The organism is Allostigmatella hybrida (assembly GCF_020103775.1).
GTDB lineage: Bacteria > Myxococcota > Myxococcia > Myxococcales > Myxococcaceae > Hyalangium > Hyalangium aurantiaca.
This window is the reverse complement of sequence record NZ_JAHXBH010000005.1, coordinates 171,988-229,098: the sequence shown is the minus strand read 5'-3', so window position 1 is coordinate 229,098 and position 57,111 is coordinate 171,988. Positions and strand designations below refer to the sequence as shown.

Annotated in this window: 48 protein-coding genes (1 of these 48 only partly in view); 31 read left to right on the top strand and 17 right to left on the bottom strand. The window is 68.7% G+C overall.

Translation table 11 applies throughout. From position 1 onward, the window contains the following. Positions 1 to 147 precede the first annotated feature (147 nt). Positions 148 to 1,671, top strand: a complete 1,524-nt coding sequence (locus tag KY661_RS11770; RefSeq protein ID WP_225410300.1) for an RIO1 family regulatory kinase/ATPase domain-containing protein — start codon at positions 148 to 150, stop codon at positions 1,669 to 1,671. Here KY661_RS11770 and KY661_RS11765 read toward each other — a convergent pair. The 4 genes from KY661_RS11765 to KY661_RS11750 all read right to left on the bottom strand — a co-directional run bounded on the left by KY661_RS11765 (position 1,617) and on the right by KY661_RS11750 (position 8,658). Next, positions 1,617 to 4,544, bottom strand: a complete 2,928-nt coding sequence (locus tag KY661_RS11765; RefSeq protein ID WP_225410299.1) for an ATP-binding protein — start codon at positions 4,542 to 4,544, stop codon at positions 1,617 to 1,619. The two genes, KY661_RS11770 and KY661_RS11765, sit on opposite strands and share 55 nt — an antisense overlap. An 82-nt stretch (positions 4,545 to 4,626) precedes the next feature. Beyond that, on the bottom strand, positions 4,627 to 6,726 hold the full coding sequence (locus tag KY661_RS11760) for a BatA domain-containing protein (protein ID WP_225410298.1): 2,100 nt from the start codon (positions 6,724 to 6,726) through the stop codon (positions 4,627 to 4,629). After that, on the bottom strand, positions 6,723 to 7,604 hold the full coding sequence (locus KY661_RS11755; RefSeq protein WP_225410297.1) for a DUF58 domain-containing protein: 882 nt from the start codon (positions 7,602 to 7,604) through the stop codon (positions 6,723 to 6,725). Before KY661_RS11755 ends, KY661_RS11760 begins: the two co-directional genes overlap by 4 nt. Before the next feature lie 19 nt (positions 7,605 to 7,623). Beyond that, positions 7,624 to 8,658 carry an AAA family ATPase gene (locus tag KY661_RS11750; protein ID WP_225410296.1) on the bottom strand — a complete coding sequence of 345 codons (1,035 nt, stop codon included), beginning with the start codon at positions 8,656 to 8,658 and terminating at the stop codon, positions 7,624 to 7,626. 274 nt (positions 8,659 to 8,932) lie between these two features. Between KY661_RS11750 and KY661_RS11745 the strand changes: the two genes are divergently transcribed. The 18 genes from KY661_RS11745 to KY661_RS11660 all read left to right on the top strand — a co-directional run bounded on the left by KY661_RS11745 (position 8,933) and on the right by KY661_RS11660 (position 30,453). Further along, on the top strand, positions 8,933 to 10,318 hold the full coding sequence (locus tag KY661_RS11745) for a chromosomal replication initiator protein DnaA (protein ID WP_225410295.1): 1,386 nt from the start codon (positions 8,933 to 8,935) through the stop codon (positions 10,316 to 10,318). Between the two features lie 72 nt (positions 10,319 to 10,390). After that, positions 10,391 to 11,320, top strand: coding sequence for a DUF1684 domain-containing protein (locus KY661_RS11740; RefSeq protein WP_225410438.1), 930 nt, complete (start codon positions 10,391 to 10,393; stop codon positions 11,318 to 11,320). A 119-nt stretch (positions 11,321 to 11,439) separates the two neighbouring features. Further along, positions 11,440 to 14,634: a TIGR02266 family protein gene (locus KY661_RS11735; RefSeq protein WP_225410294.1), complete on the top strand. Its 3,195-nt coding sequence runs from the start codon at positions 11,440 to 11,442 to the stop codon at positions 14,632 to 14,634. Positions 14,635 to 14,679: 45 nt separating this feature from the next. Beyond that, a complete protein-coding gene (locus KY661_RS11730) occupies positions 14,680 to 14,895 on the top strand; it encodes a hypothetical protein (protein ID WP_225410293.1) in 216 nt (71 codons plus the stop codon). Between the two features lie 121 nt (positions 14,896 to 15,016). Further along, positions 15,017 to 15,208: a hypothetical protein gene (locus KY661_RS11725; RefSeq protein WP_225410292.1), complete on the top strand. Its 192-nt coding sequence runs from the start codon at positions 15,017 to 15,019 to the stop codon at positions 15,206 to 15,208. Between the two features lie 1,187 nt (positions 15,209 to 16,395). Further along, complete coding sequence (locus KY661_RS11720; RefSeq protein WP_225410291.1) at positions 16,396 to 17,745, top strand: AHH domain-containing protein; 1,350 nt, start codon at positions 16,396 to 16,398, stop codon at positions 17,743 to 17,745. Between the two features lie 21 nt (positions 17,746 to 17,766). Further along, the gene (locus KY661_RS11715) at positions 17,767 to 18,330 is read left to right on the top strand and encodes an imm11 family protein (protein ID WP_225410290.1); all 564 of its coding nucleotides are present in this window, start codon (positions 17,767 to 17,769) and stop codon (positions 18,328 to 18,330) included. 187 nt (positions 18,331 to 18,517) lie between these two features. Beyond that, positions 18,518 to 19,066 carry a hypothetical protein gene (locus KY661_RS11710; RefSeq protein ID WP_225410289.1) on the top strand — a complete coding sequence of 183 codons (549 nt, stop codon included), beginning with the start codon at positions 18,518 to 18,520 and terminating at the stop codon, positions 19,064 to 19,066. Positions 19,067 to 19,069: 3 nt separating this feature from the next. Then, positions 19,070 to 19,531 carry an SMI1/KNR4 family protein gene (locus tag KY661_RS11705; RefSeq protein ID WP_075006361.1) on the top strand — a complete coding sequence of 154 codons (462 nt, stop codon included), beginning with the start codon at positions 19,070 to 19,072 and terminating at the stop codon, positions 19,529 to 19,531. Positions 19,532 to 19,709: 178 nt separating this feature from the next. Beyond that, on the top strand, positions 19,710 to 21,068 hold the full coding sequence (locus tag KY661_RS11700; RefSeq protein ID WP_225410288.1) for an AHH domain-containing protein: 1,359 nt from the start codon (positions 19,710 to 19,712) through the stop codon (positions 21,066 to 21,068). A gap of 11 nt (positions 21,069 to 21,079) precedes the next feature. After that, the gene (locus KY661_RS11695; protein WP_225410287.1) at positions 21,080 to 21,643 is read left to right on the top strand and encodes an imm11 family protein; all 564 of its coding nucleotides are present in this window, start codon (positions 21,080 to 21,082) and stop codon (positions 21,641 to 21,643) included. Further along, positions 21,643 to 22,266, top strand: a complete 624-nt coding sequence (locus KY661_RS11690) for an IS66 family transposase (protein ID WP_225410286.1) — start codon at positions 21,643 to 21,645, stop codon at positions 22,264 to 22,266. The genes KY661_RS11695 and KY661_RS11690 overlap by 1 nt, the downstream gene beginning before the upstream one ends. A 278-nt stretch (positions 22,267 to 22,544) precedes the next feature. After that, a complete protein-coding gene (locus KY661_RS11685; RefSeq protein WP_225410285.1) occupies positions 22,545 to 23,450 on the top strand; it encodes a DUF2381 family protein in 906 nt (301 codons plus the stop codon). Between the two features lie 22 nt (positions 23,451 to 23,472). Beyond that, positions 23,473 to 25,371 (top strand): serine/threonine protein kinase, encoded by a 1,899-nt coding sequence (locus tag KY661_RS11680; protein WP_225410284.1) that lies wholly within the window; start codon positions 23,473 to 23,475, stop codon positions 25,369 to 25,371. Positions 25,372 to 25,609: 238 nt separating this feature from the next. After that, complete coding sequence (locus tag KY661_RS11675; RefSeq protein ID WP_225410283.1) at positions 25,610 to 26,782, top strand: serine/threonine protein kinase; 1,173 nt, start codon at positions 25,610 to 25,612, stop codon at positions 26,780 to 26,782. Positions 26,783 to 27,006: 224 nt separating this feature from the next. Continuing rightward, positions 27,007 to 27,216: a helix-turn-helix transcriptional regulator gene (locus KY661_RS11670; protein WP_263436920.1), complete on the top strand. Its 210-nt coding sequence runs from the start codon at positions 27,007 to 27,009 to the stop codon at positions 27,214 to 27,216. Between the two features lie 777 nt (positions 27,217 to 27,993). Further along, a complete protein-coding gene (locus KY661_RS11665; protein ID WP_225410281.1) occupies positions 27,994 to 29,037 on the top strand; it encodes a P63C domain-containing protein in 1,044 nt (347 codons plus the stop codon). 198 nt (positions 29,038 to 29,235) lie between these two features. Then, positions 29,236 to 30,453, top strand: coding sequence for a cytochrome P450 (locus tag KY661_RS11660; protein WP_225410280.1), 1,218 nt, complete (start codon positions 29,236 to 29,238; stop codon positions 30,451 to 30,453). A 352-nt stretch (positions 30,454 to 30,805) separates the two neighbouring features. On the opposite strand, the gene KY661_RS11655 is transcribed toward KY661_RS11660, so the two are convergent. Beyond that, positions 30,806 to 31,225 (bottom strand): transposase zinc-binding domain-containing protein, encoded by a 420-nt coding sequence (locus KY661_RS11655; protein ID WP_263436943.1) that lies wholly within the window; start codon positions 31,223 to 31,225, stop codon positions 30,806 to 30,808. A 1,376-nt stretch (positions 31,226 to 32,601) separates the two neighbouring features. Between KY661_RS11655 and KY661_RS11650 the strand changes: the two genes are divergently transcribed. Then, complete coding sequence (locus KY661_RS11650; protein ID WP_225410278.1) at positions 32,602 to 33,375, top strand: hypothetical protein; 774 nt, start codon at positions 32,602 to 32,604, stop codon at positions 33,373 to 33,375. 89 nt (positions 33,376 to 33,464) lie between these two features. Here the strand turns inward: KY661_RS11650 and KY661_RS11645 are convergent, their stop codons facing one another. Beyond that, entirely contained in the window at positions 33,465 to 34,004 is a 540-nt protein-coding gene (locus KY661_RS11645) for an RBBP9/YdeN family alpha/beta hydrolase (protein ID WP_225410277.1), read from the bottom strand. Positions 34,005 to 34,061: 57 nt separating this feature from the next. On the opposite strand from KY661_RS11645, the gene KY661_RS11640 reads away from it, so the two are divergent. After that, positions 34,062 to 35,738, top strand: coding sequence for an alpha-amylase family glycosyl hydrolase (locus tag KY661_RS11640; RefSeq protein WP_225410276.1), 1,677 nt, complete (start codon positions 34,062 to 34,064; stop codon positions 35,736 to 35,738). A gap of 37 nt (positions 35,739 to 35,775) precedes the next feature. On the opposite strand, the gene KY661_RS11635 is transcribed toward KY661_RS11640, so the two are convergent. Then, positions 35,776 to 37,869, bottom strand: a complete 2,094-nt coding sequence (locus KY661_RS11635) for a M13 family metallopeptidase (protein WP_225410275.1) — start codon at positions 37,867 to 37,869, stop codon at positions 35,776 to 35,778. Positions 37,870 to 37,974: 105 nt separating this feature from the next. After that, complete coding sequence (locus tag KY661_RS11630; RefSeq protein ID WP_225410274.1) at positions 37,975 to 38,847, bottom strand: DUF4846 domain-containing protein; 873 nt, start codon at positions 38,845 to 38,847, stop codon at positions 37,975 to 37,977. 24 nt (positions 38,848 to 38,871) lie between these two features. Here KY661_RS11630 and KY661_RS11625 point away from each other — a divergent pair, with 24 nt between their 5' ends. Continuing rightward, positions 38,872 to 39,189 (top strand): antibiotic biosynthesis monooxygenase, encoded by a 318-nt coding sequence (locus KY661_RS11625; protein ID WP_075009635.1) that lies wholly within the window; start codon positions 38,872 to 38,874, stop codon positions 39,187 to 39,189. Beyond that, complete coding sequence (locus KY661_RS11620) at positions 39,176 to 40,357, top strand: iron-containing alcohol dehydrogenase (RefSeq protein WP_225410273.1); 1,182 nt, start codon at positions 39,176 to 39,178, stop codon at positions 40,355 to 40,357. Before KY661_RS11625 ends, KY661_RS11620 begins: the two co-directional genes overlap by 14 nt. A 10-nt stretch (positions 40,358 to 40,367) precedes the next feature. On the opposite strand, the gene KY661_RS11615 is transcribed toward KY661_RS11620, so the two are convergent. The 4 genes from KY661_RS11615 to KY661_RS11600 form a co-directional block, all read right to left on the bottom strand. After that, on the bottom strand, positions 40,368 to 41,843 hold the full coding sequence (locus KY661_RS11615; RefSeq protein ID WP_225410272.1) for a M20/M25/M40 family metallo-hydrolase: 1,476 nt from the start codon (positions 41,841 to 41,843) through the stop codon (positions 40,368 to 40,370). Between the two features lie 12 nt (positions 41,844 to 41,855). Next, on the bottom strand, positions 41,856 to 42,212 hold the full coding sequence (locus KY661_RS11610; RefSeq protein ID WP_225410271.1) for an STAUR_1299 family protein: 357 nt from the start codon (positions 42,210 to 42,212) through the stop codon (positions 41,856 to 41,858). Next, complete coding sequence (locus tag KY661_RS11605) at positions 42,209 to 43,798, bottom strand: aromatic amino acid hydroxylase (RefSeq protein ID WP_225410270.1); 1,590 nt, start codon at positions 43,796 to 43,798, stop codon at positions 42,209 to 42,211. The genes KY661_RS11610 and KY661_RS11605 overlap by 4 nt, the downstream gene beginning before the upstream one ends. A gap of 74 nt (positions 43,799 to 43,872) precedes the next feature. Continuing rightward, positions 43,873 to 44,814, bottom strand: coding sequence for a LysR family transcriptional regulator (locus KY661_RS11600; RefSeq protein WP_225410269.1), 942 nt, complete (start codon positions 44,812 to 44,814; stop codon positions 43,873 to 43,875). Positions 44,815 to 44,919: 105 nt separating this feature from the next. Between KY661_RS11600 and KY661_RS11595 the strand changes: the two genes are divergently transcribed. Further along, the gene (locus tag KY661_RS11595) at positions 44,920 to 45,633 is read left to right on the top strand and encodes a substrate-binding periplasmic protein (protein ID WP_225410268.1); all 714 of its coding nucleotides are present in this window, start codon (positions 44,920 to 44,922) and stop codon (positions 45,631 to 45,633) included. Next, positions 45,630 to 46,586, top strand: coding sequence for a cation diffusion facilitator family transporter (locus KY661_RS11590; protein ID WP_225410267.1), 957 nt, complete (start codon positions 45,630 to 45,632; stop codon positions 46,584 to 46,586). Before KY661_RS11595 ends, KY661_RS11590 begins: the two co-directional genes overlap by 4 nt. 10 nt (positions 46,587 to 46,596) lie before the next feature. Here KY661_RS11590 and KY661_RS11585 read toward each other — a convergent pair whose 3' ends face one another. From KY661_RS11585 to KY661_RS11570, 4 genes are all read right to left on the bottom strand, one after another. After that, a complete protein-coding gene (locus KY661_RS11585; protein ID WP_225410437.1) occupies positions 46,597 to 47,217 on the bottom strand; it encodes a class II aldolase/adducin family protein in 621 nt (206 codons plus the stop codon). Positions 47,218 to 47,249: 32 nt separating this feature from the next. Further along, entirely contained in the window at positions 47,250 to 48,365 is a 1,116-nt protein-coding gene (gene mtnA / locus KY661_RS11580) for an S-methyl-5-thioribose-1-phosphate isomerase (RefSeq protein ID WP_225410266.1), read from the bottom strand. Positions 48,366 to 48,389: 24 nt separating this feature from the next. Next, a complete protein-coding gene (locus KY661_RS11575) occupies positions 48,390 to 49,268 on the bottom strand; it encodes an S-methyl-5'-thioadenosine phosphorylase (protein WP_225410265.1) in 879 nt (292 codons plus the stop codon). An 84-nt stretch (positions 49,269 to 49,352) separates the two neighbouring features. After that, on the bottom strand, positions 49,353 to 50,702 hold the full coding sequence (locus tag KY661_RS11570; protein ID WP_225410264.1) for an AmpG family muropeptide MFS transporter: 1,350 nt from the start codon (positions 50,700 to 50,702) through the stop codon (positions 49,353 to 49,355). A gap of 214 nt (positions 50,703 to 50,916) precedes the next feature. On the opposite strand from KY661_RS11570, the gene KY661_RS11565 reads away from it, so the two are divergent. The 6 genes from KY661_RS11565 to KY661_RS11540 are packed head-to-tail and all read left to right on the top strand — an operon-like array spanning position 50,917 to position 56,861. Continuing rightward, entirely contained in the window at positions 50,917 to 52,029 is a 1,113-nt protein-coding gene (locus KY661_RS11565) for an ABC transporter ATP-binding protein (protein ID WP_225410263.1), read from the top strand. Beyond that, complete coding sequence (locus KY661_RS11560) at positions 52,016 to 53,104, top strand: ABC transporter ATP-binding protein (protein ID WP_225410262.1); 1,089 nt, start codon at positions 52,016 to 52,018, stop codon at positions 53,102 to 53,104. The genes KY661_RS11565 and KY661_RS11560 overlap by 14 nt, the downstream gene beginning before the upstream one ends. A 12-nt stretch (positions 53,105 to 53,116) precedes the next feature. Then, positions 53,117 to 53,989 carry a carbohydrate ABC transporter permease gene (locus KY661_RS11555; RefSeq protein ID WP_225410261.1) on the top strand — a complete coding sequence of 291 codons (873 nt, stop codon included), beginning with the start codon at positions 53,117 to 53,119 and terminating at the stop codon, positions 53,987 to 53,989. Next, positions 53,986 to 54,783 carry a carbohydrate ABC transporter permease gene (locus KY661_RS11550; protein ID WP_075009623.1) on the top strand — a complete coding sequence of 266 codons (798 nt, stop codon included), beginning with the start codon at positions 53,986 to 53,988 and terminating at the stop codon, positions 54,781 to 54,783. Before KY661_RS11555 ends, KY661_RS11550 begins: the two co-directional genes overlap by 4 nt. Before the next feature lie 21 nt (positions 54,784 to 54,804). Continuing rightward, entirely contained in the window at positions 54,805 to 55,068 is a 264-nt protein-coding gene (locus tag KY661_RS11545; RefSeq protein ID WP_245767677.1) for a DUF2160 domain-containing protein, read from the top strand. 2 nt (positions 55,069 to 55,070) lie between these two features. Then, positions 55,071 to 56,861, top strand: a complete 1,791-nt coding sequence (locus tag KY661_RS11540; protein WP_225410260.1) for an ABC transporter substrate-binding protein — start codon at positions 55,071 to 55,073, stop codon at positions 56,859 to 56,861. A gap of 49 nt (positions 56,862 to 56,910) precedes the next feature. On the opposite strand, the gene KY661_RS11535 is transcribed toward KY661_RS11540, so the two are convergent. Next, positions 56,911 to 57,111, bottom strand: partial view of a hypothetical protein gene (locus KY661_RS11535; protein WP_225410259.1) — the final stretch only. Its footprint extends 219 nt past the window's final position; 201 of the gene's 420 nt are visible here — the last part of the coding sequence; its start codon lies beyond the right edge, outside the window — the gene reads right to left on this strand; it ends in the stop codon at positions 56,911 to 56,913.

The following is a 57,111-nucleotide window of genomic DNA, read 5'->3' as shown; positions in this document are numbered from 1 at the left end:
TCTCTCCTCAGCCCACGGCCCGGCGGTTCCCGGGCAGCCTATCACGTCTCTTTCGCCTGCCAGGCGGGCATGCAAGGGATTCCCTTCTCCAGGGCCCTTCCTGATAGCCTCGTTTCCGGGCCAGCATGGTAAATAACCGGGCCAGTTATGCACGAAGCGCTCCAACTCCTTCTGTCCGATGGCGTGATTGATGATGTGGCCGCCCGCCTCAAGAGTGGCAAGGAGGCCGACGTCTATATCGTCACCCAAGGGGGACAGTACGTCGCGGCGAAGATTTACAAGGAGCGCTCGCAGCGGAACTTCAAGAACAACTCGGGCTACAAGGAAGGGCGCATGGTCCGCAACAGCCGGACCCAGCGCGCCATGGACAAGGGCAGCCGCTTTGGCCAGGCCGCCTCCGAGGAGGAGTGGAAGGCGACGGAGTCCGAGGCGCTCTCCAAGCTGTTCGCGGCCGGCGTGCGAGTCCCCTCCCCGGTGATGTTCTACGAGGGCGTGCTGCTGATGGAGCTGGTGGTGGACGCCGAGGGCCAGCCCGCGCCGCGCCTCGTGGATGCCACGTTCAGCAACGCCGAGGCCGCGGAGGACTACTACCGGGACCTGCGGCAGCAGGCGGTGCGCATGCTCTGCTGCGACATCATCCATGGCGACCTGAGCGCGTACAACATCCTGCTGGGGGCCCACGGGCCCACCATCATCGACTTCCCTCAAATCGTCTCCGCGGCGGCCAACAGCCGGGCGGAGTTCTTCTTCAATCGCGACCTGGAGAACCTGCGCCTGTTCTTCTCCGGCTTCGCCCCCAGCCTGAAGGGCCGGACCGGGGACGCGGCGGAGATCTGGAAGGCCTACGTGCGGCGCGAGCTGACGCCGGACTTCGAGCCCAGTGGCCGCGCGGCGCCCGGACTCCGGGGCTCGCGAGACGGGGGCCGCCCCGGTGGGCACCGTCCTCCCCGGGAGGGAGGGCGTCCGCCGTTCCGGGATCGCCGCCCCGCGCCCGTGCAGGAGGTGGCGGCCGCCGCGCCCGTGCCCGCGCCCGCGCCCGCGGAGGTGGAGGACGAGTTCGCGCTCCTGCGGCAGGGCGGCGGCGAGCGGCCCAAGGTGGCCCAGCAGAGCGCCCGGAATGGCAAGGGCGGCGAGCGGCCGCACCGGCAGGGCCCCGGAGGCCCCCGGGGCGGTCCTCCCAACCGTTCCCCGGGGCACCGGGGCCACGAGCCGCGCTCCCCGGGCGGCGCGCCCCCTCGTTCCCATGAGTCCCGTCCAGCGGGAGGCCCGCCGCACCGGCCCTCCGAGGCCCGGCCTCCCAGCGCCCATCCCGCGGAGGCAGGGGCTTCCCGGCCCGCGGACGCGCGGAGCGTTCGCGGGGACCGCCGCTCGCCGTCCCATGGCGCGGGCCGTTCCTCGGGGCCTCCGGGCGGAGGCCGTCCGCCCCATGTGGGCCCGGGCGGAGGCCGTCCGCCCCACGCGGGCCCGGGTGGAGGCCGTCCGCCCCACGCGGGCAAAGGGGGAGGCCGTCCGCCCCAGGCGGGGCAGGGGCCCCGGGGCGAGCACTCCCAGGGCTCGCGGCCGCCTCCCCGGCCGGGACCCGGACAGGGCCGGCGCGGGGCCTCGCCCGCGGTGTCCTATGTGTCCCGCGTGAACGAGCCCGCCGCGGATGGCTCCACCGAGGAGTCCTGAGCGGAAGGCCCGGGCGCCTCAGGGGCCTGAGGGGGCGCGACGGGCAGCGTCACCGTGAAGGTGGCGCCTTCGCCCAGGACGCTCTGGGCCTGGATGCTCCCGCCCAGGGCCTCCACGATGGTGCGGGTGATGTAGAGCCCCAGCCCCAGCCCGCCGTAGTGGCGCTCGGAGACGGCGCGCTCGAAGCGGCCGAAGATGCGCGACAGGGCCTGCGGGGCAATGCCGATGCCCTCGTCCCGGACGTGCAGCCAGGCCTGGTGCTCGCGCAGTTGCAAGCCGACGTGGATGGGTTTGCCTGCGCCATACTTGATGGCGTTGTCCACGAGGTTGGTGACGACCTGCTCCAGCCGGAGCCGGTCCCAGTGGCCCACGACGGACTCCTGGAGGTCCAGCCGCAAGCTTGAGCCCACCCGGGCCGCCTCGGCCTCGTAGCGCCCGGCCACCTCCCGGATGAGCGTGTCCAGCTGCACGGGCTCGGGCTCCAGCCGGAGCCGTCCCCCGGCGATGCGCGTCACGTCCAGCAAGTCACTCACCAGCTCCGAGAGCTTCTTCACCTGGCGCATGCCGATGACGAGGTAGTCCTCCACGGAGCGCCGCAGCGGTGAGTCGGGCTGGCGCTTCACCTCGCGCGAGAGCATCTGCAGCTTCAGGCTCAGCGGGGTGAGGGGCGTCTTCAGCTCGTGGCTGGCGATGGAGAGGAACTCGTCGCGCAGCTGGATGGCCTCCTGGGCCTCCCGGTACAGCCGCGCGTTTTCCACGGAGAGCGCCACGCGGTGGGCCAGCTCCCCCAGGAACTCCCGGTCCTTCGCCGTGTACCGCCGGCCCGAGCGCGTGGTGAAGAAGCTGAGCACGCCGAAGGCCTGGCCCCGGACTACCAGCGGCACCGCGATGAAGGAGCGCGGCTGGATGGCCCGCATGAGCTGCGTGTGCTCCTCGCCCTGGGCGGCCGCGCGGAAGCTCTCCGGGGCGAGCTGCTCGATGAGCAGCGGCTGCTGTTGCAAGAACGCCTGCAGGGCGGGATGGGCGGTGGAGCGCTCCAGATCGAGGGTGTAGTGCTGCACGGGGCGCGCGAGCTCCGCCTCCTCCGGGGAGGCGGTCGTTACCTCGACCCGGCGGAACGTCCCATCCGGTTGCCGCATGTCCACGAGGCACCAGTCGGCCAGCTCGGGAACGGTGAGCCGGGCCACGTTGCGCAAGGTGGCCTCGTAGTCCAGCGAGGAGGACAGCACCGCGCCGGCCTCGGCCAGGAACCGCGCGTTGGCCTCCGCGCGCCGCCGCTCCGAGACGTCCAGCACCGTGCCGGTGAACCGCACGGGCCGCGCCTGCTCATCGAAGAACACCCGGCCGTGAACCGCCACCCAGCGCTCCGCGCCGCCCTGGGCGCCCGGGGTGCGGTACTCGATGCGGAAGTCTCCTCCGCCCGAAGGGGTGAAGGCGCCAGCCAGTGCCTGCTCGAAGCGTCCCCGGTCCTCCGGATGCACGCCCGCGCGGAGGGACTCCAGGTTCAGCGCGGCGTCCGGAGACAGGCCGAAGAGCTGCCGGCCCCGCGCGTCGCACTGGTAGCCGCCCGTCACCAGGCCCATGTCCCAGGTGCCGATGGCGGCCGCGGTCACCGCGATGCGCAGGCGCTCCTCGCCGTGGCGCAGCGCCTCCTCGGCCCGCCGCTGCTCCGTCACGTCCCGCTGGATGCCCCAGACCGACACCAGGTGCCCCGCTTCGATGACGCCGGCGAGGTTGTTGAGGAACACCCGCGGCTGCCCCTCCTGGGTGACTTCGTGGGACTCCGCCGACTCCAGCCGGTAGCCCCCGCGGATGAAGGCCTTCAGGTACTCCCGGTTGTGCGGATCCTCCGGCACGAGCAGCTGGGAGAGCCGGGTGCCCGTCAGCGCCTCCGCGCGCTCCTGGCCATACATGCGGGCCATCGCGTCATTGCACTCGGCGATGAAGCTGTGCTCCAGCATGGCGTCCACCTGCGCGTCCTCGGGCAGGTTCACCGGCAGGGGGCGGGTCTCGACGCGGAAGATGCCCTCGGTGCTCTGGCTGACGAAGTCCTGGTATTGCTCCTTGCTGCGCTTCAACTGGGCGTTGAGCTCCTGCATCCGCTGGCGCGCGAGCACCGGCTCGGAGCGGTCGAAGGCGAAGCACGCCACCCCATCGATGTGGCCATGCACGTCCCGGGTGGGCTGCAGCACGAGGTCCAGGAAGAACGCCTTCGTCTCGCCGCCCTCCTGAAGGAACGTCCACGGCGTTTCCCGTCCCGTGTAGGGCGCTCCGGTGGCGTAGACGCGGTCGAGGAGCGCGGGGAGGCCCTGGGGCACCGCCTCGGGCACGGCCTCGCGCAGGGGCTTGCCCAGCAACTCCCGCTGGCCGAACAGCGCGCTGCTCAGGGGGTTGGACAGGGTGAAAGTGTGCTCCGGACCCTGGAAGCGGGCCACGATGGCGGGGGCCTGCATGAGCAGCGCATGAAAGCGCGCCTGCTCGGCTTCGGACGTGGCACGGGCCAGGCGCTCGCGCTCCAGCAGGGCTTCCCGCTCCTGGTTCGTCCTGCGCAGGCTGGTGTTCAGCCGCGTCATCAACAGGGACAGCACCACGAAGACGCTCAGCGCCACCCCGTCTCCCGGCGTCACGCGGAAGGAGTGCGCGGGGGCGAGGAAGAAGCTGTCGATCGCCAGCACGGACAGCCCGATGCTCAGCACGGCGGGCCCCCAACCGCCCCACCAGCCCGCGAACATCACCGCCAGGTAGAAGAACAGGAAGGGGCTGGTGGACATGAACGGCCAGGCGAGCCGTTGCAGGACGAGGGCCAGGGCAGTCGCCAACACCGCGATGCCGTACCGGCCGGACGGAGAAGCCGCGAGGTAGCGAGGGCTCATCGGCATGGCGTTCCCAATCGCTGCGGCCGGGGGCATTGCCGCCGAAGGACACCTTGCGGGCGCCCTGGGGTGAAATCAACCGCTAGCTGCGCAGCAGTGTGCCCTCCAGGAAGAACGCCGCGCAGGCAGCCACGATGAGCCATGTCCACAAGGGCACCTGGGGCCGCTCCGCGTCGCCGCTGGAGGCGGTCACCGTCTCCTCGCCGAAGTAGGCGGTGAGGGTCTCCTCCGGGACGCGCGTCAAGTCACTCTCGGCCGGATCCAACGTCACCGCGAAGGCGAGCGCGGGCAGCGCCTTGCCATCGCCTCCCAGCACCGTGTACGTGCCGGGCTCGGCCAGGGGCCCCACGGACACCGCCCCGTCCTGCTGCGCCTTCACGGAGAGCTCCGTGCCCTCGGGCGAGCGCACCCCCGCCAGGGTCTGCCCGGGCTCTGGCCGCAGCACCGCGCTCTCGCCCACGCGCACGCGCTGCTCCTGGCGCTCCTCCAGCGAGCCGGTGAGGTACGCGGCGAAGCGCTGCATCAGGGGCAGGAAGCTGGTGCGGATGGAGAAGTCGCTCCAGTCCCGGTCCACGGTGCTGGTGAAGAGCGCCACGCGCCCCTTGCCCCGCCGGGCCACCGCCACCGCGGGCGCCCCGTCCTCGTAGGTGGCCAGCACCTGGGTGGCGCCGGGCGCGGCCGGGCTGTCGGCCTCCAGCAGCATGTACCGGTAGAAGCGCGCCCCCACCAGGCCCTCCTCGGCGCGGCCGGTGAAGGGGGCGAACAGCGGGTGCTCCACTTCGATCTTCGCCAGCTTCGCGGACTTCGTGTCCGCGTCGGGGTCCTCCCGCTCCGCGCTGGTGCGCACCAGGCGCAGGGGCCGGGGCAGCAGCGCGCCCAGCCGGGCGTTGTAGGCCTCCGGGTCCACCCGGTCGCCCATGCTCACGAAGAGGCCGCCGCCCGCCTCCACGAAGGTGGAGAGGCGCTGGGCCTCGTCCGGGCCGGGCGCGGGCACGTTGAGCAGCAGCACCACGTCATAGGCGGAGAAGTCCTCGCGCAGGCCCGCCTCCGCGTCGCGCACCGCCACCTCCACCGGGGAGCCCGGGGCGCTCAGGGCCGCCTCCACGAAGAAGGCCTCGTCCCGGTAGCGCGTGGCGTGGGGCGCGCCGTTCACCACCAGCGCCTTGAGCGCCCGGGGCACGGGCAGCACGAAGCCGCGCCGGTCATCCTCGGGCAGCGCGTCCGGCGCGAGCGTCACCGCGCCCTCCACCGTGCCGCCTTGCGCAAAGCGCACCGTGAGCGCCTTCTGCGCGGTGCCGTGGGCGGGCACGTCCACGAAGCCCTTGGCGAGCACCGTCTCGCCCGTGCGCACCGCGGCCTCCAAGTCCTTCAGGGCCTCCGGGCCATGGTTCTTCACCGTGAAGGTGAACTGGAACGAGCGCGGCCCCGCCTGCAGCGCGGGCTCCACCTTCAGGTCCACCAGCGCGTGGTTGGGCAGCGCCTCCCGGTCCTCCGCCACGTTGCGCAGCACCACCTCGGGGCGCACCGCCGTGCCCGTGGGGCCCTTCACCGTGGGGGGCGGGGCCTCCAGCCGGAACGCCGAGGCCGCCATGTCCGAGATGAGCACCAGGCGCTTGCCCGGCATGGGGTTCTCCTCCAGCGCCCGCGCCGCCAGGTCCATGCAGCGCCCCAGGTCCGCGGTGCCGTAGGTGGGCTTCGCCTCGTCAATCATTCCCCGGAGCCGGGCCCGGTCGAAGCCCAGCGGCGGGGGCGCCGAGGGCGACGCGGTGCACAGGAGCACCGTGGAGGGCTCCTCGGGCAGCAAGTCCCCCAGCGCATCGCGCGCCTCGTCCCGCCCGCGCTCGAAGAGCGAGGTGCCCTGCGCCCACCGCATGGAGAGCGAGGCATCCAGCACCACCGCCGTGGCCGCCGGGCCCTTGGCCGCCGCCGCGGCGGCCGCGTCCCGCCGCAGCTCGGGCCGCGCCAGGGCGAGAGGAATGGCCAGCAGCACCAGCGTGCGCAGCGTGTACAAGAGCAGCCGCTTGAGCTTGAGCCGGCTCGCGGTGCGCTTCTGGCTGCGCAGCACGAAGGCCATGGTGGGGAAGGGGTGGGGCCGGGGGCGGCGCCGGTCGAACAGGTGCACCAGCACGGGAATGAGCGCCCCGAGCGCGCCCAGCAGCATCCACGGGTTACCGAACGTCACCGCCGTCTCCCCCGCCGCCCCAGGAAGCGCAGCAGTACCTCGTCCAGCCGCTCATCGGTGCGCACCAGCTCGTAGTCCACGTCCGCCTCGGCGCACGCGCCCTTCACGCCCGCGAGGAACGCGCCGAACTCCTCCAGGTAGCTCTCCTTGATTTCGCGCGGGTTCACCTCCACGCGCCCCTCGCCCTCCATGTCCAGGAAGAGCGTCGGGTCATCGAAGGGGAAGGTGAGCTCCGCGGGGTCCACCACGTGGAAGAGCACCACGTCGTTCTTGCGCTGGCGCAGCGCGAGGATGCGCTTGAGCGCATCGCCCCGCTCGTCCAGCAGGTCCGAGAGCACCACCACGGTGGAGCGGCGCGGCAGCACCTCGGCCAGGTGGTCCGCGGCGCCGGCCAGGTCCGTGGGGCCCTGGGCGGAGGCGTGCTCCAGCGCATCCAGCAGCACGTTGAGGTGCCCGGCGGAGGCGCGCGGGGGCACGTCCTTGAAGACGCCGCCGGTCATCACCGCCAGGCCCGCCGCGTCCTGCTGGCGCACCAGGAGGTAGCAGAGCGCGCCCGCGAGCGTGGAGGCCACCTCCAGCTTGGAGAGCGCCCCGCTGCGGTAGCCCATGGAGGCCGACGCATCCACCACCATCACCGAGCGCAGGTTCGTCTCGTGCTCGAAGCGCTTGACGTAGTACTTGTCGAACTTGCCGTAGGCCTTCCAGTCCAGGTGGCGCAGCTCGTCGCCGGGCGCGTACTCCTTGTGCTCGGCGAACTCCACGCTCTGGCCCTGGTGGGGGCTCTTGTGCAGGCCGGAGAGCACGCCCTCCATCACCGCGCGCGCGCGCAGCTTCACCCCCTGCAGCCGCGACAGCGTCTGGGCATCGAGCAGCGCCATGGACGTGGGCCCGCTCCCCTTAGCCCTTCACCGAGGCGACGAGCTGATCCACGAGCTTCACGGAGGTGATGCCCTCGCTCTCGGCGGTGAAGTTGGGCAGCACGCGGTGGCGCAGCACGGGCCGCGCCAGGGCGCGCACATCCTCCACCGTGGCCACGAACCGCCCCGAGAGGATGGCGCGCGCCTTGGCGGCCAGCACCAGGTACTGGCTGGCGCGGGGCCCCGCGCCCCAGGAGACGTTCTTCGCCACGAACTCGGGCACGCCCGGCTCCTTGGGCCGCGTGTTGCGCACCAGCTCCACCGCGTAGCGCACCACGTGGTCCGGCACGGGCACCCGGCGCACCAGCTCCTGCAGCGCGAGAATCTTCTCCGGGGAGAGGATCTTCTCCAGCTTGGGCTGGGAGGTGCCCGTGGTGCTCTTGACGATCTGCACCTCCTCCTCGGCGGTGGGGTAGCCCACGTCCACCAGGAACATGAACCGGTCGAGCTGCGCCTCGGGCAGCGGGTAGGTGCCCTCCTGCTCGATGGGGTTCTGCGTGGCGAACACGAGGAAGGGCAGCTCCAGCGGGTAGGTGCGCCCGCCGGCCGTCACCCGGTACTCCTGCATGGCCTGGAGCAGCGCCGCCTGCGTCTTGGGCGGGGTGCGGTTCACCTCGTCGGCCAGGATGATGTTGGCGAACAGCGGGCCCTGCACGAAGCGGAAGGAGCGCCGGCCCGTCGTCTTGTCCTCCTCCAGGATGTCCGTGCCGGTGATGTCCGAGGGCATCAGGTCCGGGGTGAACTGGATGCGGTTGAAGCTCAGGTTGAGCACGTCCGCCAGCGTGGAGATGAGCAGCGTCTTGGCCAGGCCCGGCACGCCCACGAACAGACAGTGGCCGCGGCTGAACAGGGCGATGAGCAGGTGCTCCACGACTTCGCTCTGTCCCACGACGCGCTTTTCAATCTGCTCGACGATCTGCGACCGCGCGCGCGCCAGCTCTTGAACGGCGTGCAGGTCTGCGTCGCTGGCGGGCGCGCCCGGGACGGGCACGGGGGAGGGAGAAGCGCTTTCCATAGGGGGATTCTCTTAGCCGGGGTGGCGGCCTGGGGACCACGGGTTTTCCGTCCCCGGCATCCAATGTGGACGTCCGTGGGCAACCGCCGGGTGGGGCCCCTATTCCTGGGGGGGACCCAGGCACCGGGCCAAGCTCGGGTGCCTACCCTCCAGGCAGCAGCCAGGCAGGAGTCCCGGGCAGGAATGCGTTCCTGGAGACACTGCTTATTTTCCCCTAACCCCTTTTTTCCGCTGTGGCTGGCCGGATGCTGGGAGAGGGGGCAATGGAGCGTACATGTGGCATGAGCGACGTCGGGGACTTCGGGGCCTGCTGCCGGTGGCCTTGGTGGTGTGGGGTGTGGGGTGTGGGGCAGGCGAGGGAGACCCGCTGAGCGCCGGGACCGAGGAGAAGCCCGCGACGTCCATGCCCGTTGCGCCGTCTTCCCCTGGGGAAGCGGTTCCACCCGTGGACATTCTCCCGCCCTCGAGGCCCCCGGCCGCGCCGGAGGTGCCGCCCGGGTTCCCCGCCGCGACGCCCCCCTGGGCGCAGCGCCAGGGCGGCCCGCAGGACGACATGGGCACGAGCGTGGCCGTGGACGCGGAGGGCCAGGTGCTCTGGGCCTGGGTGTCCACCCCTCGCGAGGACCAGGACCGCGAGCCGGTGGAGGGGCAGCGCCGCGCGCTCACCCTGGCCCGGAGCACCGCGGACGGCAAGACGGTGTGGAGCCGGGAGTTTCCCCGCAACCACGTGGCCGGGCTGCGCGTGGGCGCCGGGGCGGAAGGCACCTCCTACCTGAGCGGCAACGCGTACCTGTACGCGGTGGACTTCGGGCTGGGCGCGGCCGAGGACGGCTTCCTCGTGCACTTCTCCGGGAAGGGCCAGGCGCTGTGGCAGCGCCGCGTGGGCCAGAAGGTGCACGGGCTCGCCTCGGACGCGACGGGTGATGCGCTCGTCTCGGGCGAGGAGTGGACGGCCGAGGCCCACGTGCCGCTGCTCTCCCGCTACGCGGCGGACGGGGGCGTGCGCTGGACGCGCCAGTTCGCGAGCGCCGGCGAGGGCTCGGCGCCGGGCCCGGTGGCGCTCACGCCCTCGGGCAGCGCGGTGCTCACCGGCACCTTCTCCGGCGTGCTGGAGGTGGACGGGCACACGTTCGGGACGCCGGGGGCGCGCAGCCTGGTGGTGCTCCTGTTCAACCCGGGGGGCGGCTTCGTGTGGGGCCAGGCGCTGGCCGGCGTGGACGGCCACATCTCGGATGTGGCGGTGATGCGCGATGGCTCGGTGGTGGCGGCGGGCGAGGCGCTGGGCGCGATGAACTGGGGCGAGGCGAAGCTGCCCTCCGCGGGCCCCTTCGTCCTGGCGATGAGTGCCCAGGGGGCGCCGCGCTGGCTGCACCGGCCCGCGTGTGACGACACCTCCGCGCCGCCCTCGGTGGCGGTGGAGCCCTCCGGCACGGTGGTGGCCGCCTGCGGCAGCCGGCTCTCGCTCTACGGGGCGGACGGGGCGCCGCGGGGCGAGCGCACGCTGCAGCCGGAGAACTGCACGGAGGGGGCGTGCACCGTGACGAGCACGGCGGTGGCCCCCACGGGCAGCGGCCAGCTCCTGGTGACGGGCAGCCAGCGCCACGGGGTGGCCACGGACGCGTGGAACCAGGACGCGTTCCTGCGGCTCGTGGCGCCCTGAGCCCCGGGCCCTGGCGCGGGGACACACGGTGAGTGGACGGCGCCCGAGCCTGCCTGTCATGTTCGGGCCATGATGCGAAGGGATTCGCTGATTGCTCTCCTCTCGCTGGGGCTCACCGCCCCGGCGCTGGCCGCCCCTCCTGCCCCCGCCAAGACCATGTCCGAGAAGCCCGCGTCTGCTCCCTCCCACTTCGAGGCGGAGACGCGCGCCTGGCATGCCGGGCGCATCGCCCGCCTGTCCTCCGAGGACGGCTGGCTGAGCCTGGTGGGCCTGCACTGGCTGGAGGAGGGCGAGACGCGGCTGGGCTCGGCCCCGGACAACGCGCTCGTGCTCCCCGCCTCGGTCCCCGCGCGCCTGGGGACGCTGACGCGCAAGGCGGACACGGTGAGCCTCGCCCTTCCGCCGGGCGTCTCCGTCACGGTGGACGGAAAGCCTTTTCAAGGAGGCGTGCTGCGCACGGACGCCGAGGGCAGCCCGGACACGGTGGCCCTGGGCACCGTGCGCTTCTTCATCATCCGCCGGGGGGACCGGCTGGGCGTGCGCGTGAAGGACGCCGAGGCGCCCACGCGCAAGGGCTTCCACGGCATCCCCACCTATGCCCCCAGCGCGGCCTGGCGCCTGGAGGGCCGCTTCGAGCCCTCCACCACCGGAAAGAAGATCGCCGTGCCCAACGTGCTGGGCGAGGTGGAAGACATGGTCTCCCCGGGCACCGTCGTCTTCACCGTGGGCGGCCAGGAGTACCGGCTGTCCCCGGTGGAGGAGCCCGGCTCGAACCAGTTCTTCTTCATCTTCGGGGACCTGACCAACCGCGACGAGACGTACGGGGCCGGCCGCTTCCTGTACACGGACCTGCCGAAGGACGGGAAGGTGGTGTTGGACTTCAACCGCGCCTACAACCCGCCGTGCGCCTTCACCCCGTTCGCCACCTGCCCGCTGCCGCCCCCGCAGAACAAGCTCAAGGTGCGCGTGGAGGCCGGCGAGAAGCGCTCCGGCGGCCACTGAGCCCGGGCCCCCGGTGGGTGGGATGGGGGCGTACATCTGGCGAGCGTGAGGCCAGCCGAGCGAACGAGGCCCCACTAAGGGCTTGAGCCCAGAGCGTGAGACCGTAACAGTTCCGTCCCATGGAACAGGGGCGGCGCGCGACGGACCGGAAGGCCATAGGTCTGCTGGTGAAGCTCAAGCATGTGGATGTGGGGAGCTTCGCCGAGGAGTTCGCCACCAACTTGAGCCCTGGGGGCATGTTCATCCGGTCGCGGACCCCGCAGCCGGTGGGCACGCCCGTGAAGTTCGAGGTGCAGATCGCCGGTGGCGTGCGGGTGCTGCGGGGCACGGCCGTGGTGCGCTGGGTGCGTGAGACGGCCAATGCCGAGGGGCCCCCGGGCATGGGGCTCCAGTTCCATGAGCTGGATGCGGACACCCAGGCGCTGATCGACCGGATGCTCCTCATCAACAAGGCCGCGGCGGCGCGCAAGCCGCTGCCTCCGCCCGTGCCGCCTCCGGCCCCGCCCGTGCCCGCCATCACCCAGGAGGCGCTGGAGCGGGAGATGCGGGCCAAGGGGCTGCTGTCCTCCCGTCCCGCCGCGTCCGCCCCCATGGCGCTGCCGTCCATTGCCCCCGTGGTGGCGCCCGTGCCCCCCAAGGGGATTCAGCGCCCGCCGCCGCCCGTGCCCCAGATGGAGCTGCGCGAGGAGGAGAGCGCCGACCTGTCCGCGCTGCTCGATGACCTGGCGGACCTGGGCGTGGGAACGCCGTCCCTCTCCCCGCCGCCCATCGCCTCCATGTCGGCCCGGTCCGCGCCGCCGGTCCCCTCGACGCCCCAAGGGGACGTGGACATCTCCTTCTCGGACCTGCTTGGCGTCACGCCGAAGGCGGGCACCTCCGCGGTGAAGTTCCAGGTGCTCGACGAGCCCATGCCGGATGTGGACTTCGAGATGGAGTCGCTGAGCGGGGAGACGGAGCTGCCCGTGGCGGTGGGCCTGGCGCTCGACGAGCCCCCACCCCCGCCTGTCCCCGTTCAGCGGCCCGCGCCGCAGAGCGCGCCCATCATCCAGGGCCGTCCCCTGGCGCCGCCCCCACCGCCCGCGCCCGCAGCGCCGTCCCGGCCCCCGCCGCCCGCGGTGAAACCCGCGCCCGTCGTTCAGGCTGCGCCCGTTGTCCAAGCGCCTGTCGTCCAGGCCGCGCCCGTTGTCCAAGCGCCTGTCGTCCAGGCGGCGCCCGTTGTCCAGGCGCCCGTGGCTCCACCGCCCCCGCCGCCCGCGCCGGTGGCGCCGCCCGCGCCTTCGCCCACCTCGGACGCCGTGCTCCGCAAGCCCGGCGGGGGTGTGGAGTTCGATCTGGATCTGGGGGACGGAGACTCGCTGGAGCTGGGGCGTGATCAGCCCGGCGCCCCCCGGGGCGGCCGCGGTTCCGTGCCTCCCCGGAAGGTGCCCCAGCCTCCCCGGTCCCTCCTTCCCGAGCGGCCTCCGCCGGTGGCGCGGCCCTACGCGTCCCCACCGGATGCGCTGCCGCCGCCGGTGCCCTCGCCACCGGCGCCCAACCCGGCCCACCTGCCCTTCGCGGAGGCCGAGTCCCCTCAGGCGCTGCCCTCGCCCCAGCCTCGGCCCATGCCGGCGGATCCGGCCACCGGGGCTCTGCTGCCGCAGACGGTCTTCCTTCCTGCGCCCGCGCCGGTCGCGGGCGTGGGCCCCATCATCGGCGTGGACCTGGGCACCACCAACTCGTGCGTGGCCGTCATGGCCAACGGGCGGCCCACGGTGCTGCGCTCGAAGGAGGGCTACTTCACCATTCCCTCCGTCATCTCGCTCACCGCGCAGAACAAGCTGCTCGTGAGCCACCGCGCGAAGAACCAACTCGTCCTGCGCCCCACGCAGACCATCTATGGCGCCAAGCGGCTCGTGGGCCGTCCGTACGACAGCGCCGTGGTGAAGCAGGTGCGCGAGCGCTTCCACTACGAGATTGCCCCGGACGCGGCCGGGCGCGCGGCGGTGCGGCTGGGCGCGTACGTGCTCTCGCTGGAGGAGGTGCAGGGGCTCATCCTGCGCGAGTGCAAGGAGATCGCCGAGAGCCAGCTCAACCAGCGCGTGGAGCGCGCGGTGGTGACGGTGCCCGCGTACTACTCCGAGCCGCAGCGCGAGGCGGTGCGCAAGGCGGGCGCCCTGGCGGGGCTGAAGGTGGAGCGCATCCTCAACGAGCCCACGGCCGCGGCGCTCGCGTATGGGCTCAACCGGGAGCTCACGAAGAAGGTCCTCGTCTACGACTTGGGCGGCGGCACGTTCGACGCCACCATCCTGCGCATCGAGAAGAACGTCTTCGAGGTGATGGCCACCGGAGGCGACATCTTCCTGGGCGGCATCGACTTCGACAACCTGCTGGTGGACTTCCTGCTGGAGCGCTTCCAGCAGCTGGAGGGGCTGCCCTTCCAGGGCGATGGGGTGGCGCTGTCGCGCGTGAGCGAGGCGGCCGAGAAGGCGAAGATCGCCCTGTCGGAGCGCAACACCCACGAGGTCCACATCCCCATGTTGATGGTGGACGAGCTGGGGCGCCCGCGGGACCTGCGGTTCGTCATGACGCGCGCGGAGCTGGAGCGCATTGCCGAGGCGCTGGTGGCGCGCTCGCTGGACGTGGTGCGGGACGTGCTGCTGGATGCGCGCCTCAAGCCCAGCGACGTGGACGAAATCATCCTGGTGGGTGGGCAGAGCCGCATGCCGCTGGTGCGCGAGAAGCTCAAGGCGCTGTTCGGCAAGACGGCGCACGCGGGCGTCAACGCGGACGAGGCGGTGGCGCTGGGGGCCGCGATGTACTCGACGGCCATCGGCAAGGTGAGCAGCGTGGTGCTCATCGACGTGCTGCCGATGACGATTGGCCTGGCGATGCCGGGCGGCGCCTTCCAGCGCGTCATCGAGCGCAACCAGCCGTTGCCGGCGCAGCGCTCGTTCGCGGTGTCCACGGCGCGGGACAACGAAGAGGTGCTGGAGCTGTCCATCTTCCAGGGCGAGGACAACCACATCTCCGCCAACGAGTACCTGGGCACGGTGCGGCTGGAAGGGCTGCCCAAGGGGCCCAAGGGCTCGGTGCGGGTGGCGGTGACGCTGAAGCTGGATGCGGAGTGCGTGCTGTACGTGGAGGCGCGCGAGTACACGACGCGCCATTCCGTGCGGGCGACGCTGGCCACGCGCTACACGCCGGACGAGCTGGCCAAGCAGCTCAAGGTGGACGTGAACGCGGCGCGGGCGGCCGAGGAGCGCCGGGGGGCGGACCTGAAGGAGCGCGCGGGCCGCTTCTGGGGCTTCCTGAAGAAGGTGGTGGGGCGCGCGTAGCCCCGCCTGGTGCTGGAGTCCGCGCCCGCGAGGAGGGCGTTGTGGATGGTCTCGCTGCTCACGGCCCACGGCGGCGATGCCCTGGGTGGCTACGAGCATGCGTGGCCCCTCGACGAGCCCCTGCCGGATGGCATCGGCATCGCGCAGGGCCACGTCCGCGTAGCCAGTGCCCTCGTTCTCCACGTCGCGCACGGTGACGGGCGCGGACGCAGGGGCCGGTTGGGCGGCTGCAAGGGGGCCCAGAACGAGGCAGAGCAGTGACAGGAGTCTGGCGGCAGTGGCGCGCGTTTCCGCGTATCCTCGCGCGTGAGGCGGGTGGGCGCCTATCGCGAGGATGGCGCGGTCCGACGGGAGAACAAGCATGCGGTGGTGCCACTCAGGGATGAAGCTGCTCACCGTACTGATGATGACGGGATGCCCATCTGAGTTTGGCAAGCATGGCCGTGTTGCCAACGCGGTTCATCAAGACACCTTGGAACTCGTCCGGAAATACTGCTCGCCTGCGGAGCTGAAGAAGTTCTGTGGAGGGAACAAGAAGAACTCTCAGGAGTGCCGCGACGAATGCGGCGAATGAACTGGCGAGGGGTTCTGGGAGGCCTCGCGGGACTTCTTCTGCCGCTGCCGCTCATTTTTCTGCTGAGCGCTCTGCTCCAACCCAAGCAGCCTGAGATGCATCACGAGGGCAAGAGGGTCAGTCCTGTCCTCGATACCGAGGAGCGCACCCGGCGGGAGACCTACCGCCGGGAGTGTGGGACGAGCCAGGAGTGTGAACCGCCCTTGGGCTGCGTGTTCGACGCGCGGATCTCCGCCTGGTATTGCACGGACAGCCAGTGCTCCACGGATGCCGAGTGTCTGGAAGACCAGAGGTGTCAGCGCATCGCCACGGAAGGCGATGGGCCCCTGGTCCGGTTCTGCGCTCCCGTGGGAAGGCGCAAGGAAGGTGAGCGTTGCTATGAGCTTCCGGGAACCAAGGACGCGGCGTGCGCGGCCGGGCTCGTCTGTGCAGGCCCAGGAGGCTGGTGCGCGCGTCCCTGCCGCCCAGACGTCTCCGGCACGTGTCCCAAGGGCTTCTTGTGCACCGGCACGGCGCTTGAGCCTGTCTGCCTTCCCACATGTGAGGAGACAGGCTGCCCCACTGGACAGCAGTGCGTCCGTCACGAAGAAGGAGGGAGCGCATGCGCGGAGGTATACGGCACCCCTTGCCAGCAGACGCCTTGCCCTGAAACACAAGAGTGCGATGTGGACCAAGTCCCAGAGCAGCCCGGCAAGGTGTGGATGGCTTGCCGTGAGCGGTGCGGTGAAGGACTTCCCGCCTGCTCTCAGGGGAAGGCCTGTGATGGCTGGCGATGCAAGCCTGCGTGTACCCCTCAGGAAGCTACAGGATGCGGTGAAGGGTACCGTTGCGAGAAGCGCAGGCCGGGCAGGCCTTACGCCTGTCAGCCGGATTGGTAAGTGCGCTCATTATGCGGGGTACGCGCGCGTGCGTGCCAGGGTAAGCCTCCGCTCCAGCCCATGTCGCGAAGGAGGCCGAGAGGAGCCAGAGTGAGCGGACGATGACGACGAGCGCAGAGACGACAAGCAGCGGCGCGGCCCTACGTGGGGAGGGGGGCGAGGACGCGGCGAGTTTCAACGCGCCAGCATCGGGGGAGAGCATCCCGCGCAGGGTGTGTGGGGACGAGAAACAGGCATCACCCGGCGGCTTCTCCTCTTCCCGGTGGCAGCCCTCTAACCTGCTCCCCTCCTCACATGAAGGGGTGACACATGATTCTGCGGATGCTGTGGAGGCTCAACGCGGTGATCCTTGCGTTCCTCGTGGCGTGCAGCGGCGTCCCGAGGATCCCCGTCGTGGAGGACAACGGCCAGGGCAAGGCCATCGTCCACATTCCCCGCGCGGCGGACCTGCACCCCGTCGTGTTGGAAGAAGAGGAGTTCCAGCAGGCCATGAGGCAACTGGCGCGAGAGGTGCGGTTGACAGGCACGCCGCGCCAGACAGCCGAGAGGACGTTTCAGATCGATCCCCAGAGCGGTCACTACCTCTACCTGCCGAGGGATAGGAAGCTGGTGCCACTGGGGCCGGGCGAGACCTGGGACGGCACGTTGACGAAAGTCGACCTGGAGACGGCGGAGCGTTACCGGGTCTGGTGCCAGCGTGTGCACAACTTCTATGGGGACTGTCTCGGGGGCGCGCTGGTAGGTGGGCGCTACCTGGACATGCACGGCCGCTATGTCTGGGCGCTGGCCCTGAGCAAAAGCCCGGTGCTGGACGAGATGCAGAAGGCGCTGGGCGAGATGGTGGAATTCCGGGCGCTGATGAGCGCGGCCCTCTTCACGTTCGGCTACATGCTGTTGATCATGGCGCTCAATCCCGTGGCTCCGGCGCTGGTGGCGGTGGTGGGACTCGGGATGATCCTGTACGTGGGCTACGACACGATCCGCAACCTCGTGACGGGATGGCTCGAACTGATGGATGCGGTGAAGGTTGCCACCACGTTTGAGCAGATCCGCGATGCGGGCGAGCGCTTCGGAAAGAGCATCGGGCGCGAGTCGGCGCGCGCGTTCGCCATGCTGCTCATGGCGGCAATTGGACGGACGGCGCATGAATTCGCGGCGAGGGTGCCGACGCTGCCGGGCTCGTCGCAGGCAGCCATGCAGGCCGAGGGGCAGGCTGGAATCTGGGTGCCCGCGCTGGGAGAGGTGGAGGAGATCGCGCTGACGGCCGAGGGCGTGAGCGTCACGATGCCCGCGAACGCGGTGGCGATGGCGGCGCGGGGCAGTGGAGGCAAGGCCCCCTGTGTCGAGACGCACCACATCGCCACCATCTGCAACGACAAGTCCACCGCGCGCGGCGGTGCGTGGACGCCGCGCTTCCGCCGCGTCTTCGCCAAGGCGGGAATGTCGCTGGATGACCCGGCGAACAAGATGCCGCTGCCGGGGCATTACGGACCGCATCCAGAGCGGTATCACGAGATCGTCTACAAGGCGCTGAACGATGCCACGAAGACCTGTCGCAGCGTCGTCCAGTGCCGTGCGGCGCTGACCGGCCAACTCCGAAGACTGGCCAATCAGATCGCGACTCCAGGAACAGAGTTGAACCAACTCGTCACGCGGTAGCAACCGCGCTAAGTGGAGTCCATGTCCAAGCGCTTTTTCGAGCTAGCCGACAATGTGAATGTCCCTCACCGCTGGGACCTCGACACGCCGGCAGATCATCAGGGCCTCAAAGTGGATGATGGGCAGTTCACCTTTGGGGTCCCCGTCCTCCTCAAAGAGCGATTGAGAATCCCCGTTGAGATCGAGGGCAAGCCGCTGGACTTCACAGAGGCGGGCATCATGATCCCGGTGGTTCATGTCCGGGTCGCGTCCATGTTCGCGGAGTTGGCCCCTGACGATGTGCAACTGATCCCCGTGGACGTGGAGGGGCAACCGGATCAGTACCTCATCCTAGTGGCCACACGCCTCATCGACTGCATCGACGAGAAGGCTTCCCGGTTCGATCGTTGGACGCCAGAGGAGGGAGTGATTCACACGATCCGGCGGTATTCCATCATGTACGAATTGCGCATTGACAAGGTGAAGGTGGGAAGCGCCAAGGTGTTCCGCTGCGAAGGGTGGACGGGCCCGTTGATCGTCTCCGAGGAGATCAGGGACGCTTTGGAGCGCATGGGCGCCACAGGCACGAGGTTCGAGGAGGTCTAGCCCGGATCGGTCACAGCGGGCACAGAGATAGGGCTGGTGTCGCAGCGGAGCCTGCTGGTGACCTCGCGCTTTGCCCCGAGGCGGTTCTGTTTTCTGCAACAGTCCCTCCGAGTATTGTCCGCTCGTCGTCGCGCTGATCGCGTCGGCCCTCGCCGCGTGCGGCTCGGCCACGGTCGGCGCAGTCGGCATGCCCCCAGCCACTGCGAAGTGGGTCGGGCCGACGGTGCCGAGCCCCAACGGCGGCCGGGTAACCACGACCATCTACTACGGCCCGTGGCAGTGCAACGCCAAGCAGATGGGGCGATGCCAGCGCCAGTGCACCTCCGAAGGCCGCATGCTCATGGGCTGCATCTGGCTCGCGGACATCAAGGGCGATTGGGTCGGGCGCTTCATGTTCCTCCCGGCGGAGGGTGGCACCCGCTACCCGCTCACTCACTGCTGCTGCGACTACGCGACCGTCGCCCCCCGGCGGGGTAGAGGCATCTGGGACAACGCGAGGGACGCGTTCCGGACCCACTGGATTGAGGAGTTCGGCGCATGGCCCAGCACGGCCGGCCGCAACTGGCCGGGCCACCACATTCGCGACCTCGGCCACGGAGGGCACCCCACCGACCCGAGCAACATTCTGCCCGTGCCTGACCCTGTCCACACGCTCTTCAACAACGCCTATCCGCTGTGCTACGCGCGCGGCAGTCGGTGGTCCACCCCCGGGCCCAACCTCCCCTACAGTGACTAGCCCATGACGCCGACCCTGGAACAGCTCCTGGCCACCGTGGTGCGCGAGCACTACCCGCACCCTCCCGCGACCGAGGCGGAGATTGCCGCGTTCGAATCGCGCGCGGGCTGGCAACTCGGGGCCGAGCTGCGCGCCTTCTACTTGCGGTGCAATGGCGCGGAGCTGTTCGAACCGCTGCCCAACGCGCGCTACAGCCTCCTCTCCCTTGGAGAGCTACAGCGCGCCCGCGTTCGCATGCGCGGCATCGACGATGACTCTATGGGCCCCGCGTCCTGGTGGACGCTGGTTGACTGCCAGGACTCGGATTTCATCCTGGTGGACGTGGCCCCGCCGCCCCCCTATCCCCTGGTGGATGCGTACCACGGCACATACCCGGCCGTGACGCCCGTGGCCGCGTCGCTCCGCGAGTTTCTGGCGCGCGCCCTCACGAGTAACAACCGCCTCTACTGGCTCCACGACAATTAGCATGGAGCCTGGAGCTCTCACCCTGCGCGAGCGGGGCAACACACTCGGGCCGGAAACGGAGGGATCCGCCTGCCCGCGGGGCCAGTGGGTCACTCATGCGAGCACCACCCGGCATATCCTCCTCTGCCGTGTGGCGGCCCCCTAACCTGTTCCCCTTCTCACAGAAAAGGGGTGCCCCATGCTCTGGCGGATCCTCTGGAAGGCCGAAGCGCTGTTGCTGGCTGTGCTTGTTGGGTGCAGCGCGGCTCAGCCAGCAATCCGGGTGAACACGGAAGCAGGGGGAGAAACCCTGATCTACATCCCCCGTGCTGCCACGGTGGAGCCGGTGCAGGTGGCGCGAGAGCAAGTGACGGAGGCGATCCGGAAGCTGGCGCGCGAGGTGCGCCTGTCAGGCTCACCCCGGCAGACCGTGGAGCGCCTGTTTCAACTCGACGCGCTTTATGGGGATTACCTCCTCCTCCTCAGAGAGCGAAAGATCGTCCCTCTGGAGTCGTCCGGGATGCCCCTGGAAGGAGCGTTGACGGAGGAGGAACAGAACCTCGTTAGCCGATACAAGGCGTGGTGTCGGAGTGCCCATGGTTTCGAGGGCGATTGCTTGGGCGCGCTCGTGGGCGGCAAGTACCTGGACATGCAAGGCCGGTACATGCTCGCCATGGCCCTGAGCAAAAGTCCGGTCTTGGAGGAGTTCAAGAAGGCGCTAGGCGAGATGGTGAGCATGCGGGCCGTGCTCCAAGCCGCGATTGGAACAGTCGTCACGCTTCTTGTCCTGCTCGCGTTGCCCGAGCCGATCACCAAGCTTGTCGCCGCGTGGGCGACTACGGCGCTCGTGCTCTGGGTAGGCGCCAGCACGCTCTATAACCTCGTGACGGGTTGGTTCCAGTTGATGGAAGAGGTGAAGACCGCAGCCACCTTCGAGGAGATCCGCGAAGCGGGCGAGAAGTTCGGCAAGCTGTTCTCGCGTGAAGCGGCGCAAGCGTTCGCCCTGATCGCCATGGCGCTCCTGACGCACACGGCGAAGGGGTTCGCGGAGCAAGTGGAGACGCTCCCCGGATCCGCTCAAGTGTCGATGCAGGCCGCGGGCCGCGAAGGGATCTTGTTGTCGGAAGTGGGCGCGGTGGAGTCCGTGGCTGTGACGGCCGAGGGCTTCTCCGTCGTTCTGGCACCGGGCGCGGTGGCGATGGCGGCGCGCGGCGCGCGTGCTGGCCGCACGGAGAAGCACCACATGGCGACCATCGCGAACAAGAAATCCACCTTGCGGGGTGGCCCGTGGACCCAGCGGTTCGAGGAACTCTTCGCCAGGGCGGGGATGCGGCTGAAGGACCCTGAAAACATCGTGCCCATCCAGGGGCACAAGGGGCCGCACCCGCAGCGATACCATGACCTTGTCTACACGCGCTTGCGGGAGGCGCTGGGAGACTGTGGCCGCATCGGCGAATGCCGGGCGCGGTTGACAGACGCGCTCAAGAAACTGGCCAATGAAACCGCCACACCCGGAACGGAGTTGAACCGGCTCGTCACCCTGGGAAAAGGACGCTAGAACTTCCCCCTATGTCCCAGCGCTTCTTCAGGCTAGCCGACGATGTCTATGTGCCCCGCCGCTGGCACCTGGGTACCCCCACCGACAGCCAGGGCCGCAAGGTGCACGACTGGGACTTCACGCGGGGAGCGCCCGTGCAGGTGGAGGGACGGTTGAAGATCCCCATCAAGACTGCGGGAAGGCCGTTGGATTTCTCCGAGGCGGGATTGGGCGTCCCCGTCGTCCACCTCAAGGCGGCTTCCATGCTGGCGGAGCGTGCCCCCGGCGACGTGCAGATCATCCCGGCGGACATTGAGGACCAACCGGATCAGTACCTCGTCGTCGTGGCAACGCGCCTCATCCGCTGCATCGACGAGAAAGCCTCCAAGGTGCAGTTCTGGACCGCAGAAGACGGAGTGCCCGACAAAGTGGGTAAGTACTGGGCCGTAGATGACATGCGCATCGACAAGCGGAAGGTGGGGAGCGCCAAGGTCTTCCGCCCCGAGGGGTGGTCGACCACCCTGATCATCTCCGGGGAGATCAAGGACGCATTAGAGCGCATGGGCGCCACGGGCACGAGATTCGAGGAGGTCTAGTGGATGGGTGCGCCGCCTACCAGACCGCGACGAAGTCGGGAGTCGACGGCCCCGCCCCCGCCACGCTGGCTTTCTGCTGGGCCCACGTGCGCCGCAAATTCTTCGAGGCGCAGAAGTTTGCTCCTGCCTGTCAACAAGTGCTGGCACTCATCGGCCAGCTGTATGACATTGAGAAGCACTTGCCGGACTGGTCCGCTCTCAGCGGGGAGGCCCGTCAGGCCGCGCTCGCGCACCGACTCGCCGTGCGTCAGCAGCACTCAGCTCCCGTGGTGCAGCGCATCCAACAGTGGGCCTTGTCGCAGCGGGCCATGCCTGGCAGCGCCTTCCGCAAGGCCCTGGAGTACATGCTGCACCTGTGGAGCGGGCTGACTGTCTTTTTGAGCCACCCCGTAGTGCCTCTGGACAATAACCACGTCGAGCGCCAGTTGCGGGACATGGTGCTGGGCAGGAAGAACCACTACGGCAGCAAGTCTCAGCGGGGCACCGAGGTGGCGGCGCTCTTCTACTCCCTCATCGAGACGGCTCGCCTTCGTGGGGAAGAGCAGGGGCGCTATCTGCGACGCGCGGCACTGGCTGCCATCGAGTCTCCTGGCACCATCACGATTCCTACCCGCCAAGACTGACAACTCCTGCCTCAGGCACCCGGCTCAGGCCTTCCTCTTCAGGGAGACGGGGCACGGCGAACTCATACGGTGAAGGTGCGCCCGGTGGAGTCTCCCGCGTTCAGGCTCACCTGCTGGGCGCGTGGAGCCCTCGCTCATGAGTCGTGGCGTGCGCGGTGGGGCCGTGAACGGCACGCGCAAAGGACGCCGACGTCTGGCGCATGGACAGCACCTGACTCCGACGCGGCGGGCCTTGCCTGTCTGCTACTCTGGGGGCCTACCCGGGAGGTTCCCCCGTCTTGTTCCGACCCTTCACCCCAAGTTTTGCGCTCGCCTCCCTGCTGGTGGGCCTTACAGCGACAGTACAGGCCGCGCCCGCAGGGCGCTCCGTCGTTCTCACGGGCAAGTCGGGCGAGACCCCGGTGCTCTACGTCGCGCCTGGCACCGTCACGGTGATCCTGCTGGGCGCTCCGATCCTACGTGAGTCTGTCCAGGTGGAGGGCCGCGCCCGCTTCGCTGTATTCGAGGTGGGGGATGCAGGCGTGACGCTTTCGCCCGCCGTGGCGCTCGTGACGGGCGAACGGCTCGCGTTGCGAATCACCTACCGCGAGGGCTCACCCGCAAGCGTCGTGTTCCTGCTGACCGGGCAGCCGGACAGAGCGGATGGCTTGGTCAACGTGAGCCGCCCGCCGCAAACCGTCGAGGGGTGCCGCGTGGAACTGTCGGCCACGCGCGAGCGGTGCGAGGCGCAAGCCAAGGAGCTGGAGGCGTTGAAGGCACGGCCCACAGCCTTGAGCCCGGCAGTCGTGGCGCTCGCGGGCTTCGTGGCCGAGAAGGGCTTGAGGGGAGAAAATTTTGATAAAGCGTGCCTCGAGACGCTCGGGGGGGAGTTTCGCCCCGCTCGGTGCTGGGGCCTTGGGGGGGCAACGTGGAGCGTGGTTGTCCTCGAAGTGAGCAACACTGGGGAGGAGCCGTGGGCGCCTGCGTGGGCCGAAGTCACGCCCGCAGGAGGGGAGCCGCGCCGCGCTCGCGCGGTCCTCTCAGGGCAAGCAACCATCCCCCCGGGCGGTGTGGTGCGTGTGGCCGTGGAAGTGGAGATGCCCGCGCGAGAGGAGCCCGAAGAATGGCTGCGGGCGCAGCACGCGGTGCGGGTGTGCAACGGTGACGGGAGCCGCTGTCTGTCCGTTCCCGAGGTGACGCTGTAGCCACTGGCGAGAGGTGCGCGGCATGTTCGCGGATTTTGATCCCTTGGACTTGAAGCCCGGCCAGATGGTGAGCGACTGGCGCATTGTCCGACGCATCGGAAGGGGCGGGTATGCCGTCGTCTACGAGGTGGAGAGGGACGGCGAGCGCTTCGCGCTCAAGGTAGCCTGTCAGACAGAGCGCAGCATTGATCCAAAGCAGACGGACGCACGCGCGCGTCGCGAGGCGGCCTGTCTCCAGCAACTGAACCACCGCTACATCATCCGCATGCTGGGGCAAGGTCGGTGGCCGGACGCGCGCTCAGGCTTCCACTACATCGTTCTAGATTTCGTGGACGGCTACACGCTCGCCCGCTGGGTCGAGCGGACCCACCCGACGCCGAATGAAGTCGTCGTCCTGTTCCTCAAGCTGTTTGACGCCCTGGAGCACATGCACGCGAAAAAGGTGCTCCATCGGGATTTGAGCCTGAGAAACATCATGGTCACCCAGGACGGCGAGCCGGTGATCATCGACTTTGGAGCGGCGGACTACGCGACCGCTGAAGATTTGACCGACGGGCCGCTCCCCCCAGGAACGCCGCGCAACCGCAGCCCCGAGGCTCAAAGCTTCTGGGATGAAAACCGCCTCAAGCATGGGGCTCGTTACACGTTCAAGGAGACGGACGATATTTTCGCGCTCGGGGCCAACCTCTACGACGTGCTGACGGACCCGACACCGGAACGCAGCGAGCGGCGGCCCGTGCTCAATAGCATGTTGCTGGTGCCGCCCACCCCGTACCGGGCAACCCAGGGGCGCGTTCCAGGGGAGCTGAGCGCCTACGTGATGAAGCTGATCCATCGTGACCTGGAGGTGCGGCCAGCGACGGCGAAGGATGCGCGGCGCCTGCTGGCAGACTTGGAGCGCTACGAGGGCACCGAGTGGCGCGAGATCCCCATTCATCCGGCATCCTCGCAGCTACCGCCAGAGCGCCCGGAAGCGGAGCCCTTGCCAGTGGAAGCGCGACAACCCGAGGGCCCGCAGGAGCCGCTCCCTTCCCATCCGTCCCCGGTGCAGGCGGGGCCAGCGGATGCGGCGCCCGTGCCTTCTGCTGCAGCGTGGGGGCCTGTGAAGCACATCCCGCGCCGTGCGTGGCTGCGTCCGGTGTTCCTCGGGGCGTTGGCGCTCTCTGTCTTCGCGGCTGTCGTGGCCGCATCCCTGCTGCATACGCCAGCGCAACCGGAACCGCCCCCCGTGGCCAGGAGCGCACCAGTAGAGCAACCCCCAGCCTCAAGCACTCTGGCCGAAAAGCCGACAAGCCGCCCCGAACCGTTAGCCTCGCCTCTCCCTACCCAGAAGGAGGCGAGCCCTTCCGTGAAGCTGCCCGACAACTCCCCAACGCTCACCAACGGCGTACCCGACCCGCAGCAGGTCCAGAAGGCCAGCGGGCGGCGCGCGCTCATCAAAAAGTGCGCGGCGCTCGTGGCCTCCGTCGTATGGCTTGAGGCGGGCTGCACTGGCGTGCAGACGCGCCCGGATCCCGAGCCATGCCCCGAGGAAGCCGTTAAGGCGATGCGACAAGAGCTGGGGTGGGCAGTGGGCTACGGGCCTGGCATCCTGCTGGACGTGACCAAGGGGACCTATGAAGAGGCACGCGAGCAACCTCATGCCGTTTGGAAGGATGGGCCCGTGACGGGGGCGCTGACCCGGGCGGAAGGCAAGGCGCCCGCGGGGATGCGGGTAGATGGGCAGCTGTGGACGACGGGAGATCGCATCTATGGACGATACGTCCGTGCCCACCTTCCAGGCGGGCGCACCGTGCCGATCTGCCTCGAACTGGCGAACCCGGTCGAAGGATTGGGCTCGGCACTGGAAGAGGGCTCTAAGCCCGGCGCCCCTGTGGCCTCCAAGGTGTCCGGGACGGTGGCCGTTAAGCGGTGGAGGTGAGCCAGGCCCGGTGGAGCGCTTGCGCGCATTGAACAGGCAACGCGCGTCGGCCAGGTGAAGCTGGCCCGGTGGCTCCCTCCCGCATCGAGGTGGGCCTACTGGGGCGTTCCGCTGATGTTGTAGCCAGAGATCGCGCCGCGTCTCACCTTGGGCGTCGTTCCATGTCCCAGCACATGCCAGGTAGTGTTTCCCTCCGGTGCGCGGCGCCCTTTTGCTTGCCGCCAGGAGCCGATCCCACATGGCTACTTCTCGCCAACCCTGGAGCGTCCCGGGGGTGATTCTCTTCTCTCACGGCGATCTCTCGTATGAGGTGGATCTGTCGCGTCCGTTGGTCGAAGAGTTGGCGCAATCCAGGCTCGGGGAAAGGACCGTCCCAGCCTGGGAGCGCACCGAGAAGAAGCGCCTGCGGGAAGTCATCGTCCGCTCTCTGCCGCCCACGTCGTCAGACGATCCCGAAACGCTGGAGAGGATGCGAGCACGGCTCCGGGAAGAGGCGCACCTCGCCACGTACCTGCAACACCCGAGAATCGCCCGCACCCTCGGGCCCTACGAAGTCCAAGGCGTTCTCTACCTCGTGTCTGACCGTGTAGAGGGCACCTCGCTCAACACCCTGATCACCTACTCGCAGATGCGCGAGAGGCTCCTATCCCCGGCGTTCTGCCTCTACGTGGGCGCCGAGGTTGCGGGCGCCCTGCACTCCGCACACACCTGCAAGGACGAGAACGGCGCCCCGCTGGGCATCGTTCATCGGGACTTGAACCCCGCCCGCATCTTCCTGGAGCCAGAGGGAGGGGTGATCCTGACGGACTTCGCCCGCGCGCGCTCCCTGCTGCCGGGCCGAGTGGCATCGACGCTGCCGCGCCCTCATGGCGACGTGTTCTATTGCTCCCCCGAGGCGTTGCTCTGCGAGGAGACGGATCCGCGCTCGGATCTGTTCTCACTGGGGCTGGTGCTGCTGGAACTGGCCACTTGGCGACACCTCTACAGCACGGCCACCGTGCGGCCCGACGACTTGGAGGAGGCGCTCACGGAGAAGGTAAAGGGGAAGGTTCTGGACGCGGCGATGGCGGCCATGGAGGCAGACCTACCGGACCATGCCGAAGACTGCATCCTGCGGGCTGCCACGTTCACCCGGGAAGAAGTGGACGAGCTCACCCAGCCGATGGCGCACCCGCTGCGCGCCATCGTCCGCAGGTTGATCCAGCGGAACCCGGAAGATCGCTATCAGTCGGCGGCTGAAGTGGAGGCGGAACTTCGGGCGGGCCTTGCTGCGCTAGGCGCCCCCTACGGGCCCAAGGAGGCGCTAGACGAGGTGCTGCTCTCGCTGACGGGGGCCAGCATGAGCCGTAGCGTTCTCGGGCCCACGAGCGAGAGCCAGCTACCGCCCAACAGGGTGACGGAAGAGGCGTAGCCGTCCGCCGCTGGCCCTTGGGGCCTTCACCCGTCCGACAGGACAACGCCCGCAGGTTCCATATGCCAAGAGCCCCCGCGAAACCTCCCGCCGCTGCACGCTCCCGGCGCTCCACGGAGCGCAACCGCAAGCCCTCCCCACTGCCGCGACACATCGAGATCCGGCAGCGCCGATGACCCGTCACCCTGAGCGCGGCCTTGAAGCAGGCACGCAAGCGGGCAGGCATGACTCAAGCAGAAGCAGCCGAGGGCATCGGCATCACTCCCGAAGTGTACGGGCGCATGGAGCGGGGGGGCGTGCTGCCGAGCGTTCCAACGCTGTTGCGCATGTGCCTGATTCTCGGCAGCGGCCTCCATGAACTGATGGGGTTTGCCGAGGTGGAGCCGGGGCAGAGCGCCCCCGGGGTAAGCACGGTGCCCCCCCGGCCTGAGTGACACGCCCGAGAAGCGCCGCCTCTTGCGCCGCCTCGCTCGCCTAGACAGTCCGAAGATCAAGGCACTGGCGCGGTGGGTCACCTTCCTTCTGCCGGGGCACTGAACGCCAAGGGCTGCGGGGCCGCCATCCTGGCGGGCTTCTACCGAGCCAGCATGCGAGCCTGGACACGCGCTGGCTCTACAGATTCCAGGTTCTAAGACAGATAGGAGCTGTGCTGAGGGTGAGGGCTGGTGCAGAGGGGCCGAGGAGGGCCGAGGACGACCGCAGAGGGGGACATGTGGGCTGTGTGCAAGCCGGTGGAGAGGCCGCGCAGCCACTTTGGGGTCCACGCCTACCCCAGCCGCCTTCCCAGGAGGGGCGCGGCAGGTGCCTGGCTCTCGTGGCTGGCTGTGGCGGCTTGAGCTTCAACACCCCGCGCTCTGGGGCGGCCCTCGCGCAGGGGCCAGGTGCGCACTCGCCGTGGGCAACCCCAAGTGCTCCACAATCGCTCTCACCCCTCCTGCTCCCTTCACGTACGCCCACACCCTTAAGCCTGCCTCCACACTTCCAGCACGCCAACACATCCAGGGCGAACGTCCTTTTCAGCAGCCCGGCCCAGTCCAAACGGGGTGTGCGCTCCTTCCTCGGCTCCTCCACCGTCGCGGCAAAGGCGGGGCTCTCCTCCTCCTGCCCCGGTTCCGCCCCTGCTTGAGGGAGCGCTTCCCGTACTGGCGGAGCCGCTCACGCATCCGACAAAAGAAATTGACCATGCGTGAGCGTTCGAGCATTATCTCAGCATGGACAAGGATCCGAACGCCGTCGCCCTCGGCAAAAAGGGCGGGAAGAAGGGTGGACGTGCCCGCGCCGCGAAAATGACTTCCGAGGAGCGGGTACAGAGTGCGCGTGTGGCAGCAGAGGGTCGGTGGTCACTCCCCCTGGCGACACACTCTGGCGAGCTAGATCTCGCTGGATTCAAACTCCCTTGCTACGTGCTTGAGGATGGACGGCGCGTACTCAGCCAATCCGGCATGATGTCGTCTTTGGATATGAGCGCAGGCGGAGAAGGAAACACTGGACAGGGCAATGATCGTCTGGCTCGTTTCGTAATCGGCAAGCGACTTTCTCCGTTTATCTCCGAGGAACTGAGCTCCGCGATTCGCGAACCGTTGAAGTTTAGACTCCCGAAGGGGGGGCTCGTTGCTAACGGATACGAAGCGAAGGTGCTTGGTGATCTTTGCAAGGCAGTGCGTCGGGCTTGGTCTGATGGCGTGCTCCAACCCCAGCAACAGCACATCGCCCGACAATGCGTGATTCTTAATGACTCGTTTGCGCAGCTCGGCATTATTGCCCTCGTCGATGAGGCTACTGGTTATCAGTACGATCGCGCTCGCTATGCCCTCGCCGAAATTCTTGAAGCCTTCATCCAAAAAGAACTTGCTGCGTGGGTGAAGACCTTCTCGAACGATTTCTACAAGGAACTGTTTCGACTCCGAGGCAAGCCGTGGGAGGTGGAGTCATCGAAGAGGCCGCTTTACTTCGGTACTCTCACGAATGACATCGTTTACAGTCGGCTTGCCCCTGGTGTGCTTGAGGAACTCCAGAATAAAAACCCTCGACTCGAAAACGGTCGGCGTAAGCACCAGCACCACCAGTGGCTAACTCGCGACATCGGTCATGTGAAACTTCGCGAGCACCTTGCCACAGCCACAGCTTTGATGAAGATCTCGCCAACGTACGAGCAGTTTCTCTCGTACCTCGATCAAGCCTGCCCGAAGTATAACACAACGATCCCAATGTCGTTCATGGCGAAACTGCCATCACCGCGCACGTCGCGGCCCTAAAGAATCGCCAGCCTTTTTTCTTGGTTTTCGACAGGCACGAACTATCTCGCAAACCCCAATTCAAAAATGAGCGATAAGAATTCATCGATTCTTCTTAGTACGAAGTCGCAGGATTCACTCACAGCCAACTCTGCGAGCGCGTTGTCACATGAAGAGATTACTCTCATTAAGAAATCCATGGAGAGTATACGCGAGGACATGCGTGACAATGTCTACATAGAGGAAGCTGTTCGCGTTCTGGCTGTCAAAGGCTACCGCAGCGCGATCGGTTCGTACTGGAATGCCGTTGTAGATGACTTGCGGAGGAAGATCATTTACAGAAGTCTCGATCTCTTCAACAAGGAGATGAAGCCGAAGAGAGATGTCAAAACATATGAGGATTTCCAAGATCTTGTAGTCGACAACGATCTCATTGAGGGCGCTTACAAGATCGGAGTCATTTCCTGGGAAGCGCGGAAGATGCTCCACCATGCGCGCGAAACGCGCAATGTTTTCGACGGGCACCCATCGAGTTCTACTCCGTCTCCGATGAAAGTGCTCGATATGATGAATGACTGCAACAAGTATGTGCTCTCACAGGAATACCCTCCGGCGATTATTGATCTCGGAACTTACATTGCAATCATGGACAGTCCTGGCTTTGACCGGAATGTCGTCGCAATCGATCAAGCCGTAAGCGATCTGCCAGAAGTCTATAAGAATGAACTGGCAAATCGATTCTACAGCATCTACACGCATCCTGATTCTTCAACTGCCCTCAGATCGAACGTAGAGATTGTTGCGCCAATTCTTTGGCAGGTGCTTCCCAAGGAGACGCGCATTCAGATCGCGAAGCGTTTCGACAAGGAAATTGTGGGCGGTGATGCGTTCAAGATCCAGAATGGAATGGACTTCCTCGCCAAAGTCGGCGGCATGAAATATGTCTCCACCGCCAGCCGGAAAGCAATTCTGGAGCCCATCATCAAGGGGTTGGAGGACAACCTTGATAAGTGGTCAGAGGAGGCACAGTTCGTAACCAGGTTGGAGCGATTCGGGAGCAGCGTGCCAGTGGATTTTATGGACAGGTTTGTTTCTGCCCTCACGCTTACCTATGTTGGCTACAAAGGCAGTTCGTACCAATTTGCGCGCAAGGATTTTTATTCAAATACCGCTGCGCCGATCATTATTCGGATGTTCGAGGGGTTCGATGATACGGCAACGAGAGCGTTCGTGAATGCAGTCAAGACTAATGAGAAACTGCAGCGGCGGATCCAGCATGGTGGACAGTTGCAAAGGATTCGGAATCTGGGAAACATTCTGCTGAATCGGCCAAGCCTTCCTGACGATCTTAAGCAGTTCATCGAGTTGCTTGTTGCAGAGGGTAAAACTAACGAGTTCTTCTTCCTCATCAATGGGGCAAGCAGTAAGGCAACGTAATTGCTTGTGTCCGTCACGGTGCCCCCCTCGCGCTTCGGCAATTCTGTCCTGTGGGAGAGGGCCCAGCAGAAGTAGGGCGCCCAAGCGCAACACGACCTTGAGCCTTGGACGGCTGAGGCGGCCCATCCCCTTGCCGCGCGCCGCTCTGGGCTAGACACGCCAGAGGGGCCCATAGGGGGCACATAAAGAATCAGCGAGAAGTAAAAAGCCCAGCAATCCCTTACGATTGCTGGGCTTCTCGGGATGGAGGCGGCGGGAATCGAAGCCGTTGCCAGGAGTGCCTTGGAGCCTGAGGAGCGGCACCGCACCCCTATATCTCAGGAGCACGGAGCCAACGTTACCGCATCAGGACTCACGCCCTGGGCGGTGCCTTCCCCACCCGCCTCACTTCCTTACCGGAGAGAGCATAGGAAGGACAGGAGCCCTCTTGGGCGTAGCGGGCGGAAGCAGAACGGGAGGTGAGGGACGCTGACGGGGAGCCCATGAGCCGCACGCCGAGTCGGCACAGAAGCCTTTCATCTCCAGCAGACACACGCCTGTCCAGCCCAGCCGCTTTCCACCGCACCCGATGCGGAAAGGACAGCGTCCACTGCCGATAGGGCACATGCGGCAGCACCTGCTCCACCCACTGCACTGCCGTCACATGCGCTCGCTTCGCGTTGCAGGAGGGACACACCCCTCGTCCCTTGCACCAGAAGGCGACGAGAAACTCGTCCTTGCACCTCTCGCAGCGCACCCGCGCGAAGCCGTGCTCCAGCACTCCGCACTCCAGGTACCGGGCTTACGTCCCGCTCCACGTGCCGGGGCAGGCCGCGCCCCACCTCGCTCGCCTCCTCCAGCAGCGTGGCCAGGTTGTCCTTCACCTCCTCGTACAGCACCGTCCCCTCTGGTCGCCTCCGCCGGTACGCCCACCCGCGCTCCTCCACCCGCTCTTCCCCTGCCACACCTTGCCAGGGCACAAGCTCCTGTCCGCCTCCCACGGGGTTCTCGTGAGCCCTAGGAGACTGGGGAACTCAGGCCGCTTGCGTCCAAGCTGCTTGCCCCTGTTGGGCCGCATGTGTCCCCAGTGGGCTCCTCCAGGGGGATGAGAACGGGACGAAACGGGATGGGGCGGCAGAACGAACCGATGAGAGATCAAGGCGTTAGCCGGTAACAGCGCGACCTGCTTAGGGTTTTGCTCTCGCCTTGCCGCGAGTTCGATTCCCGCAGCTTCCTCACAGGGCACCCCGCTGCTCCCAAGCGCTCTCCCTCCGAGTAAGGGGGGTAGGGCTTACATTTCGGAACCCAATCGATTCTTGATGGACCCGATTTGTACCAAATCCGAAGCGCATAGAGAGATGGGGGCCCAGTGGAGAGGGAGAGTGATGCTCCCGGCCTGTGGACAGGCCACGCAGATCCCTGGGGTACACTCCTGCCCAGGCTGCGCTCCCAGGTGGCGTAGCCGGAGCATGGACGCTTGCTGAGGGAGTACGCACCGTGGCAGCGTCAAGCGATGCTCCGCCGCCCTCTCTCTTCCACGCGTGCCACATGGACGATTCAGAGGCTCATCGCGATGAGCCTTATCATCCTCCTCGTCTCATGTAGCACTCCCTCGCATGTAGGGACTGGCCCGTCAGTCCCACAAGATCTATCCAGGTACGCTCTGGTCATCGAAGAGCCGGCAGATGGGCCGGTGATCCATTCCTGGGTCCCTGCCAACACCTTCGACCTGTCGCGGTATGCGTACCGCCCCAGTGCTGGAGGTGCCGAGCGAAGGATCGTCCACGCATCCTTCAGCCGAGACTGCGAGGAAGAGCGCGATCAATGTGAAGAGATGTGCAAGGCGAGTCTCAAAGGCCGCAATTGGTCTCATGCAAGCGCGGGCTCAAAAGGAGAGATATGCCGCAGGCGGTGCAGGCCTGCCTATCTGGATTGCAGCCGGCTTCGTGAGCAAGCCGATGCTGTGAAGTTCCCAGGCACTGACAAAGCAGTGGATTGGCTCAAGCGGCATCGCGAGGAGATCTTGCTGGGGACGGTTATCGTCATCGCAGGGGTAGCCTTCGCCGTGGTCATCGTTGGCAGCGCAGGCACTGCCCTGGTGCTTGTGCCGGCCGTGCTTCTCGTCTCCTCCGAGGCTCCTCCCATGCCCTACGCCGTAGAGGAAGAGCCGTGACGACACTCTCTGATCTGGCGGATGCTCATGAATTCATCGGAATCCGATGGAGCAGCGGCCCTTCACCCGATGAAGAGCGGACCCTTGAGCTGGCGCGAGACATCCTGGACTTCATTTTTGCCACTGGGCAGAGCTACCGCTTCGAGGATTTCTCGCATCAACTCCAGGAGGGCGTTGAACCTCCCCCGCAGGGCTTGACAGGATTGAGTCTCCGCTTGAAAAGCGCAGAGCGTTTTTTCGAGAGACTCCTCCAGCCACCAACAACCGCTGGCGAGGCCGCTCGAATCCATGCCATCCTTGAAGCCATCCGCTTCGTTGCTGCAACCCACCAGTACGAAGCCTTGGATGTGTACTTGAAGCATGTGGAGTCCCATGGCCCCCCTTTTGTAGTGGCCTCTTTCGAGACGCTAGGCGAGGCAGAGTCCTGGCTCCAAAACCACCCGCATCCACCCGAGCCCGCCAGGATTTTGATTGGAGATCGCTCTCACGACGTGGTTCATGATCGGGAGACGAACATCCGCCGTCTGCCACGGAACCGCGACATCCATGACTATCTCGCGGAGCTCAAGCAGGTGGAGCCGCCCGTGGCCATCGCATCCTTCGCCACACGTGAGGAGGCAACAGCCTGGCTCTGGGAGCAGCCTGTGCCCGCTACGCACGCGTGGGTGTCCATCGCAGGCGAGTTCTATCTCGCGGCGTATTACCCCAACATCGGCCATCGAGCCCTCTACCCACTCTCCATGATCGAGGACGCTGACGCCTCGGCGTAGAGCAAGAGGCTTCAGCTCAGCCCGTGCGCCGCGAAGCCAAGAGGGACTGACGGGCGCTCAGTTCCCGTGTTGAAGCCGAGCAGCCTCCCTCAAGCGGGGCCGGGCTGGCTCAGCTCGCGCAGCAGGGCCTGCCCCGCGGGCCACTCGCCCAACCCCGAGTCGGAGTTGATGTGTCCTGCCCGCCCCACGTCTTCGAGTCGGCTGCCCCAGTCTCGGGCCATCCCCTCGAAGGCCTCGAATGAGGCATAGGGGTCATCCCGCGAAGCCACGAGGATGGACCGGAAGGGCAGGCGCTGGCGCGGAACGGGCGCGAAGGCCCGGCACACCTCGGGCACGTTGGGTTGGGAGAGGTCCGGCGGCGCTACCAGCAGCGCGCCCCGCACCGGCCGGACGTGGCGTGCCGCCCAGTGCGCCACGGTGCTCACCCCCAGGGAGTGCGCGGCCAGCACGGGCGGCTCCGCACACGCGGCGATGGCCGCATCCAACGCGGCCACCCAGGCCTCGAGCGAGGGCTGCTCCCAGTCGCGCTGCTGGACCCGGAGCGCTTCTGGAAAGAGGCGTTCCCACTGGCTCTGCCAGTGCTGGGGACCCGAGTTCCCGTAACCCGGGAGGATGAGCAAAGGGGGCATGTGCCGATGATGCCACCGGCTGGCCCTGGCGCGGGAGGTGCTGGTAAACCGCACGGCATGCGCCCCACCCGAGCCCTGTGTCTCCTCACCGCGTTGACCTGGACGGCCTGTGCCACGAATCCCTCCGGCGGAGAACCTGGAGGCGGCAAGCCGCCCGGAAGCCGGGCCGAGATCGAACCCGTGGCCGGCACCGAGTGGTACCGCAAGGCGGTCGTCTACGAGGTGTTCGTCCGCAGCTTCCAGGACTCGAACGGGGACGGGAAGGGGGACCTGCCGGGCCTCATCTCCCGCCTGGACTACCTCAACGACGGCAACCCGGAGACGCATGACGACCTGGGCGTGGACGCGCTGTGGCTGATGCCCGTGTTCGTCTCGCCCAGCTACCACGGCTATGACGTGGTGGACTACGAGCGCATCCACCCGGATTACGGCACCCTCCAGGACTTCGAGCGCCTGTGCGAGGAGGCCCACCGCCGCGGCATGCGCGTCATCATGGACTTCGTCATCAACCACTCGAGCGTGCAGCACCCGTGGTTCGTGGAGTCCGCCTCCTCGCCCAGCTCGCCCAAGCGGGACTGGTACATCTGGGGGCCTCGCGACGCGGGCTGGAAGCAGCCCTGGGATTCGTTCTCCTCCTCGCCCACCTGGCACCTGAAGAACGGCGCCTACTACTACGGCGTGTTCTGGAGCGGCATGCCGGACCTGAACATGCGCACCCCGGCCCTGCGCGAGGAGGTGAAGCGCCTGGCCTCCCTGTGGCTCGCGCGCGGGGTGGATGGCTTCCGGCTGGACGCGGCGCGCTACCTCATCGAGACGGGGGGCGGGGCGGGGCAGTACGACACGGCGGAGACGCACGCCTTCTGGAAGGAGCTCTCCGCGCACGTGCGGCAGGTGAAGCCGGACGCGGTGCTGGTGGGGGAGAACTGGAGCACCACGCCCAACATCGCCACCTATTACGGCGCCACCGGCGAGGTACCCGGGGGCGACGAGCTGCCGCTGAACTTCAACTTCCCGCTCTCGGAGCAGCTGATGGCGGGCCTCAACGCCAACAACGCCGCCCTCATCGCCTCCAAGCTGGTGGAGATGGGCGGCGTGTACCCCGCGGGCGTCAGCGACGCGCCCATGCTGACCAACCACGACATGGTCCGCAGCGCCACGCAGCTGGGCTTCAACGCGGGGCGGAAGGCCAGCGCGGTGGCGCTGCTGCTCACCCTGCCGGGCACGCCCTTCCTCTATTACGGCGAGGAGGTGGGCCTGGCCAACGGCACCACGAACAACGACGAGGCCAAGCGGACGCCGATGCCCTGGGATGGGACGCCCCAGGGCGGCTTCACCGCGGGCACGCCGTGGTTCGGCTTCGCCCCGGGCCACACGGCGGGGGACAACGTGGCGGCGCAGACGGGCGTGGAGGAGTCGCTGCTGTCGCGCTACCGGAAGCTCATCCAGGTGCGGCACGCCACGGAGGCGCTGAGCCGGGGAGGGCTTCAGGTGCTCACCGCCACCACGGGCCAGGCCACCACGCTGGCCTTCGTGCGCACGCTGGGGGACACGCAGGTGCTGGTGGTGCACAACGTCTCGGACGCGGGCGCGTCCGTGGGGCCGCTGGCCCTGCCGGGCACCACGGCCGAGGTGCTGTTCGCGGACCCCCGGGTGGGGGCGCTCACCCGCGCCGCGGACGGGTGGCAGGTGAGCCTGTCCGGCCGCGGCACGGGCATCTGGCGGCTTCAGCCCTGAGGAGAGGGGGCCCTCCCCAGGGCGGAGGCTGCCGGGACTACCAGATCTTCACGCGCTGCTCGGGCGGCAGCCACGCGCCGTCGCCCTCCTTCACGCCGAAGGCCTCGTAGAACTCGGGCATGTTGCGCACCACGCCGTTGACGCGGAACGGGCCCGGCGAGTGCGGGTCCGTCACCAGCATCTGCCGCAGGTACTCGTCCCGGAAGAGCGTGCGCCACACCTGGCCCCAGCCCAGGAAGAAGCGCTGGTTGCCGGTGAAGCCGTCGATGACCGGGGCCGCCTGGTCCTTCTGCGACAGCTGGTAGGCGCGCAAGGCCACCGTGAGGCCGCTCAGGTCGCCGATGTTCTCGCCCAGCGTCAGCTCGCCGTTCACCTTCATCGTGTCGATGGGGTTGAAGCTGCTGTACTGCGCCACCAGCATGCCGGTGCGCTTCTTGAAGGCCGCCTGGTCCTCGGCGGTCCACCAGTCGCGCAGGTTGCCGTCGCCATCCGAGCGGCTGCCCTGGTCGTCGAAGCCGTGGCTGATTTCGTGGCCGATGACGCCGCCGATGGCGCCGTAGTTCACCGCGTCATCCGCCTCGGGGTTGAAGAACGGGGGCTGGAGGATGGCGGCCGGGAAGACGATCTCGTTGAGCGAGGAGTTGTAGTAGGCGTTCACCGTCTGCGGCGTCATGCCCCACTCCTTGCGGTCGATGGGCTTGCCCAGCTTGTCCAAGTCCCGCTGGAACTCGAAGACGCTGGAGCGGCGGACGTTGCCGACGAGGTCCCCGGCGGCGATCTCCAGCTTGGAGTAGTCGCGCCACTCTTCCGGGTAGCCGATCTTCACGGTGAACTTCGAGAGCTTGTCCTGGGCCTGGGCCTTGGTGGCGGGGCTCATCCAGTCGAGCTGGTCGATGCCCTGCTTGAAGGCCTCGCGCAGGTTGGCCACGAGCTGCTCCATGCGCTTCTTGGACTCGGGGCTGAAGTGGCGCGCCACATAGAGCTGGCCCACGGCCTCGCCCATGCCGCCCTCCACCGTCTCCACGGCGCGCTTCCAGCGGGGGCGGATTTCCTGCTGGCCCTGCAGCGTCTTGCCGCGGAAGGCGAAGTGCGTCTGCTCGAACTCCTGGTTCATCAGCGGGGCGTACGCATCCAGCACCTTGAAGCGCAGGTACTGGCGGATGACCGGCAGGGGCGTGGCCTTCATCGTGGCCACCATGGCCTGGAAGAAGTCCGGCTGGCGGACGATGACGCCCGGCGTCTTCTCGGCGCCCACGGCCTTCAGGTACCGGCTCCAGGAGAAGCCCGGGGTGAGCTTCTCCAGGTCCGCCACGCTCTTGAGGTTGTAGGTGGCCTCGCGGTCGCGGTTGCGCGCGCGCTCCCAGCTCTTGCCCGCGAGCTTCGTCTCCAGGTCCAGGATGGCCTTGGCCGCCGCGGCGGCGTTCTTCTCCCCGCCGAGCGTGAGCAGCTTCTCCACGTAGGCCTGATACGCGGTGCGCATCTCGGCGAAGCGGGGCTCCTGCTTGAAGTAGAAGTCGCGGTCCGGAAGGCCCAGGCCGCTCTGGGTGACGTAGACGATGTAGCGCGTGGCGTCCTTGGCATCCTGGCCCACGAACAGCGCCAGCGGGGCCTGCACGCCCTCGCGGTTGAGCTTGGCGAACACCTCGGGCAGCCCGTCCACGCTCTTCAGCTCGGACAGCTTCTGGAGGTCCGCGCGGATGGGCTCCAGGCCCAGCGACTCGATGCGCTGGGTGTCCATGAAGCTCTGGTACAGGTCGCCCACCTTCTGCGTGTCGGAGCCCGCCTTCTTGTCCTTCGCGGCGGCGGCCTCCTCGATGATGTCCTTGAGGGCGGCCTCGCTCTTGTCCACCAGCTCGATGAAGGTGCCGTAGCGGGCGCGGTCGGCGGGGATCTGCGTGGCCTGGGTCCACCCGCCGTTGACGTAGCGGTAGAAGTCATCCTGGGGCCGCACGGCGGTGTCGAAGTTCTTCTTCTCCACGCCGCTGGGCTTGGTGGCCTGCGGGGCGGGCGCCTCGGCGGCGGGTGGGGGGGGAGGCGGCGGCTGCTGGGGAGAGGTGGCGCAGCCCGTGAGGAGCAGGGCGCTGAGCGCACCAGGGGCCCAGAAGGCGCGGGCAAGAGGCTTGAGGCTCATGGGACTCCGGGAAAAAAAGGGGAGCAGGGTGTGACTGAACCCGGTGGCCTGTCGTGCACACCGGGCGGCCCGCGAACAGAGCACCGCTGGAACTATTTCCAACCTCTATTTTCCAGGCGCCGCGAACCGGCGCAGGGACGTCCAGGGGAAGGGTTTCCAGAAGGGCGTGGCCACCTCCGGCGCCTCCAGGGAGAACCAGGGCCCTTGCCGGCCCGAGGACAGGACGTGAAAGTCCTGGGCGGGCGTGAAGCCCTGGCCGATCAACGCGATGCGCTGGCCTTTGACATCCTGCGCCACGTCCAGCACGAGCACCGTGTGGCCCGGGCTGCCGCCCGTCACGAAGAAGTCCCCGGGCCGCACGTCCTCACGGCCCGGACGGTTTTTTTCGGCCTGGAGCGACAGCGTCCCCGCGTAGGTGAAGACCAGGTCCAGGTAGGCGCGGAACGTGGCGCGGGTGCTGGAGGCGGGGGCCTTGCGCTCCCACGTCACCTTCGCGCCCGAGATGCGCGGCCGGTCCCCCGCCGCGTACGCGCTCCAGGAGGCCAGGTGGCCGCTGGTGAAGCGGTAGGCGATGCGGGCCTTCTGGTTCGTGGCCCACAGCCACTCGGCATGGAGCCGGAGGATGGAGTCGGCGCACTGCTGGAGGTCCGCGGTGCCCACGTCCAGCTCGGCCACCGCCGCCAGGCGCCCATCCGTGCCCGCGAGGATGCCGCCGCCCCGGAAGTCGTGGACGGGCGTGCCCGGGGGGCGCAGCGGCAGGCCGCGCAGCCAGGCCGCGAACGTGTCCGGCGCCACCTCCAGGCGCGTGTACCCGGCGGGGGGCGGGAACGTGGCCTCCAGGGTGCGCACGGGGACGGAGGCGGACAGCCAGGGGTAGCGCGCGCGCTCCCCGGGCGTGGGCAGGTGCGAGGAGGCCGCCACGCGCGTTGGGAGCCACACGCTTGCGAGCAGAAGGCAGAGCAGGAAGCGCCGGGTCATCGGGTTCTCGGGTAGCCTGGGCCCATGTCCCAGAGTCTGCTGGTGGTCCACGTCCATGTCCACGTGAAGCCCGAGCACGTGGAGCCTTTCCGGGAGGCCACGCTGGCCAACGCCCGGCAGAGCGTGAAGGAGCCGGGCATCGCGCGCTTCGACGTCATCCAGGACTCGGAGGACCGGACGCGCTTCGTGCTCGTCGAGGTGTACCGGACGGCGCAGGCACCGGCGGCGCACAAGGAGACGGCGCACTACCTCACGTGGCGCGACACCGTGGCGCCGATGATGGCCGAGCCGCGCACGAGCAAGAAGTACGTCAACTGCTTCCCTGACGATGCGGGGTGGTGAGGTGAGCGGCCTGGGGTTCGAGTTCGCAACCGCCACGCGCATCGTCTTCGGGGCGGGCCGCATGGCCGAGGCGCCCGAGGTGATCCGCGGCCTGGGCGGGCGCCGGGTGTTGATTGTCACCGGGAGCACGCCCGCGCGCGCGGCGCCCCTGCGCGAGGGGCTGGACCGGCTGGGGCTGTCCACCATCGTCTTCCGGGTGGAGGGCGAGCCCACGCTGGAGGTGGTGCGCGAGGGCACCGCCACGGCCATCGCCGCGGGCTGTGACGGGGTGGTGGCGCTGGGGGGCGGCAGCGTGCTGGACGCGGGCAAGGCCATCGCGGCGCTGGCGGCCAACGGTGGGGATCCGCTCGACTACCTGGAGGTGATTGGCCGGGGCCGGCCGCTGACGCATCCCTCGGTGCCGCTGGTGGCCATTCCCACCACGGCGGGGACGGGCTCGGAAGTGACGCGCAACGCGGTGCTGGGCGCCAAGGAAGAGCGGGTGAAGGCCAGCCTGCGCAGCCCGCTCATGCTGCCCCGGGTCGCGCTGGTGGATCCGGACCTGCTCGCGGGGGCGCCCGCGGCGGTGCTGTCCTCCAGTGGGCTGGATGCGCTCTCGCAGCTCATCGAGCCCTTCGTCTGCTCACGCGCCAACCCGCTCACGGATGCGCTGGCCCGCGAGGGCATCCGCCGCTCGGCGCGCTCCCTGCGCCGCGCGGTGCTGGAGGAGCTGGGCGCCCCGGAGCGGGAGGACCTGGCGCTGGCCAGCCTCTTTGGCGGCCTGTGCCTGGCCAACGCGGGGCTGGGCGCGGTGCACGGCTTCGCGGCCCCGGCGGGCGGCATGTTCCAGGCGCCGCATGGCGCGGTGTGCGCGGCGCTGCTGGCGGCCACCCTGGAGGTGAACCTGCGCGCGGTGCGTGCGCGGGCGCCGGGGCACCCGGTGCTCGGGCGTTTCCAGGAGGTGGCGGCGCTGCTCACCGGGCGGACGGAGGCCCGGGCCGAGGAGGGCATCACCTGGGTGCGGGAGCTGTGCCAGGCGCTGAGCGTGCCGGGCCTGGGCCGCTACGGGCTGACGCGGGCCGAGGTGCCCCTGCTGGTGGAGAAGGCCCGGGCGGCCAGCAGCATGAAGGCCAACCCCCTGGTGCTCACGGACGAGGAGCTGACGGAGATCGCCCTCCGCTCGCTGTGAGCGGAGGCCGTCACGGCTGCCGGCCGCGCTTGCCCTGGAGCCAGTCCTCGTAGACGTCCTCCTTCATCTGCTGGCGCAGGTCCGTGGCGCCGATGAGCGCCTCCACCTCGGCGCGGGACTGCCGGGGCAGCGCCGTGTCCATCTGGGCGAAGCCCCAGGCGAGCGCCGCGACGGTGGCCGCGTTGAGCCGGAGCTGGAGCGGGTCGCACTTGTCCAGCTCATCCGAGCGGGCATGGTAGTTGGGGCCGTAGAGCGCGGGCTCCTGGTTGGCCACGAGGTTGGGCACCCCGTGCAGCATGAAGTCGAAGTTGTCCGTGCCGACAATGGGCTCATCCACCTGGGTGAACGGGCCGAGTCCCTTCACGGGCGCCAGGGCCTGGTCCACCAGGGCGGGCAGCCCGGGGCGGCCCCCGGTGAAGAAGCCGGTGATGCGCCCGCAGCCGATGTCGAACGAGGCCGCCACGGTGTGCCGGTCCAGCTCCGCGGCGTGCGTCTTCGTGTAGCCCCACGAGCCATACATGCCCTGCTCCTCGCCGTTCCACAGGGCAAAGCGAAGGGTGCGCGCGGGCTTGAGCCCGAGCCTGTGCAGCTGCCGCGCCACATCGATGAGCAGGGCCACGTTGGCCCCGTTGTCCAGCGCCCCCGTGCCCAGGTCCCACGAGTCCAGGTGGGCCCCCAGCACCACGACTTCCTCGGGCCGCGTGGTGCCGCGAAGCTCGCCGATGACGTTCTGGCTCTCGTAGGCGGGGCCGGACTGGATGTCGAGCACGGCGGTCAGCGTCAGCGCCGCGCCGCCGCGCAGCAGCCGCAGCGCGCGCAGGGCCCCATCGCGCTCCATGACGAGCATGGGCCGCGTGTTGCGCTCGCCCACGGACACGTTGTGCCGGTAGAGCTGATTGCCGGGCCGTGAGCCCATGTAGACCACGCCCCGGGCGCCCGCCGCGAAGGCCCGCTTCTCGATGTCCGCGGCCTCGCCGTACTCGCGGAAGAGATCCTCGATGTTCGTCAGCAGCCGCGTCTCCACGAGCAGGAACGCCCCCTGGGCCTTGGCCCCGAGCGCCTGGAAGTCCTTCTCGGAGCCCTGGCCCACGTCCCGCAGGGGCGCGCTCACCCCCGCCGGGGGCGTCCCGGTGGAGAAGGGCATGGCGGCCACCCGGGGCGAGAAGAGGAGGCCCGCGCCCTTCACGGTGGCGCGCGCCGAGCGCTCCAGCCACAGGGCGGGCATCGTGAAGGACTCCTTGCGCGCGGGGATGCCGGCTTCCCGGAAGCGTGCCAGGGCCCAGTCCACCGAGCGCAGGTTGGCGGGAGAGCCCGTGGCCCGGCCGCCAATCTCATCGGTCAGGGACTGCAAGTCCCGCAGCAGGGGCGTGTCCCCGAGAAAGGTGGCCACCAGGCGCTCCGCCTCGGCGGGCGGGGCGGGAGCAGGGGCAGGGGCCCCGGCCAGCGACAGGCCGAGGAGGAGGGACGGGAGCAGGGGGGAGGGCACGGACGCGGTTCCTCAGGAACGGTAGCGGCGCCGCAGCTCCTCGATGGAGAGGCCACTCCAGTCGGAGAGCTGCCGCACCGCGTCCCGGGCGTGGATGAAGTACAGCGTGTCTCCGGAGAACACGGAGAGAAACACCCGTCCACACCCGGGCAGCTTCGCGCCCTTGGTCTCCAGGTAGTCCACGAGCCGCGGCAGGAGACGCTCCAGCAGGAAGGGGCGGATGTTCCCATCCGGGAGCATGAACTCGTAGCTGGTGGCCTCGGCGAGCTCCCCGTCCTGCTCTTCCCGGACTCGGGCGATGGCGCTGTTGGCCTCGGCGGCAGGGGCCTTGGAGAAGGCGAGCCCCAGGAAGGTCTCCGTGTCGCTCATGCGACGTAGGCCTCCTGGGTGGGAAGGCGGCGCAGCTCCTCCAGCTCGGCCTTCAGCAGCCACTCGTCCGGGTAGCGGGCGGCGGCGCGGACGAGCGTCTCCAGCCGGTCCGGCCGGAACTGGCCGGACTCGCGCAGGGCACGGACCTCCTTATAGAGGGCGGCCAGGGCCGGAGACAGGGCCTCGGCCTTGCGGGCGCGGGCCTGGGCCTCGCCCTCGCCCTCGGTGAAGGAATCCATCTCTCCGAACCACCGGTCCCAGGCGCCCGGATCCGCGGGGCCCCCGGCCACCGACGGCAGCCCCGAGGCGAGGAACAGCCGCGCCACCGTGGGCAGCTCCAGCGTCTGGCCGTTCATCGTGCCGCGCAGCCGGAGCACCTCGTTGCCACCCCCGGCGAAGCCTTCCAGCCGCAGGCCGCTGGCCAGCTCGAGCTGGAAGGGCCCCTGCTCCGGCAGCGTGCCTTCGCCAAAGGCCACCAGCGTGGGGCCCTGCCAGGGCGTGCCCTGGGCCTTCCCGTCCTGGGAGCGCATGACGGGGCCCGCGAGCGACACCAGTGCCGTGGAGAGCCCCTCGGCCACGGGCCGTGTGCCGGGCAGCAGCTCCGCCACGCGGCCGCTGATCTCCCGCCCATCCGAGAGCACCAGGTGGTTCACCGTGCGGGCGCGCAGGGCCTCGTTCAGGCCGTGGTCCCCGCCCCGCTTCCACGACAGCGTGGCCTCGAACTCCTCCAGCACCTGGAAGAGGTGCTCGAAGTCCCGGGCGACGAAGAGCTGCGGCTGCATCCGGGTGATGTCGTAGTCCGTCGTCACGCACGAGAGGCTCAGCGGCACCCGCTTCACCGCCGGGGTGAGGCAGTGCTCCGCCTCGCCGATGCTCGACAGCAGTCCGGCGCCGTACAGGCGGGGCTCCTCCAAGCTGCCCACCAAGCCGTACTCGGCGGTCCACCAATAGAGCCGGGAGGCCTGGGTGCTCTCGCTGACGTAGCGGCGGCTCTGGGAGGCGGCCTCCAGCCGGGCCTGGGCATGCGCGATGGCCTCGGGCGAGGAGGTGGGGTCCTCCTTCACCACGCTCAGGTGGCGGATGGCCTCGAACACCGCCTGGTCCTCCAGGGTGGCGATGGACTTGAAGCCGACGATGCCGCAGCGCCGCAGGTACTCGGCATAGCGGGCGTTGGCGATGATGGGCGCGTGGCCCGCGCTCTCGTGGACGATGTCCGGCGCGGGCGTGTACTGGATGTGCTCGTGCGTGCGGATGTCGGCGGCGATGGCCAGCACGCCCATGGACTGCAGCTCGGTGAAGACGGCGGGGGGAATGAAGCCGCGCACCGCCACCGCCGCCCAGCCCAGCCGCGCCAGCCGCTCGTTCATCTCATCGAGGCTGGGAATGCGCTCCACGCTGATGCCCGTGGCCTCCAGCCCCTCCAGGTACACGGCGTGGGCCTTGTCCGACAGGTGGTTGCGGAGCCGGCGGAGGATGTGGCGCCACACGGCCTGATCCCTCGGCGTGTACGCCGCATACTCCTGTCCCACGACGTAGCGGCGCAGGTGGGCCGGCAGGCGGGCAAGGGTTCTTTCCGTCGGGGTCATGGCGCACTCCTGTCCCAATTTCTGAAAGGGTAAGTCCGATCAGGAGCGACGGAAATTCGTAAAAATTCGAAGTTCTATTCGGATTTCCGACGTTGGGTGAGCCGCTGCTTCAGGCCCTTGAGCACCAGGCGGGCCTCGGCGCTGAGCGCGCCCGAGGGCCACAGGGCCACCACTTCGACGACCTGGGACTGCTCTTCCTGGAGCGGCCAGACGTGGAGGTCCGGCGGGAAGGGGTGGACGGGCCGCAGGTCCGGGGTGATGGCACAGGCCTGGCGGAAGGCGCGGAGCACGTCGAACAAGTGGAGAAAGCTCTCCACGCGGGCCACCTCGCGCACCGTCACCTCATGATTGGTGAAGCGGGCGCTGTTGGCGCCGCCGTAGGGGTCGTCCTGGAGCCAGTCCACGAAGGGCTGGCCCTCCAGCTCGCTCACGTGGACCGCCTTGCCCGAGCGGGGCGGGTGGTTGAGGGCGCTGTCCGGGCCGGCCAGCACCACGAAGGGAAGGCTGAGCAGGGACTCGGCCTCCACGCCCCGGTGAGGGGGCAGTGGGGTGAAGCCCACGACGAGGTCCCTCTGCCGGGTCTGCGCCTCGCGCACCAGCTCGAAGGGGCCGCCGAAGCCAATCTCCAGCTTGATGGACGCCTGGGCGGCATCCCGGGCGATGTCGCCCAGGAGCATGTTGGAGAGCGTGTGGTTGAGGCCGAGCCGCAGGCTGGGCTCCGTGCTGGTCAGGTCCCGGAGCCGCTTGAGGTTGAGCTGGTGCAGCGGCGTCTGCGTGCCCGCGTAGAGCCGCCGGCCGCGGGGGGTGAGCTGGAGCTTGCGCCCGGGCCCGCGCTCCAGCAGGGGCTCGCCATCCCCCAGGGACTGCTCGAGGGCGCGCAGGTGCTCGCTCACCACGGAGCGGGCCACGCCCAGGTGCTCGGCGGCCCCCTCCAGGCTGCCGGCCTCGACCGCGGCCACGAAGGCCTCCAGCCAGATGAGGTGTCGGGGGAGCTTGCGCGGGGGCACGGCCCGCATGTTGCCCCAAGCTGGACACGGGACGCCGGTTTTCTCGAAACCCCCTGGCGGCCCGCCGCCCGCATGACGATTTTGAGATCCAACAAGTATGCGGAGGAAAACAGTATGCCTGGGGTAGGGCGGAGGGCGGTGGGGGTGCTGGCGGTGCTCGTGCTGGGCATCGGCTGCGGCCTGCCGCGAGATCCCAACGGCACGCTGGAGCGGGTGCGGGGAGGCACCCTCCAGGCGGGGGTGGTGGAGCGGCCGCCCTTCACCCAGGCCGGCCCGGGAACCCCCTCCGGCGTGGAGGCCACCCTGGTGGAGGAGCTGGCCCGCTCCCTGGGGGCCACGGTGGAGTGGACCGTGGGGACCGAGCCCCGGCTGATGGAGGCCTTGAAGCACCGGAAGCTGGATCTGGTCGTCGGGGGAATCTCCGCGGACACGCCCTACGCCGCGCACGTGGCCCTGAGCCGGCCCTACCTGCGCGCGCGGCTCACCGTGGGCGCGCCTCCCGGCGAGACGGTCCCCCGGGAGCTGAAAGGCCACCCCGTGGCCGTGGAGCCGGGACACCCGGCCATCGCGCTGCTGGAGGAGGAGGGGGCGGTGCCGAAGCCCACGCCCCAGGTGCACGCGGCGCCGGGCCTGCGCGCGGGGTTCGACTGGCAGTTGGAAGCGTGGGGCTACACGGCGGGCGAGACGACGCTGAAGACCGAGGAGGTGCTGGTGGTGGCGGCCCCGGGCGAGAACGGCTGGCTGCGGCAGGTGGACCTCTTCCTGCACGAGAGCGCCGCCAGGACGCGGGACCGGCTCGTTCAGTCCGCGCGAGAGGGGGCGCGATGAAGACCGCGGAGCCGTTCGACCTGCCCCCCGAGAAGATGAAGGCCCTGGGCCGGGCGAAGCGCTGGGAGTGGATCTCCCTGGGCTACCTCGTCTCCGCCATCGCGGGCATCTACCTCACGCTGGGCAACTCGCAAGCGATGAAGGCCGCGTGGCTGGAGGACCTGCTGAGCCTCATTCCGCCCCTGGCGTTCCTCATCGGGGGCCGGGTGTGCCGCCGGAAGCCCAACGGCGAGTTCCCCTACGGCTATCACCGGGCCACCACCATCGCGTACCTGGTGGGCTCGCTGGCGCTGCTGCTGATGGGGCTCTACCTCTTCACCGACTCGGTGATGAAGCTGATTCAAGCGGAGCACCCCACCATCGGCTCGGTGAAGCTCTTTGGCGAGGTGGTGTGGCAGGGCTGGCCCATGCTGCTTGCCCTGCTCTGGAGCGGGGTGCCGGTGGTGCTCCTGGGCCGGCTCAAGCTGCCGCTGGCCGAGCAGCTTCACGACAAGGTGCTGTACGCGGACGCGATGATGAACAAGGCGGACTGGCTGACCGCGGGCGCGGCCATCCTGGGCGTGCTGGGCATTGGCCTGGGCTTCTGGTGGGCGGACGCGGTGGCCGCGGGCCTCATCTCCGTGGACATCTTCCACGATGGGCAGAAGCACCTGCGCGCGGCGCTGGGCGACCTGATGGACCGGGCGCCGCGGACGCTGGACTACAAGCATCGCGTGGAGCTGCCCGAGCGCATCCGCCACACGGTGGAGTCCCTGGACTGGGTGGAGAGCGCCCAGGTGCGGGTGCGGGAGGATGGCCACGTGTTCTACGCGGACGTGGAGCTGGTGCCCCGGCCGGGCACGGAGAACCTCGTCCAGCGGCTCACCCACGCCACGCGGGATTTGAAGCGTCTGGACTGGCGGCTGCACGAGGTGCTGCTCGTTCCGGTGGAGCGCATGCCCCACCCCGCCTGAGCACGGCGGCTCAGGGCAGGGGCGGCGGGTGGCCGTACGTCTTGAACTTCTCGAGCACCACGGCCATCTCGGCCTCGTCGAGCAGCACGGGCTCGCCGATTTGAAGCGCCCGCCAGTACATGGCGGCCAGGGTCTCCACCTCCACGGCGAGCGCATAGGCCGCCGCGAGGCTTGCGCCCACGGCGATCATTCCATGGTTGGCCAGGAGGCACGCCTTGCGTCCCTCCAGCGCGGCCACGGCGTGGCGGGACAGCGCCTCGGTGCCGAAGGTGGCGTAAGGCGCGCAGCGGATGGAGCTGCCCCCGGCCTTGGCCACCATGTAGTGGAAGGCGGGGATGGGGCGGTGGAGGCACGCGAGCGTCGTGCAGAACATGGAGTGCGCGTGCAGCACCGCGTTCACCTCGGGCCGGGCCTCCAGGATGTCCCGGTGGAAGCGCCACTCGGTGGAGGGCACGCGGCGCCCCTCGGGGCTGCCATCGAAGCGCAGGAAGACGAGGTCCTCGGGCACGAGCGCGCCGTAGTCCATCCCCGAGGGGGTGATGAGCAGGCCGCCCTCGACGCGCACGCCGAGGTTGCCGGAGGTGCCCTGGTTGAGCCCGGAGGCGTTCATCCGCCGCGCGGTGGAAATCATCTCCTCGCGCAGGGCGAGGTGCGGAAGCGGGCTCACGTGCCGGTGGCCCTCTGGGCGCGCCGCTCGGGAAAGAGCGACAGCAGACCCTCGGACGAGGCCGCGCACACCCCCCGCTCGGTGATGAGCCCCGTCACGAGCCGCGCGGGCGTCACGTCGAAGCCGTAGTTGGCCACGGGGCTGCCGGGCGCGGTGACGTGCACGGACACCACCTCGCCTGAGGCGAGCCGGCCACTGATGTGGGTCAGCTCGGTGCCGTCCCGCTGCTCGATGGGGATGTCCCGGACACCATCCTCCAGGGTCCAGTCGATGGTGGGGGAGGGCAGCGCCACGTAGAAGGGCACGCCGTTGTCCTGGGCCGCCAGGGCCTTCAGGTAGGTGCCAATCTTGTTGGCCACATCGCCCCGGGCGGTGGTGCGGTCCGTGCCGACGATGCACAGGTCCACCTCGCCGTGCTGCATGAGGTGGCCGCCCACGTTGTCGGCGATGACGGTGTGTGGAATGCCGTGCTGGCCCAGCTCCCAGGCGGTGAGGCTGGCGCCCTGGTTGCGGGGCCGCGTCTCGTCCACCCAGACATGAACGGGCAGTCCCGCGTCGTGGGCAAGGTACACGGGGGCCAGGGCGGTGCCCCAGTCCACGGTGGCGAGCCACCCCGCGTTGCAGTGGGTGAGGACGTTGATGCGCCCTTGCTTCCCCTTGCGCTCCCAGGCGGCCTCCAGCAGGGGCACGCCGTGGGTTCCGATGCTCCGGTTGAGGGCCACGTCCTCATCGCAGAGGGCGGCGGCGCGCCGGTAGGCGGCCTGAAGCCGCTGCTGCGGGGGCAGGGGCTGGAGGGCGCGGCGCATCTCGTCCAGGGCCCAGCGCAGGTTGACGGCGGTGGGCCGGGTGGAGAGCAGCAGTGCATGGGCCTGGGCCAGGGCCTCGTCCGAGGCGTCCCCGCGCAGCGCGAGGCAGAGGCCATACGCGGCGGTGGCGCCAATGAGCGGGGCGCCCCGGACCTGCATGGAGCGGATGGCGTGGGCCACCTCTTCAAGTGTGGTGAGCCGGGCCGTCACGAAGGCATGGGGCAGGCGGGTCTGATCGATGATGCCCACGGAGGCGCCATCGGGTTCGACCCAGATCGTACGCATGGGCTGCTCATGAACCTTCATGGGCGTGCTCCTGAGAGGAAAGGGTTAGCGCCGCAGCACCCGGCCCGCCACGGCATCCAGAAGCTGGAGGAGGGCCGGGTCGCGTGCCTCGGGGGCGGTGATGAGGGCGGTGTCCAGGGCCGTCTGGCAGCCGTGGCGGCAGGGCCCCGCGTGCCCGGACAGCAGGGGGGCCACGCGCTTGACCAGCGCGCGGGCGAGCCCCGCGTTGCCATGGAGAACCGAGAGGATCTGCTCGACGGTGACGGCGTCATGGCCCGGGTGCCAGCAGTCGAAGTCCGTCACCATGGCCACGCTCGCGTAACAAATCTCCGCTTCCCGGGCGAGCTTGGCCTCCGGCATGTTGGTCATGCCGATGACGTCGCACTTCCAGCTCCGGTACAGCTCGCTCTCGGCGAGCGAGGAGAACTGGGGCCCCTCCATCACCAGGTAGGTGCCGCCGCGCCGCAGGGAGATGTCCGTCCCCTCGGCCGCCTTCGCCACCGCCTCCCCGAGCCGGGCGCAGACGGGCCGGGCCATGGAGACGTGGGCCACGCACCCGGTGCCGAAGAAGCTCTTCTGGCGGGCGAAGGTGCGGTCGATGAACTGATCCACGAGGACGAAGGTGCCCGGGGGCAAGTCCTCGCGCAGGCTGCCCACGGCGGACAGCGAGAGGAGGTCGGTGACGCCGCTGCGCTTGAGCGCATCGATGTTCGCGCGGAAGTTGAGCTCCGAGGGGGGAATCCGGTGGCCCCGGCCGTGCCGGGGCAGGAACACCACGGGCTGGCCCTCCAGGGTGCCGAAGCACAGGGCATCCGAGGGCTCGCCGAAGGGCGAGGACACCTTGCGCCAGCTGACATCCGTCAAGCCGTCGATCTGGTAGAGGCCGCTGCCGCCGATGATGCCGAGGACGGGGGAGGAGGGCATGGAGGCTCCAGGGGAGGGACCGTGAGGTAAGACGGGCAGTCTTCCCGCCGCCCCCGGAGGAGGCAACAGCGAAGGGGCGCGGCGTCAGCCCTTCTTGGCGGTGCTGGCCAGCTCCGCGTTCACCTCGGGCGCGGGCGTGGGGTGGGTGAGCTGCTCCAGGGCGGCCTCGGGGTTGGGCGTGCGGCCCAGATCGCGCGGCAGGAACAGGAGCACGAGGAGCGCGGGGGCCATGGCCACCGTGGTGAAGGAGAAGAAGCCCGCCCAGCCCATGGACTCGGCGAGGAAGCCCGAGGCGGCGCCCATGAGGTGCATGGGGACGGCGGACAGGCTGGAGAGCAGCGCGTACTGGGTGGCGGAGAAGCTCCGGTTGCACAGGGCGGTGATGAACACGGTCATCGCGGCGCTGCCCATGCCTCCGGTGAAGTTGTCGGCGCCCACGGTCAGCGCCAGGAAGAGGGGGTCTTTGCCCCGCGCTGCGAGCGCGATGTAGAGCAGGTTGGTGAGCGCCTGGGCCGAGCCGAAGAGCAGCAGGCTGCGCTTGATGCCCATCTTCACCACCAGCACGCCTCCCAGGATGGCCCCGGCGATGGCACCCGCCATGCCCACGAACTTCTGGATGACGCCCAGCTCCGTGTTGCTGAAGCCCAGCTCCAGGGTGAAGGGCGTGGTCATCCGGAAGGCCACCGCGTCCCCCACGCGGAACAGGACGATGAACAGCAGCGTGCCCAGCGCGAGCCGGTAGCGCCAGAGGGCCGAGGCCCCCTTCGCCCGGTGCCGCTGGAAGAAGTCCACGAGCGGCTCGACCACCGAGGCGACGAGCGAGAGCGGCCGGTGGGTGACGGGCGGCTCCGGGGCGAACAGCGTGGTGACCACGCCCACGGCCATGAGCGCCCCCATGACGGCATAGGTGGACGTCCAGCCGATGAGGTCCGAGAGCGTCAGCGCCACCGCCATGGCGAAAATCATGCCCACGCGGTAGCCGAGGGTGAAGGTGGTGACGCCCAGCGAGCGCTGCTCGTCGGTGAGGAGATCCGTGCGGTACGCATCCGCCACGATGTCCTGGCTGGCGGACAGGAAGGCCACCACCGCGGCCAGGCTGGCCATGAGCACCGTCTGGCTGCTGGGGTCCACCTGCCCCATGGCGAGGATGGCCACGCCAAGCAGCACCTGGGTAATGAGCAACCACCCGCGCCGCCGCCCCAGGAAGGGCGGGTAATACCGGTCCATCAGCGGCGCCCAGGCGAACTTGAAGGTGTAGGAGAAGCCCACCAGGGAGAAGACGCCGATGGTCTTCAGCGACACCCCCTCGTTCTTCATCCAGGCCGAGAGCGTGCTGCCCGTCAGGTACAGCGGCAGGCCGGACGAGAAGCCCAGGGCGAACATCAACAAGACGCGAGGGTTTCTCAGCGCGGACAGGACGGAGGGAGAGGACATAGGTCGGTCGAAGGGCGCACTCTACGCGCTCCCACGGCCAGGCGGTGCCTGCTTCCCCCACAGTGCGTCCGCCCGCCTGTCCTGGGGTGGGGCGGGCGGTGGGCGGGCCAGGCGCCCGGGCCCGACGCTGTGCGTTATCGCTGGAATTCTGGCCACGTCCGGAGGCTGACCCTAGAGTCAACGGCTTGAGGATCCGCGCACCGAGGACAATGGGTTGAAGCACGGCATCGAGCTCGACAACGTCACGCGGATGGCCGGCGGGGAGATGCACCTCGCGGACATCCAGCTGGCGTTGGAACCTGGTTCATTCAACATCTTGCTGGGCCGGACGCGGGCGGGGAAGACCTCGCTCCTGCGCCTGATGGCGGGGTTGGACCGGCCCACCTCGGGCACCATCCGCTTCAACGGCGTGGACGTGACGCGCTTGGACGTGCGCCGCCGCGAGGTGGCCATGGTGTACCAGCAGTTCGTCAACTACCCCTCGCTCACCGTGTACGAGAACATCGCCTCGCCCCTGCGGCTGGCCGGCAAGCTGGGCAAGCCGGAGATCGACAAGCGGGTGCGCGAGACGGCCGCGGTGCTGCGCCTGGAGCCCTTCCTGCAGCGGCTGCCCGCAGAGCTGAGCGGAGGCCAGCAGCAGCGCACGGCCATGGCGCGCGCGCTGGTGAAGGACGCGCCGCTGCTGCTCCTGGACGAGCCCCTGGCCAACCTGGACTACAAGCTGCGCGAGGAGCTGCGCACGGAGATGCGGCAGATCTTCCGGGACCGCCCCGCCGTCATCGTCTACGCCACCACCGAGCCCACCGAGGCCCTGCTCCTGGGCGGCCGCACCAGCGTGCTGCACGAGGGGCGGCTGCTCCAGACGGGGGCCACCCTGGACGTGTACCAGTCTCCCGCCACGGAGCAGGTCGGCCAGGTGTTCAGCGATCCGCAGATGAGCCTGTGGGCCGTGGAGGTGTCCGGCACCGAGGTGCGGCTCTCCCCTGAGCTGGCCTTCCCGCTCTCGGGCCACCTGAAGGCGCTGGCGCCCGGGCCGTACCGCCTGGGGCTGCGGGCGCACCACCTGCGGCTCGCCCCGGCGTCGGGCTCGGACATCCGCCTGCCAGTGCGCGTGGAGGTGGAGGAGATCAGCGGCTCCGAGACGCTCATCCACGCCACGCACGGGCGCCACTCGCTCTCCGCGCAGGTGGAGGGTGTGCACCGGCACCCGTTCGGCGCGGCGTTGGATCTCTTCTTCTCCCCATCCCGGATGTTCGCATTCGGTCCGGACGGCCGCCTCGTGGCCGCGCCGGCTGCCCCGAGGGAGGGCTCGCATGGCCCGAATTGAGCTGCGCGGGGTGGCCCACGCGTATGGGCCCGCGCCCACGTCCGACAAGGACTACGCGCTGAGGCCGTTGGAGCTCACCTGGGAGGACGGCGGGGCGTATGCCCTGCTGGGCCCGTCGGGGTGTGGCAAGACGACGCTCCTCAACATCATCTCCGGCCTGGTGCGCCCCTCGCGGGGCCAGGTGCTCATCAACGGCGTGGACGTGACGGCCGCGCCGCCGCAGGAGCGCAACATCGCCCAGGTGTTCCAGTTCCCGGTCATCTACGACACGATGACGGTGGCGGAGAACCTGGCCTTCCCGCTGCGCAACCGGGGCCTGGGCAAGGCCGAGACGCAGGCGCGGGTGGAGGAGGTTGCGGGCCTGCTGGAGCTGACCCCGGACCTGCGGCGCCGGGCGAGCGGACTGTCCGCGGACATGCGGCAGCGCATCTCCCTGGGGCGCGGGCTGGTGCGCAAGGACGTGGCGGCCATCCTCCTGGACGAGCCCCTCACGGTCATCGACCCGCACGTGAAGTGGCTGCTGCGCCGCAAGCTCAAGCAGGTGCACGAGAGCCTGCGGGTGACGCTCGTGTACGTGACGCACGACCAGGTGGAGGCGCTGACGCTGGCGGACCAGGTGGTGGTGATGAACGGCGGGCGGGTGGTGCAGGTGGGCACGCCGCAGGAGCTGTTCGAGCGCCCGGTGGACACCTTCGTCGGCTACTTCATCGGCAGCCCGGGCATGAACCTGCTGCCCTGCACGCTGGAGGAGGGCGGGGCGGTGGTGGAAGGCCAGCGCGTGCCGCTGGCCCCGGAGACGTGCGCGAAGGCGCGGGCGGACGGGGGCGAGCTGAGGCTGGGCATCCGCCCGGAGTTCCTGCGCCGGGTGCCGGAGGGCACTCCGTCCTCGGTGCGCGTGGAGGTGACGCAGGTGGAGAACCTGGGCCGGCATCAGCTCGCCACGGCGAGGCTGGGCACGCAGGTGCTCAAGGTGCGGTTGGCGGAGGAGGAGCACCTGTCGGCGGGCGAGAGCTGCTGGCTGGAGTTCCCGGGGCAGTGGACGACACTTTATGCGGGCGGCCGGGCCGTTCCCTGAGGAGAAGTGCAGGTGGACAAACCCACGAACAACCGGGCCTGGCTGTTGGTGCTGCCCGTGCTGGCGGTGGTGGCCTTCAGCGCCGTCATCCCGTTGATGACAGTGGTGAACTACTCCGTGCAGGACATCCTCGGCCCCGAGCAGCACATCTTCGTGGGCACGGAGTGGTTCCGCAAAGTGCTCCGGGACCCCGAGCTGCACGGGGCCCTGCGGCGGCAGCTGGGCTTCTCCCTGGCGGTGCTGGCCATCGAGCTGCCGCTGGGCATCGGGCTGGCGCTGGCGCTGCCCATGAAGGGGCGGAGCGCCTCGGTGAGCCTGGTGGTGCTGGCGCTGCCGCTGCTCATCCCCTGGAACGTGGTGGGCACCATCTGGCAGATCTTCGCCCGGGGTGACATTGGCCTGCTGGGCCTGATCATCAATGCCCTGGGGCTGAAGTACAACTACACGGCGGACGCGCTGGATGCGTGGCTCACGGTGCTGGCCATGGACGTGTGGCACTGGACGCCGCTGGTGGCGCTCTTGTGCTACTCGGGGCTTCGCGCCATCCCCGAGGCCTTCTACCAGGCGGCCCGCATCGACGGGGCGTCGACGTGGGCCACGTTCCGCTACATCCAGCTTCCGCGCCTGCGCGGGGTACTCACCATCGCGGTGCTGCTGCGCTTCATGGACAGCTTCATGATCTACACCGAGCCCTTCGTGCTCACGGGCGGCGGCCCGGGCAACTCCACCACCTTCCTGAGCCAGTACCTCACGCGGCTGGCGGTGGGGCAGTTCGACCTGGGGCCCGCGGCGGCCTTCTCGCTCGTCTACTTCCTGGTGGTGCTGTTGTTCAGCTACATCTTCTATACGGCGATGACCCAGCAGGGGCAGGAGAAGGCCTCGTGAAGCCCTCGCGCCTCATCGCCCCGCTGTACCTGCTGCTGAGCCTGGTGCCCATCTACTGGCTCGTGAGCATGTCGCTGAAGACGAACGAGGAAATTCTCGGCCCGTTCTCGCTCTTCCCCCAGGCGCCCACGCTGGCCAACTACCTGGTCATCTTCACGGAGCCGGACTGGCGCCAGGGCTACATCAACTCGCTCACCTACGTGGGCATCAACACGGTGCTCTCGGTGGTGCTGGCGCTGCCCGCGGCGTACGCCTTCTCGCGCTACCGGTTCCTGGGCGACACGCACCTGTTCTTCTGGCTGTTGACGAACCGCATGGCCCCCCCGGCCGTGTTCCTGCTGCCCTTCTTCCAGCTCTACTCGAGCATCGGCCTGTTCGACACGCCGTGGGCGGTGGCGCTCGCGCACATGCTCTTCACCGTGCCGCTGGCGGTGTGGATCCTCGAAGGCTTCATGTCCGGCGTGCCCCGGGAGATTGACGAGACGGCCTACATCGACGGCTACAGCTTCCCGCGCTTCTTCCTGCGCATCTTCCTGCCGCTCATCCGGTCGGGCGTGGGCGTGACGGCGTTCTTCTGCTTCATGTTCAGCTGGGTGGAGCTGCTGCTGGCGCGCACGCTGACCTCGGTGGACACCAAGCCCATCGCCGCCACGATGACGCGCACCGTGAGCGCGGCGGGCATGGACTGGGGCGTGCTCGCCGCCGCCGGCGTCCTCACGCTGGTGCCGGGCGCGGTGGTCATCTACTTCGTGCGCAACTACATCGCCAAGGGCTTCGCCCTGGGAAGGGTCTGAGCCGCCATGGACTTTCAATGGATGGCGTGGACCTTGGAAACGGCCCTGTTCTTCGGGGTCATCGCCGCATTGCTGCTGGCCTATACCGTCTGGGGGCTGGTGTCGCCGTCAGTGCCCCGGAGGGGCTTGCTGCCCATGCCCACGGGCCGGGGAGACCGGCTCTTCCTGGGGCTGATGGGCAGCGCGTGGATCAACCTTGCCTGGCTCGGGCTGACGGAGGCCCCTCAGGGGATCGCCGTGGGCCTTTCACTGCTGTTCATGCTCGTCATCGGAAGATGGGGGTAGTCTTGAAGACCATACTGAGAAGCGCCGTGGCCGTCGCCGTCGCCGTCTCCTTCAGCGGCTGTAAGAAGGAGTCCAAGGAAGAGGCCCCGAAGCCGGGGGCCACGCAACAACCCGCCGCCGCGGCGCCGGAGGACACCGCCGCGCTGGAGAAGGCTGCGGAGAGCTGGGTGGACAAGGAGTTCACCCCCTCCACGCTCTCGCGCGAGCAGCAGCTGGAGGAGCTGAAGTGGTTCCGGGAGGCGGCCAAGGCCTACCGGGGACAGACCATCAACGTGGTTTCGGAGACGATCGACACCCACGTCTACGAAGCCAAGACGATGGCCAAGGCCTTCGAGGAAATCACCGGCATCAAGGTGAAGCACGACCTCATCCAGGAAGGCGACGTCATCGAGAAGCTGCAGACCCAGATGCAGTCGGGCCGCAGCATCTACGACATGTACGTGAACGACAGTGACTTGATCGGCACGCACATGCGCTACGGCCAGGTGGTGCCCCTGTCGGACTTCATGACGGGCGAGGGCAAGGACGTGACGTTGCCCACGCTGGACGTGGACGACTTCATGGGCAAGAGCTTCGTCACGGGGCCGGACGGCAAGATGTACCAGCTGCCGGACCAGCAGTTCGCCAACCTGTACTGGTTCCGGCACGACTGGTTCAACAAGCCGGACCTCCAGGCGCGCTTCAAGAAGAAGTACGGGTATGACTTGGGCGTGCCGGTGAACTGGTCCGCGTACGAGGACATCGCCGAGTTCTTCACCAACGACGTGAAGGAGATCGACGGGGTCCGCGTGTACGGCCACATGGACTACGGCAAGAAGGACCCGTCGCTGGGGTGGCGCTTCACGGACGCGTGGCTGTCCATGGCGGGCGTGGGTGACAAGGGGCTGCCCAACGGCAAGCCGGTGGACGAGTGGGGCATCCGCGTGGAGGGCTGCCACCCGGCGGGCGCCTCGGTATCGCGCGGCGGCGAGACGAACGGCCCGGCGGCGGTGTACGCGCTGACGAAGTACATGGACTGGCTGAAGAAGTACGCGCCGCCGGAGGCCTCGGGCATGACGTTCTCCGAGGCGGGACCGGTGCCGGGCCAGGGCCACGTGGCGCAGCAGATCTTCTGGTACACGGGCTTCACCGCGCCGCTGATGAAGCCGGGGCTGCCGGTGGTGAACGCGGATGGCTCGCCGAAGTGGCGCATGGCGCCCTCGCCGCACGGTCCGTACTGGGAAGAGGGGATGAAGCTGGGCTACCAGGACACGGGCTCGTGGACGATGCTGGCGAGCACCCCGCTGGAGCGGCGCAAGATGGCGTGGCTCTACGCGCAGTTCACGGTGGCGAAGACCACCTCGCTGAAGAAGTTCCTGGTGGGCCTGACGCCGATCCGCGACTCGGACGTGCGCTCCGAGCACGCCAAGAAGGTGGCGGACAAGCTGGGCGGCCTGGTGGAGTTCTACACGAGCCCGGCGCGGGACGCCTGGACGCCGACGGGCACCAACGTGCCGGACTACCCGAAGCTGGCGCAGCTCTGGTGGCAGAACGTGAGCCTGGCGGTGACGGGCGAGCAGACGCCGCAGGGGGCGATGGACAAGCTGGCCAAGGAGATGGACGACGTGCTGGCGCGGCTGGAGCGGGCGGGCATGAAGAACTGCCCCCCGAAGCTCAACCCGGAGAAGGACCCGAAGGAGTGGCTGTCCACGGGCAAGGCGCCGCACCAGAAGCTGGCCAACGAGAAGCCGAAGGGCGAGACGGTGCCCTACGAGCAGCTGCTCCAGGCCTGGAAAGAGGGCCGGGTGAAGTAGCGGCGGTGGTGTGAAGGCGGCGGGGCCGATTCCCGCCGCCTCCGCACGTTCAGGACGTCACGAAGGTGGCGGTGCCTTTCAGCGCCTCCACCTCGTACGTCTGGAGCTGGACGTTGGCAGGGAGGCGTGGGGGCAAGCGGCTGCGCGTAAGGAAGCCCACGGTCGAGAGGGCCTGCGAGCTGAGGGCCGCCGCGAGGCTGACCCGCGGAATCAGCACGGTGAAAAGCAGGGCGCCCGCGTCCGCGTCCGG

Excerpts from the sequence above, each read along its gene's own strand:
- KY661_RS11770 (WP_225410300.1), top strand. The coding sequence starts at position 148 with ATGCACGAAGCGCTCCAACTCCTTCTGTCCGATGGCGTGATTGATGAT.
- KY661_RS11765 (WP_225410299.1), bottom strand. The coding sequence starts at position 4,544 with ATGAGCCCTCGCTACCTCGCGGCTTCTCCGTCCGGCCGGTACGGCATC.
- KY661_RS11755 (WP_225410297.1), bottom strand. The coding sequence starts at position 7,604 with ATGGCGCTGCTCGATGCCCAGACGCTGTCGCGGCTGCAGGGGGTGAAG.
- KY661_RS11750 (WP_225410296.1), bottom strand. The coding sequence starts at position 8,658 with ATGGAAAGCGCTTCTCCCTCCCCCGTGCCCGTCCCGGGCGCGCCCGCC.
- KY661_RS11745 (WP_225410295.1), top strand. The coding sequence starts at position 8,933 with ATGTGGCATGAGCGACGTCGGGGACTTCGGGGCCTGCTGCCGGTGGCC.
- KY661_RS11740 (WP_225410438.1), top strand. The coding sequence starts at position 10,391 with ATGCGAAGGGATTCGCTGATTGCTCTCCTCTCGCTGGGGCTCACCGCC.
- KY661_RS11735 (WP_225410294.1), top strand. The coding sequence starts at position 11,440 with ATGGAACAGGGGCGGCGCGCGACGGACCGGAAGGCCATAGGTCTGCTG.
- KY661_RS11730 (WP_225410293.1), top strand. The coding sequence starts at position 14,680 with ATGGTCTCGCTGCTCACGGCCCACGGCGGCGATGCCCTGGGTGGCTAC.
- KY661_RS11725 (WP_225410292.1), top strand. The coding sequence starts at position 15,017 with ATGAAGCTGCTCACCGTACTGATGATGACGGGATGCCCATCTGAGTTT.
- KY661_RS11720 (WP_225410291.1), top strand. The coding sequence starts at position 16,396 with ATGATTCTGCGGATGCTGTGGAGGCTCAACGCGGTGATCCTTGCGTTC.
- KY661_RS11715 (WP_225410290.1), top strand. The coding sequence starts at position 17,767 with ATGTCCAAGCGCTTTTTCGAGCTAGCCGACAATGTGAATGTCCCTCAC.
- KY661_RS11710 (WP_225410289.1), top strand. The coding sequence starts at position 18,518 with ATGCCCCCAGCCACTGCGAAGTGGGTCGGGCCGACGGTGCCGAGCCCC.
- KY661_RS11705 (WP_075006361.1), top strand. The coding sequence starts at position 19,070 with ATGACGCCGACCCTGGAACAGCTCCTGGCCACCGTGGTGCGCGAGCAC.
- KY661_RS11700 (WP_225410288.1), top strand. The coding sequence starts at position 19,710 with ATGCTCTGGCGGATCCTCTGGAAGGCCGAAGCGCTGTTGCTGGCTGTG.
- KY661_RS11695 (WP_225410287.1), top strand. The coding sequence starts at position 21,080 with ATGTCCCAGCGCTTCTTCAGGCTAGCCGACGATGTCTATGTGCCCCGC.
- KY661_RS11680 (WP_225410284.1), top strand. The coding sequence starts at position 23,473 with ATGTTCGCGGATTTTGATCCCTTGGACTTGAAGCCCGGCCAGATGGTG.
- KY661_RS11675 (WP_225410283.1), top strand. The coding sequence starts at position 25,610 with ATGGCTACTTCTCGCCAACCCTGGAGCGTCCCGGGGGTGATTCTCTTC.
- KY661_RS11670 (WP_263436920.1), top strand. The coding sequence starts at position 27,007 with ATGACTCAAGCAGAAGCAGCCGAGGGCATCGGCATCACTCCCGAAGTG.
- KY661_RS11665 (WP_225410281.1), top strand. The coding sequence starts at position 27,994 with ATGGACAAGGATCCGAACGCCGTCGCCCTCGGCAAAAAGGGCGGGAAG.
- KY661_RS11660 (WP_225410280.1), top strand. The coding sequence starts at position 29,236 with ATGCGTGACAATGTCTACATAGAGGAAGCTGTTCGCGTTCTGGCTGTC.
- KY661_RS11645 (WP_225410277.1), bottom strand. The coding sequence starts at position 34,004 with ATGCCCCCTTTGCTCATCCTCCCGGGTTACGGGAACTCGGGTCCCCAG.
- KY661_RS11640 (WP_225410276.1), top strand. The coding sequence starts at position 34,062 with ATGCGCCCCACCCGAGCCCTGTGTCTCCTCACCGCGTTGACCTGGACG.
- KY661_RS11635 (WP_225410275.1), bottom strand. The coding sequence starts at position 37,869 with ATGAGCCTCAAGCCTCTTGCCCGCGCCTTCTGGGCCCCTGGTGCGCTC.
- KY661_RS11630 (WP_225410274.1), bottom strand. The coding sequence starts at position 38,847 with ATGACCCGGCGCTTCCTGCTCTGCCTTCTGCTCGCAAGCGTGTGGCTC.
- KY661_RS11625 (WP_075009635.1), top strand. The coding sequence starts at position 38,872 with ATGTCCCAGAGTCTGCTGGTGGTCCACGTCCATGTCCACGTGAAGCCC.
- KY661_RS11620 (WP_225410273.1), top strand. The coding sequence starts at position 39,176 with ATGCGGGGTGGTGAGGTGAGCGGCCTGGGGTTCGAGTTCGCAACCGCC.
- KY661_RS11610 (WP_225410271.1), bottom strand. The coding sequence starts at position 42,212 with ATGAGCGACACGGAGACCTTCCTGGGGCTCGCCTTCTCCAAGGCCCCT.
- KY661_RS11605 (WP_225410270.1), bottom strand. The coding sequence starts at position 43,798 with ATGACCCCGACGGAAAGAACCCTTGCCCGCCTGCCGGCCCACCTGCGC.
- KY661_RS11600 (WP_225410269.1), bottom strand. The coding sequence starts at position 44,814 with ATGCGGGCCGTGCCCCCGCGCAAGCTCCCCCGACACCTCATCTGGCTG.
- KY661_RS11595 (WP_225410268.1), top strand. The coding sequence starts at position 44,920 with ATGCCTGGGGTAGGGCGGAGGGCGGTGGGGGTGCTGGCGGTGCTCGTG.
- KY661_RS11590 (WP_225410267.1), top strand. The coding sequence starts at position 45,630 with ATGAAGACCGCGGAGCCGTTCGACCTGCCCCCCGAGAAGATGAAGGCC.
- KY661_RS11585 (WP_225410437.1), bottom strand. The coding sequence starts at position 47,217 with ATGATTTCCACCGCGCGGCGGATGAACGCCTCCGGGCTCAACCAGGGC.
- mtnA (WP_225410266.1), bottom strand. The coding sequence starts at position 48,365 with ATGAAGGTTCATGAGCAGCCCATGCGTACGATCTGGGTCGAACCCGAT.
- KY661_RS11575 (WP_225410265.1), bottom strand. The coding sequence starts at position 49,268 with ATGCCCTCCTCCCCCGTCCTCGGCATCATCGGCGGCAGCGGCCTCTAC.
- KY661_RS11570 (WP_225410264.1), bottom strand. The coding sequence starts at position 50,702 with ATGTCCTCTCCCTCCGTCCTGTCCGCGCTGAGAAACCCTCGCGTCTTG.
- KY661_RS11560 (WP_225410262.1), top strand. The coding sequence starts at position 52,016 with ATGGCCCGAATTGAGCTGCGCGGGGTGGCCCACGCGTATGGGCCCGCG.
- KY661_RS11545 (WP_245767677.1), top strand. The coding sequence starts at position 54,805 with ATGGCGTGGACCTTGGAAACGGCCCTGTTCTTCGGGGTCATCGCCGCA.